Origin of the sequence: Neobacillus thermocopriae (genome assembly GCF_010975035.1) — a bacterium.
In the GTDB taxonomy this organism is placed as follows: domain Bacteria; phylum Bacillota; class Bacilli; order Bacillales; family Cytobacillaceae; genus Neobacillus; species Neobacillus thermocopriae.
Window position 1 is genome coordinate 1 of record NZ_JAAIUV010000002.1, and the last position, 57,671, is coordinate 57,671.

Here is a 57,671-nt window from a genome sequence, read left to right on the forward strand (position 1 = left end):
GTTCTTTTTTCGTTAATAGTCTCTTCGTCATTCTAGTTCCGCTCCAACATCTTTTTTCTCATTATAAACAAAAGTACCCTACAAGAAGGACTTTTTTCAAAGTGTCCATCTTATAGGGTACATTTTAAAGATGGGAAAGGACTTTTTATTCATGAAGAGAATTTTTAATTAAGTAAAGATTGACTAACATCAAGATGAAAATAGCCCACTCTTATGATACTTAAAATCCACTATGATTAATATAATGAAATTAGTTAATTAAATAGGTTTGTGTGGTGACAAGTATGAGAACTTATATTGTCATGCTTCTTCAATTTATTATTTGGAGCGGGTATACATTAATTGAATGGTTATCTAAGCATGATCTACTTATATATAAGGTGATTATGTTTTTTGTATTTTTTTATTTGGCATTTATTATCGGTCATCAAATAATTAAATCATTATCTAAAACACTTTTTATAACAAGTGTAAGCCTCGTCCTTTATACTTCCATTCATTTTACCCTTGCTCGTTTAATATATTAAAAATCGAGTCCAGGGATTTTATTTTCTTGGATAAAAGTACATGACTCTTTCGTTAAATAAATGTAGTTCTGCTTTTAATTTTTTAGCAATAAATTTGCAAAATTCATTTGCCTTACCCTTATCTCCAAACGTAGATTGCTCTGGAAGGGTAAACTGGATATATACCTGTTCCCTTTCCTCACCTTCTTCATTCTGAACGATTTCTTTATCTACACCTATTAAAATTGCATAGTAACGTTCATGGTCAGATTTTAAATAAAACCATTTATCTTTTCCTTCTTCAGGATCTTTAACAACATATGGAAAGGCAGCGTTTTCATACGGCCAGTTAGTTTGATCTCCTGTTTTTTCAGTAATATTTTTATAATAATAAATTAAATCTTTTACTTCCTCGATTGTAATCGTCTGTTTTGCAGATGAGGGCACAAGCTTGATATACGCATTTTGAGCCATCATCCATCCCCCCCTCAAAGACTATTTAATATTCCCATATTTATTCTAGCATTGACTAAAAAGTAATGACAACTTATATAAAATATTTATCAAAGCAAACAATCCTATTAAAAAGGCCAAAAATCTTTTCAATTATTTAAATGTGACATACAAATTAGGCTTGAAAAAATAAATGTGTTATATTATTATTAAATTAAGGATTGATAAAACGTTTTCATCCGGCTTATTATTTAATTGAAAAGGGGATAGTATGATGGGTACACTTGTATGCCAAACTTGTAACTCCACCATTGGTCATTTTGAAGATGAAAAAGTAACAGTCCTTTATACTAAAGGAAACTGCTGTTGTGAACACAAAAAAGAAGAAAAACAATAATAGGTTTATATAATAAAGAAACAGGATTCCAACTTCGGAATCCTGTATTTTTTATTGGATCGCTTTATATTCTTTTATTACACGTATGGTCTTTAATTCATCGTCTTCAGGTCCTTGAACAGGGAGACCTGCTTCAAGGTTTTCTTTAATGTAGTGAAGGTTTTCTTTTGTAATTATTTCTCCAGGTATGAAAATCGGAATTCCTGGCGGGTATACCATAACAAATTCTGCAATGATTCTTCCTTCTGATTCTTCAAATGGAATGACTTCTGTTTCAGAATAAAAAGCATCCCTCGGTGTCAAAGCTAGCACAGGAATTTCTGGAAGTAGTACTTCAACCGGTTCGATTTTTTCGGCTCGGTGATCAAATTCATTGGATAGTTCTTTCAAAGCATTAACTAACAAATCCGCTTCATATTCTGTATCACCAAAAGTTATGATACAAAGAATATTGTAAAGGTCTGACAATTCAACCTCGATATTGTGCTTTTCTCGTAGCCATTTTTCAACTTCGTATCCTGTAAGTCCCAAGTCTTTTACAGAAATAATCAACTTTGTCGGATCATAATCAAATATTGCTTTTGAATCTAAGATCTCTTCTCCTGCACAGTATAGATGATCAATTTCATTAATTCTTTTGCGGATAGATTGAGCCAACTGAATGGTTCTGTCTATTAATGCTTCTCCCTTTTGAACTAACTGTTTACGTGCCACATCAAGAGATGCTAATAATAGATAGGATGTCGATGTTGTAGTTAGCATACTCAAGATAGATTGAACATGTTTTGGTGAGACGAGTCCTTCTTTGACATTAAGGATCGAACTTTGAGTCATGGAACCGCCAAGTTTGTGTACGCTTGTTGCAGCCATATCAGCACCCGCTTGCATGGCGGATAATGGTAGATCTTTATGAAAATGAATATGAACACCATGAGCTTCATCTACAAGTACAGGAACATTATAAGAATGGGCAATTTTAACAATTTTTTTTAGATCGGCAGAGATGCCGAAATAGGTTGGGTTAATAACCAAAACGCCCTTTGCATCAGGATGCTGTTCAAGAGCTTTTTCAACAGACTCTGGTGTGATACCATGTGAAATACCTAGTTTTCTGTCTATTTCAGGATGAATGAATACAGGTATAGCTCCGGAAAATACGATGGCTGACATAACAGATTTGTGGACATTTCTTGGAACAATAATTTTATCTCCAGGTCCGCAAACAGCCATTACCATCGTCATTATGGCACCACTCGTACCTTGAACGGAGAAAAAGGTGTAATCTGCATTAAATGCTTCAGCCGCTAATTCCTGGGCTTGTTTGATCATACCTTTCGGATGATGTAAATCATCAAGCGGCCCAATATTGATTAGATCTATGGAGAGGGCATTATCACCAATGAATTCACGAAACTCAGGATCAATTCCAGCCCCTTTTTTATGGCCGGGAATATGGAATTGTATTGGGTTTCTTTCTGCGTGTTTTTTTAACCCACTAAATAATGGAGTTTGATTTTGAGACAATTTGTATCCACACCTCTTATATTCAAAATAATCTTATAAACATACATAAAAATTCATAAAACAAATGAATTATAGCACTATTCGCTTTGATTGCCTAGAATAATTTTTAATTTATTTTAGTTAAAATTAGTTTTTCAAAATAACAGGAAATTTACCCTTTAAAAAAGAAATAACAATTTATATATTTAAGGAGGGATCGAAAATGAATTGGCAGACAAGAGTTACTGAAATTCTTAACATTGAATATCCGATTATCCAAGGAGGATTGGCTTATTTAGCTTATTCTGAGCTGGCTGCTGCAGTTTCTAATGCTGGTGGCCTTGGTCAAATTACAGCTATGTCTTTATCAAGCCCTGAGCTTCTACGGGATGAAATTAAGAAAGTGAAAAAGTTAACAAACAAACCGTTTGGAGTAAATTTTGCGATTGGCCAGCATGGAAGGCCATTTGCAGATTTTTTACAAGTAGCCATCGAGGAAGAAGTACCAGTTATTTCTATGACAGGTGGTAATCCAGCTCCAATTTTTGAACAGTTAAAAGGAGTTGACGTAAAAAAGCTTGTTTTAGTAGCTGCACGGAGACAAGCAGTAAAAGCAGAACAACTGGGAGCAGATGCTGTGATGGTGGTCGGCCAAGAAGGAGGAGGGCATCTAGGACGCGATGATATTGGAACAATGGTTTTAATTCCTCAAGTTGTCGATGCAGTTTCAATTCCAGTTATTGCTTCAGGCGGCATTGGAGATGGTAGAGGTTTAATGGCAGCGCTTAGTTTAGGAGCGGAAGGGATTGAAATGGGTACAAGATTTATTGCAACGAAGGAATGTGTTCACGCAAATGATGTTTATAAAAATGCCTTAGTCTCCGGTTCTGAGTCGGATACGGTTGTTATTAAACGTTCTCTTGGTGCACCAGCTAGAGCAATTGCAAATAACTGGACTAAGAAAATACTCGAAATTGAAAAGTCTGGTGGAGACTATGAAAAGCTCAAGGATTATATTAGCGGAACTGCAAATAGAAGATACATATATGATGGTGCAATTGACGAAGGCTTTGCTTGGGCAGGTCAGGTAATGGGGCTTATTAAGGATATCCCTTCTGTTTCAGAACTGTTTCAACGTATGATTTCAGAAGCGGAACAAATTCGCTCAAAATGGGCAAAGTAATGATGTTTAGTTCAAGAGAGAGGATGATATGATGGATTATCAATATCCAATCGATTATAGCTGGAGTACGAAAGAAATTATTGATGTTATTTCATTCTTTGAAAAGATTGAAAAGGCCTATGAATCAGGAATTGAACGTGATGAATTAATAAATGCATATCGAAGATTTAAGGAAATCGTCCCGAGTAAAGCAGAAGAAAATACGGTATATAGGGAATTTGAGGAAGTTAGTGGTTATTCTTCATACCTGGTAGTGAAAAAAGCAAAAGAGGCCAACCCAGGCGATAAAATTGTGATGAAATAAAAAAGCTCCTAATAAGGAGCTTTTTTAATGAATATTTCGTGGGAATTTATAAAGAGATACTGTTTTTTGTATCGTACCGCATTTTTTAAAACCAGCAATTTAAAAATTCAATAAATGGATAAACAAAAAGCATAAGATAATGAAGTGACTTAGCCCGTTTCAAGTATAACGGGGTAAGGCGTTTTTCTTTATTTATAGGCAAGTTCATACAATGGAATAAGAGTTTCAAAAGTTTCCATTGCCATATTCATGAATGCGTTGCCGTCTGACAAAATCGGGTTATTTGCTTCAATATGACGTCCAATCAAGAATTCAGCTTTTTTGACGTCACGAAAACGTTCTAATGCGGCTTTCAAATCGATTTCTTCGAATGATATAGCTTCTTTTTTTGTATGATCAAGGGATACGACGAAATCATTTGGAACAGTCCTTTTTATTATCGGCAAATTCTTCAAAAATGTCTTTGCAATTTCGGTCTTGTTAGGCAATTCATAAATAAATGCCAACCATATAAAAACATGGTCATCAAACAAACCGATTTGAAAATGTGGGTGTTGTTTATACCCTCTTTTATTTGATACAATCGCCAACCAAGTATCTTTCGGGGGATTGACAGTTCGACGGGCGTGTTTCGCTATATGTAAAAACATTTCTCGACCAAGACTAGCGGAAAGATCATCCGTCAATGATTGCCCAATGATTCGGAACTTTGGTCGAATACGCTCTTCTATTGCCTGCATTCGTGCTTCAAGACCATCTACATTAAACGTATCAAAATCGTGCTTCGTGAATCCTTCAAATTGCATTGGTTATCCCTCTTTTCCGGTGTATTTTGTAAACAAGCATGTATCTTTGATTGTGATTGATATACGGTTCTCCTCGCATTTGTTGCGAAATGATCATGCATTTCATCACCAGTTAATCTATTAAAATAGGGGCAAAATAGTCGCCCAAGTTATACAGTTTAAGACGTTTAGTACTTTTAATTACTTCTACTCTTTCTTTTTATCCATTGATGAGAAAGTCAAGGAAATCTTGTGAATGTATTCTTGAAACTCCTTTATGAACCTCCATTGTACCAATTTTTAAACACATTTTAGCATAATGCGATTGATTAAAGAAATTAGTTGCACAACTAGGTTAATACACATATTTGTTCCAACATAGAAAAATTTCACATATTATACAGTAAAAAATGAATGAGTGAATGAGATGAATTCTTACGGGGGAGGGGGAGTTAATATGAAACAATTAGTAAATACTTCACTTAAAAAAGTTTCTGAAAAACAAAGAACTGCTGTATTAAGATTGGAAATGGATTATGAATTAGCTGTTTTATTTGAAGCAATTGAAGAAAAGAATGAGAAAAAAATCCAAGATAGCAAACAAAAATTGGAGAAAATTCGTCAAGAATTATTACGATTAAAAGCATTCTGATCAGTACTGTAGTTAATCGATCTAAGGAGTTTTATGGGGGAATGAAACGAAAAAGAAAGGTAAGGATATAAAACGAACTCCAAAAAACGGGGGAGTTCGTTTATTATTGTGAGTAAAAGACAACTTTATGAAGAGTAATAAGTTGATGTGTAATATATATTTGATTAAGCTATAGGTAAGTACATTCATATATTTTCTAAATTTTAACTACATAAGAGTTTATAGTCTAAATTGGAATATTACGGACATATTTGGAGGAATTTTTATGATTTGGGAAACAATATATTCCCATGCTATGGAATGGGTAAAAGAAGCAGGAAAAAATATTCGTCAATCTTTTGATAAAACATTGGATATTCAAACGAAGTCTAATCAAAATGATCTCGTTACCAACATTGATAAAGAGACAGAACAATTTATTATTCGCAAAATTAAAGAACATTACCCGAATCATAAAATCATGGGGGAAGAAGGATTTGGAGATGAATTGGTCAGTCTGGAAGGGATCGTTTGGATCATTGACCCTATTGATGGAACCATGAATTTTGTTCATCAGCAACGAAACTTTGCCATTTCTATCGGAGTATATGAGAATGGTGTAGGTATGATTGGAATTGTTTATGATGTGGTTCATGATGAAATGTATCATGCCTTTAAAGGAAGAGGAGCTTATCTTAATGACAAGAAAATGCCAAAACTCGAAACTGCTTCGATCAGCGAAGCTATTATTGCATTAAATGCTACATGGGTTATGCCAAACCACCGCATTGATCATCATTTGATGATTCCTTTAGTAAGAGATGCCAGAGGGACAAGATCATATGGAACCGCAGCACTGGAAATGGTATATGTTGCAGCTGGAAGAGTGGATGCTTACATATCTTTACGATTATCTCCATGGGATTTTGCTGGTGGAGCGGTTATCGTTGAGGAACTCGGAGGTATCGTAACAAATTTAAGAGGTGAAAAATTAAATTATTTAAACAAAGACTCTTTGCTTGTCGCCAAACCAGGTTTGCATAAGACAATTATTGAAGAATATTTAAAAAATGGAGAATGGTAATAGTTAATCACTGTATTTAGTTTAATTTCTTGCTCATAAAAACTTAAGCCATCCCTTTTCAAGTATTCGTTGGTACTTTAGGGGGTGGCTTAAGTTTTTTCTGAACTATAGGGGAGGAGGTTATATGCCGCTAACCAGGTCGCTTCCGCTTTTTAGAATAGATCAGGAAATATTTTTTTGACTTCGAGAATTGTCTAGCAACAGCGCCCTAGCGGCTAATGTCTTTCAGCCTCCGCCCTACGATAAGTCAACACCGAATCGCTTCGCTCATCGTGTTTCCTTTATCTCAGTTGGAGAGCTTCCAAGCCATACGCCGCTAACCAGGTCGCTTCCGCTTTTCTTATAGCTTTCCTTCTTCGCGCAAGCGCTTTTTGGTTTTAAAACCTAACCCCATAACGATGATTCCAACAACTATAGAAATAATTACTCCAATAAGGCTTTTTTCGGCTATTGCAACCCCAATCCCCATGATGCAAACCGTAACTAAAATTGCATAAACGAGTAATGGCCATTTTACTTTGCTCATTTTTTTACCCCTTACAATAAATATAACTTTATTCTACATAAAATACTTCTAGGTTTCCACTCGTATTATGGTATAATGTTTTAGTTGTAATTGAGAAACTATAATGTCATTCATTATTTGTATAGAAGTATAGGAGTTGGAGTTTTTGAAATCAAGAACTGATATTAGAAATATTGCGATTATTGCACACGTCGATCATGGGAAAACAACATTAGTGGATCAGTTATTAAAGCAAGCAGGGACGTTCCGTTCAAATGAATATGTTGAGGAACGTGCTATGGATTCAAACGACTTGGAAAGGGAACGAGGAATCACCATCCTTGCTAAAAATACCGCCATTCAATATAAGGACACAAAGATTAATATATTGGATACTCCTGGGCATGCTGACTTCGGAGGAGAAGTTGAGCGAATAATGAGAATGGTGGATGGAGTCCTACTTGTAGTTGATGCTTATGAAGGATGTATGCCACAAACCCGTTTTGTACTCAAAAAAGCATTAGAACAAAATCTTACACCAATTGTGGTAGTAAATAAAATTGACCGAGATTTTGCACGCCCTAAAGAAGTCGTTGATGAAGTAATTGACTTATTTATTGAACTCGATGCATCAGAAGAACAGCTAGAGTTTCCGGTTATATATGCTTCAGCTATAAACGGTACGGCAAGTCTCAACCCTGAAAAACAAGAAGAAAATATGCAACCGTTATACGATGCTATTATAGAACATATACCGGCTCCAGTTGATAATAGAGAAGAACCTCTTCAATTCCAGGTAGCTCTTTTGGATTATAATGATTATGTCGGTAGAATTGGAATTGGTAGGGTGTTCCGCGGTACAATGAAAGTCGGTCAGCAGGTTGCATTAATGAAATTAGACGGATCCATTAAACAGTTCCGAGTTACAAAAATCTTTGGATTCTTTGGCTTAAAACGTCAAGAAATTCAAGAAGCAATGGCTGGTGATTTAGTAGCCGTTTCTGGTATGGAGGATATTAACGTTGGGGAAACTGTATGCCCTGTTGATCATCAAGAGGCACTTCCAGTTCTTAGGATTGACGAACCTACCCTTCAAATGACATTCGCTGTTAATAACAGTCCGTTTGCAGGTCGTGAAGGGAAGTATGTAACAGCTAGAAAAATTGAGGAAAGACTACGTGCTCAATTACAAACGGATGTCAGCCTTCGCGTTGAAAATACTGATTCACCTGATGCATGGATTGTTTCTGGACGCGGTGAATTACATCTTTCCATCTTAATTGAGAATATGCGCCGTGAGGGGTATGAACTGCAAGTTTCAAAACCGGAAGTAATTGTTAAAGAAATTGATGGTGTACGCTGTGAACCGATTGAAAGAGTTCAAATAGATGTACCTGAAGAATATACAGGCGCGGTGATGGAATCATTGGGTGCACGTAAGGGCGAACTTCTTGATATGATTAATAATGGAACTGGACAAGTTCGATTAATATTTAATGTACCTGCTAGAGGTTTGATTGGTTATACAACGGAATTTTTAACTCTTACTCGTGGGTATGGGATTATCAATCATTCATTTGACAGCTATCAGCCTATTGCTCCTGGCCAAGTTGGTGGAAGACGTCAGGGTGTTCTTGTTTCCATGGAAACCGGAAAAGCTACTACTTATGGTATAATGCAGGTTGAGGACCGTGGTACTATTTTCGTGGAACCTGGAACAGAAATTTACGAAGGAATGATCGTTGGAGAACATACGCGTGAAAATGATTTAACAGTCAATATTACTAAGGTAAAGCATGCCACAAATGTTCGTTCTGCCACGAAGGATCAAACTACGGTGATTAAAAAGCCACGTATCATGACGCTTGAAGAGTCATTGGAATATCTAAATGACGATGAATATTGTGAAGTCACGCCTCAATCTATTCGTCTAAGAAAGAAAATCTTAGATAAGAATGAACGCGAACGTTTGGCCAAAAAGAAAAAATATGCAGAAATGAACAAGTAATAATCTTATTAGGGTATGAGGTAAAGGAGGGGTTACACGTGGATATTACAGAAAGACTTTCATTTTTTGCTGCGCTTTATAAAGTACATGAACAGCCTGAAGTTGGGATGTGGCTGCTTTATCTGACAATAACAGCTTTATCTGTCCTTGTTTATAAACTCGGTTTTGCCAAAAAACTCCCGCTTGGAAAATCAATTATTATTTATATATTTTTAATTCTCGGTAGCACGATGCTTACCTTCCTTGGAATCTTTTTGCCTGTTGCGGAAGGCCTTGTAGTCGCAGCGTTGATTTTAATCATTTATAAAATCCGATTATGGCAATCGAAAAAAACGCGGACTGAAGCAAATTAACGGGGGTAATGAGAATGAGATCCTTGCAGGATGTTCTTTATAATTGGCTAACCATTAAAGTCGTCCACGATGCTCGTCCGAATGATACGGCTGCAAAAGAAACATGTACCCATTTTGAAGAGGTGCTGGCATCACAATTTCATGTTTCTAATATTGAAATTTCAAAAGATGAAGTGATGTATTACCTTTCATTTCAGCATAATGGGGAGCAGAAAAATACTCGCTTTCCAAGAGATCTTATAGAAGTTATGTTAACGCAAATTAATCTAGAACCAGAAAAATACGAGAACTATCCGTTAGTTGAAGAATAAAAAAACCCGCTTATGTATGACATTTGATTACATAAGCGGGTTTCCTTTTTACCATTCTTGATCCTCAGTTTTGGGCCGGTTAAAGCGAAAATTTCCAGTTGCTATTCGCAAGTTTGTTTTTTCTGCTATACGATCATTGCATTGTTTACACATATATGTATGGATGGGACGGTTACGTAAACGTTTAGCCATAATTGATTCATCATCAATCGATTCAATTTTATCGCATAATACACATTTAACTTTCATACTTCACCTCTTCAACCTTGCCATTATAAAATTATTATACCATGAAAATTAACGAAACATCTGTTTAAGTTGAGGAATAATTGGGATAGTAGTAATATGAGAATATCTGTTCAATCATTGTGTATATATATGTGAAAGGGGCTGTGAATACATGGCAAATCAAGTGGAACAAGGTCTAATAAAGCCATTGTATGATGCAATGCAAAAAGAAAGATTTGTGACATTAGCCACTATAGATCACCAAACAGGTGGCCCTAATGTTAGTGCAATTTCTTGGGTATTGGCAAAAGACGAAAATACAATTTATTTTGCAGTAGATAATCGTTCTCGAATTATTGAAAATATTAATAAAAATAACTTAGTGGTTATTAATATTATTGCTAATGAGTCTACGTATTCCATTCAAGGTGAAGCAAGAGTAAAAGAAGAAAGAATGAATGAAGTTCCGCTAAAGCTTGCATTAGTGGAAGTTACCATTAAAGAGGTAAGAGATGTTATGTTTTATGGTTCAAAAATAGTGCAGGAAGTTCAGTATGAAAAGACATATGATAAAAATGCAGCTGAAAAACTTGATAGACAAGTGATGGATGCCATGAAAAAAGCTTAGTTTCGACTAAGCTTTTTTCATAATTCCTCTTCATGGGTAATTTTGTATTGTGAAAGGGAAAACATATTATCATACTTGAGGAAGAACAGGTTAAAACGCCAAGGACCTTTTGGATGATGAAGTGACAGTCGCCAAGAAAGAATCGTTATTCACGGAAGGATGGATATGGAGTCTTACGTTAATTATATTGATGGAACGTTCGTAGAAAAAAGTACGAATAGATGTAGGAGGGGTTATTTAACCCCTCCTACTTAGCTTAGGTCCAATGATTCTAAATAATCCCAATTCTATTTATAATGATTGGACTGGTCTTCTTGTTCTTTTTCAAGTTTCTTTTCTTGATTAGAATTTAGTTTTTTGTCTGGTTCTTCTGTAGCTTTTTTAGGAGTTGGAGTAATGATATCCTGTGGAATTTCCGGCATTAAACGTCCGGCGATATCTGCTAGTTCTTCCATAATTCCTTGTACGGGTTTTCCGTTTTGTATATCCTGTTGAATTTCTCTTAAGCGTTCGTTCGTATCAGCGTCAGCTACTACGATGGCATTGGCACCATACGGGTCTTTTTTTAGGCTTTCTGCAACTGTATATTTGATTGTACCCACTTCAGAGCGATCAATTTTTGAATTTACATCAATCCCCACAATCGCATATCGTCCTAATACAACCGCGGTTGCATCGTTTACATCTGGCACGCTAGTTGCCAAATCTACTAATCGTTTTGATATTTCCTGTCCTGTTTTACGATCCACACTTTCGATATAGCTGTTTTTAACATTAATTAATGATTGTTCATTGTTTTTGGCAGTATCTTTTTTGTTATTCATATTACAACCTGCTAAAAGCAAAATAAGTACAATGGCTAATAAGACTTTTTTCACGTAAACCCCTCCTAAAAGCTTAATTTCAAGATAAAACGAATAAATTTGTTAATTTCTCTATTTGCTAACAATTATTGTGCGGAAAATCTTCTATCTTTATTCCGATAAACATATATTTTACCAAAGTCCAATCTAGCAAAGGTTTGATTACTAAGTTTAATAAGTCCTACACCGTGAAGCAGGAGGTTTCGCTTTGAGTAAAATATACGTGTTAGATACAAATGTCTTACTACAAGACCCGTATTCCATTTTTTCCTTTGAAGATAATGAAGTAGTCATTCCTGCAGTGGTTCTCGAAGAAGTGGACTCAAAGAAAAGATATATGGACGAAATTGGCCGAAATGCCAGACATGTATCTCGTTTAATTGATGGTTTAAGAGCTTCAGGTAAGTTACATGAAAAAATACCGCTTGACAATGGCGGAACAATAAGAATTGAATTAAATCATCGTTCGTTTCATGAGCTTCAAGATATTTTTGTTGAAAAGACTAACGATAACCGTATTCTTGCTGTAGCAAAAAATTTGCATTTGGAGGAAGAAACAAAAGAAAAAGGGAAACGAGTAATCCTTGTAAGTAAAGATGCTTTAGTTAGGGTAAAAGCAGATGCAATAGGGCTTGAAGCAGAGGATTTTTTAAATGACCGAGTGGTAGAAATGGACTCACTGTATACAGGGTTTTTGGAAGTTTATATCCCGCTTGATATGTTAAGTCGTTTTTATGAGAAGGGCGAACTATTTCTTTCCGATATTTCGAAACTCCCATTTTATCCGAACCAATTCTTGATAATGAAGGATGTGATGGGAAGTTCAGCGTCAGCTATAGGAATAGTAGATAAAACAAAGGTAAAAGTGAAAAAAATGACTTTTAATCAAGAACATGTATGGGGTATTCACCCTCGAAATGTGCAGCAAACGATGGCTATTGAATTATTGTTACGTAAAGATATTCCTCTCGTTACTTTAATCGGAAAAGCTGGTACAGGTAAAACTTTACTTGCCTTAGCTGCTGGGTTAATGCAGACAGAGGATTTCCATGAATATAAAAAGCTTTTAGTTGCAAGGCCGATTGTTCCGGTTGGAAAGGATCTAGGTTTTCTTCCTGGCGAAAAACAAGAAAAACTAAGACCATGGATGCAGCCTATCTTCGATAATTTGGAATATTTATTTAATACAAAAAAACCTGGAGAATTAGATGCTATCCTAGCAGGGATGGGATCAATCGAGGTGGAAGCATTAACGTATATTCGCGGTCGGAGTTTGCCAAAACAATTTATTATTATAGATGAGGCACAGAACTTAACGAAGCACGAAGTAAAAACGATTATCACCCGGGTTGGTGAGGATAGTAAAATTGTATTAATGGGGGATCCTGAACAAATTGATCATCCTTATCTTGATGCCTATAATAATGGACTGACATATGTGGTGGAAAAATTCAAAAATGAAGTCGTCTCTGGCCATGTTAAACTTATGAAAGGAGAACGTTCAGGATTGGCACGTTTAGCAGCTGATCTATTATAAAATAAAACGGGCAAATTGCCCGTTTTATTTTACTGTAAATCCTTTAACATGTTTAATTGGATTCTTTTGATTAGAGCCGTCTCCAAAGTATACATGGACAGGACCGTCGGTAAGCAATGGTTTACCATTATCGGAAAAACCTAATATTAACTCATAAGCGTCATTAATAGGAACCTCGATTTCACCTTCCTTAGTATGGATGATGACTATTTCTGCACTTTCATGTGGTTCCGCATTTTTTAAAAAAGGTTTGAATGGAATTCCAAATGTGCCAGTTAACACTTTTTCTTTTTCATATTTTTTCTCTGTCTTAAGTGTTGGAGGAAAAATGGCTCCCTCCATTATCTCGCGGTCCCAATGCTTTGAAACGGCTTTAGTATAATCTTCAGTTGTTTCGGATATTTCTTTTTCAGATGTAAAATAGGTAGTTAAATCAATTCGTCGATCATCAAAAATCCATACCCCAGGATCGAGTGTAATTGGAAATTTGACATTTCCATTAATGAGAATAATATTATCCATTTGTTCATTCCCCCTTAACTTTATTAGTATATCGTTTTTTAGTTGAAATTTCATGGCTAAAACTAATACTGGTAATAAACCTTATAGTTCTTGCAATTTTCGGGCTTTGACGGTAAAATTTATAGATAAGTTGAATAATCGCTCTGAAATGGGGGGATCAATGTTGGCGTCTGAAATGATCGTGAATCACCATGAAAAAGCCTATGCTTTATTGCAGGCTGACGCTGAAAAAATCTTAAAGCTTATCAAAGTGCAAATGGACAATCTCACGATGCCTCAATGCCCTCTTTATGAGGAGGTATTGGATACCCAAATGTTTGGCTTATCTAGAGAAATAGACTTTGCTGTTCGATTAGGCTTAATTGATAGTAAAGACGGAAAAGCGATTTTAGATAAATTGGAAAGAGAATTATCTGCTCTGCATGATGCTTCTCTAAGAAAATAATGAAGAAAACTCAAACAATGCTTGATATTGTTTGAGTTTTTTGTTATAAATTGAATTAATATTTTTTTAACATACTTTTCGGAATATTCGTTATTAAAATATTGTAACATATGAACTTTTCCTCAGGTCATAGCAAACATTTTTTATTATAATAGTGTGGTATAAATCCTATTTGAAAATGAGGAAAGCTTATATGGTTAAAAAAATATTAAAATCGTATGATTACTCATTAATCATCACTATTCTACTTTTATGCTCCTTTGGCTTAGTTATGATTTACAGCGCGAGTATGGCTTCGGCAGTCCAAAGGTACGGTGTGGAAAGTGACTTCTTTTATCAAAAACAAAAAATCTGGCTCCTTTTATTCTTGATCATCTTTGTATTTATGGCATTCATCCCTTATAAGATTATGCATTTTAAAAAAATAACGGTCGCGATCGTACTCGTGTCCCTACTTGCTTTGGCTGGATTATTCTTATTTGGTAAGGTAGCCGGAGGGGCACGAAGCTGGTACGTATTAGGTTCCTTTAAATTTCAACCTGCAGAATTTGTGAAGCTCGCGGTCATTATTTATCTATCATCGGTATATGCCAAAAAACAATCATATATCAATCATTTTAATAAAGGAGTATTACCCCCATTAGTTTATTTATTTATTGTTTTTGTACTCATAACTTTGCAGCCAGACTTTGGGACAGCAAGTATTATTGTTATGATTGCAGGTACTGTAATTATATGTTCAGGGATGAGCTTAAAAAATATCGTAAAATTACTATTATTGGTCCTTGTCATGTTGCTCCCAATCGTCATTGCTTCATGGGGGAAAATTTTTTCAGAAGAACAAATTAGCCGTTTTACAGCAATGGAAAATCCATTTGCCGACGAGCAGGATACGGGTTTTCATTTGGCCAACTCATACATAGCTATTGGTTCAGGTGGTGTAAATGGATTAGGCCTAGGAAAAAGTATTCAAAAACTAGGTTATTTGCCTGAATCTCACACAGATTTTATCATGGCGATTATCGCTGAAGAGTTAGGAATCTGGGGAGTTGGCTTTGTTATTCTTCTACTGTCATATATTGTTTTAAGGGGGATTTATATTGGCCTCCAATGCAAGGACCCATTTGGTAGTCTGCTAGCCATAGGTATTTCTAGTATGATAGGAATTCAATCCTTTATTAATCTAGCAGGTGTGTCGGGGGTAATCCCATTAACAGGAGTACCGTTGCCGTTTATTAGTTATGGGGGATCTTCATTACTTATGCTTGCAGCGGCATCCGGTATCCTTGTCAATGTATCCATGTTTGTCCGATATGAAAAAAAATATAAGACAAAGCAGGGGAATTCAGAGAAGAAAACGATTAAGAGGGATGGGAAAATATTTTATATTAATAACACGTAAAGGGGCTTCCCTAGAAGGGCCCCTTTACGTTTAATACTACATAGAAATTGAGGTGTATTTTAGGTGGCAAGACAGATAAATAAAGTGTTGGTTGCAAACAGGGGAGAAATTGCGATTAGAGTTTTTCGGGCTTGTACTGAACTAAATATTCGGACTGTTGCGATTTATTCAAAAGAAGATTCCGGATCTTATCATCGTTATAAAGCGGATGAAGCCTATTTGGTTGGAGAAGGAAAGAAGCCAATAGATGCCTATTTGGATATAGACGGTATCATAGCTATTGCAAAGAGAAGTGGGGCAGATGCCATACATCCTGGTTATGGTTTTCTATCGGAGAATATTCATTTTGCTAAACGATGTGAAGAAGAAGGAATTATATTCATTGGGCCAACTGCTGATCATTTGGATATGTTTGGTGATAAAGTAAAGGCTAGATATCAGGCAGAACTTGCTGGGATCCCAGTTATCCCTGGAAGTGATGGACCAGTCCAAAGTTTGGATGAAGTATTGGAATTTGCTGAAAACCATGGATTTCCAATAATTATTAAAGCTGCACTTGGAGGCGGCGGTAGGGGAATGAGAATTGTCAAGGACCGACAGGAAGTCCAAGAGGCCTTTGAGCGAGCCAAATCAGAGGCAAAAGCAGCCTTTGGTAGTGATGAAGTTTACCTAGAAAAATTAATTGAAAATCCTAAACATATTGAGGTACAGATCATTGGTGATGCAAAAGGAAATATCGTCCATCTATATGAGCGGGACTGTTCTGTACAACGTCGCCATCAAAAAGTAGTAGAAGTGGCTCCAAGTGTGTCTCTTTCCGATGAATTACGCAATCGGATTTGTCATGCCGCGGTAAAACTCATGAAAAATGTGGCTTATTTAAATGCTGGAACAGTGGAATTCCTTGTTTCCGGAAATGACTTTTATTTTATTGAAGTTAATCCGAGGATACAGGTAGAACATACGATTACAGAAATGGTAACTGGAATTGATATTGTACAAACGCAAATTCTCGTTTCGGAAGGCCATGCATTACACGATCCAATTATTGGGATTCCAAAACAAGAAGACATTATGCTTAATGGATATGCAATTCAATCAAGGGTCACAACTGAAGATCCGCTTAATAATTTTATGCCTGACACTGGTAAAATAATGGCCTATCGTTCTGGTGGGGGATTTGGAGTGCGTCTTGATGCTGGTAACGGGTTTCAAGGTGCTGTGATTACACCATACTATGATTCGCTTTTAGTAAAGCTGTCTACATGGGCTTTAACGTTTGAACAAGCTGCGGCCAAAATGGTCCGAAATTTACAGGAATTTAGAATTAGAGGAATAAAAACAAATATCCCATTTTTAGAAAATGTAGTAAAGCATGAAAAGTTTCTTAATGGCCAATATGACACGTCCTTCATAGATTCAACACCGGAACTGTTTATTTTTCCTGTTCGTAAGGACAGAGGAACTAAGATGTTAAATTATATTGGGACTATTACTGTTAACGGGTTTCCTGGCATCGAAAAAAAGAAGCGTCCAGTATTTTCTAAGCCAAGAATTCCAAATTTGCCATTTGATCTTCAAGCAAAGCCTGGTACAAAACAACTCTTAGAACAACAAGGGGCCGATGGACTTGTTAAATGGGTTAAAGATCAAAGACAGGTATTATTAACAGATACTACTTTCAGGGATGCGCATCAATCATTGCTCGCTACACGATTAAGGACTACGGATATTGCCCGTATTGCTGAGCCAACTTCTAAATTATTACCGAATTTATTTTCCTTCGAGATGTGGGGGGGAGCCACATTTGATGTCGCTTATCGCTTTTTAAAAGAAGATCCATGGGAGCGTCTGTTGACACTTCGTGCAAAGATTCCAAATGTTTTATTCCAAATGCTCATTCGTGGTGCTAATGCAGTAGGGTATAAAAATTATCCAGATAACCTTATTCGGGAATTTGTACATCAATCTGCATCCGCAGGTATCGATGTTTTCCGGATTTTTGATAGCTTAAACTGGGTCAAAGGGATGGAAACGGCGATTGATGCTGTTAGACAAACAGGAAAAATCGCTGAAGCGGCTATTTGCTATACAGGTGATATTTTAGACCCAACAAGAGTAAAGTATAACATTGACTATTATAAAAACCTTGCAAAAGAGTTGGAGCAGCAAGGAGCTCATATCCTTGGGATTAAAGATATGGCAGGTTTATTAAAGCCGGAAGCAGCATATCGACTTATTTCTGAGTTAAAGGAAACAGTCGATATTCCAATCCATTTGCATACACATGATACAAGTGGAAACGGAATTTTTGCATATGCACGTGCCATCGACGCAGGAGTTGATATTGTAGATACTGCTTTAGGGACGATGGCAGGTTTAACATCACAGCCTAGTGCGAATTCGCTTTACTATGCACTTGAAGGAACAAAAAGGCAGCCAGAAATTAATATTGAATCTTTAGAGAAACTGTCACATTATTGGGAGGATGTTCGAAAATATTATCAAGACTTCGAAAGTGGTATGATATCTCCACACTCTGAAGTTTATCAGCATGAAATGCCAGGGGGCCAATATAGTAATCTTCAGCAGCAAGCAAAGGCTGTTGGTTTAGGGGACAGATGGGATGAAGTAAAAGAAATGTATTCCCGAGTAAATCACATGTTTGGTGATATTGTTAAAGTAACACCTTCTTCAAAAGTGGTCGGTGATATGGCCCTATTCATGGTGCAAAATGACCTTTCAGAAGAGGACGTTATTCAAAAAGGACAATTTCTTGATTTTCCTGATTCCGTTGTTGAGTTTTTTGAAGGGTATTTAGGACAACCACATGGAGGATTTCCTGAAGAACTTCAAAAGGTAATATTAAAAGGGAGAAAACCATTAGAAGTTCGGCCAGGAGAGTTACTTGAACCAATCGATTTTGAAAAGCTCCAACAAGAGCTGTACAAGGAGCTTGGTAGACAAGTAACTACTTTTGAAGTTCTATCTTATGCCTTATATCCAAAAGTATTTTTAGATTATTTAAAAGCAACGGAACAATATGGAAATATTTCAGTTTTAGATACACCTACCTTCCTCTATGGATTAAGATTAGGTGAAGAAATAGAAGTTGAGATCGAAACAGGGAAAACACTAATTGTTAAGCTGGTGTCAATTGGACAGCCACAACCAGATGGAACAAGAATCGTTTACTTTGAACTAAATGGCCAGCCACGTGAAATTGTTGTTAAAGATGAAAGCATTAAATCTACGGTTCAATCCAGACTAAAAGCCGATCCAAAAAATGAAAATCATATTTCAGCTACGATGCCTGGGACGGTTATCAAGGTCATTGTTGAAAAAGGTGAACAGGTGGAGCGTGGGGATCATTTAATGATTACAGAAGCGATGAAAATGGAAACTACAGTTCAAGCACCATTTTCCGGTGTTGTAAAGGATATTTATGTAAGAAGTGGTGAAGCAATTCAAACAGGTGATTTATTAATTGAGCTTGTAAAAGCATAAAAAAAGCTGCCGGAATTTTTCCGGCAGCTTTTTACATATGTTTTCTTCTTGAACGTGAATATAGGAGGATTAAATAACTTAAGACCCCAAACAAGCATGTAATAAAAAAGGCGTGTGCTAGGGCAATATATAGATTTAACCGACTAATGATGATAAATGCTCCAGCAATTACTTGTAGTGTAACTAAGATAAAAGAAACAATCCAAGACCAATATAACACCTTTTGGTCTTTATAGTTACGGATCGTTATATAGGTGATATACCCTATCCAAAGGAAAATCAAACCAGCTGCAACACGGTGTCCCATTTGAACCCATTCATATAGATTGGTTGGAATGGCAGGTGTATCATTAAGACATAATGGCCAGTCTCGGCAAATAAGACTTGCATTCGTATGGCGAACGAGAGCCCCTGTGTAAATGACAAAATAACTATAGATTGTTACACCAATAATATGGAACCCCATTCTCTTATCTACGATTACTTTATCGGCTTCAAATTTTTTATCAATTTCAAAGATCAGTAGTGTTAATAAAAAGACAGCCGCAAAAGAAATAAGAGAAATACCAAAATGCAAGGCCAAAACAAAATCTGATTGTCCCCAAACGACAGCGGCTGCACCTATCAATCCTTGGAGCACTAAAAAGAAAAATGATAGGAAAGAGAGGAATTTGGTTTCTCTAATGTGACCTATTACTTTCCATGACCAAATAGATAGAATGAGCACCATGATACCGACAATACCAGAGACAACTCGATGGGCCAGTTCAATTATTAATTCCGGTGTAATATTAGATGGGAGCAGTTCACCGTGACATAGGGGCCAAGATTTGCCACATCCCATTCCAGATTCCGTTTTTGTTACCAATGCCCCTCCAAGGAGAATAAATATCATTCCTATGGTAGTAGCAACTGCCAACCACTTCAAAGATCGACGCAAAAAATTCACCTCTTACATAAAGTACAAAAATTTGTCAAAAAATTTCCTTGACAGTATAATGAATAAAAAATAGATTGTATAAAGTACCGTATTCATCATAACCAATTCTTTCAAAAAAGAACAGAATTTCAGACTGATTTTTTTAAAAGAAATAAGGGCTTGAATAATTTTTAATTTCCAATATTATTATAGTGAAAAACATAGAAAGATAGTTGGAATATTGTAAATATTATTCATTTTAAGGGCTGAAAAAGATAAAAGGTAATTTACATAAACAAAATTATGGAAATTCAACATCATGGTCACAAATTAGTCATAAATTATTCAAAAAAGTTCACAAAAAATCCGCAAAGTGTGATTTAATATACAAAGAAAGTGTTATATAAATCATTGACTGAATAAATTTTTTAGACCTAAAAAATTAGGAGGAATAAAAAAGATGTCTAATTCTAAGGCTGCCATTGAAAATGGGTCGACAAGCCTGGATTCTGTTGCTGGAAAAACATCTTTATGGAAAGATTTTTCGGCCCTTATAAAAATCGGGATTGTAAATTCTAACCTGATTACAACTTTCACGGGACTATGGCTAGCTCTTCAATTTACAGGGCAAAGCTTTTTGAGTAATTTACATATTATATTTTTTACAGTAGTAGGTTCCTCCCTTATCATAGCTGGGTCTTGTGCAATAAATAATTATGTTGATCGTGATATAGATCACTTAATGGAGAGGACAAAAACAAGACCAACAGTTACGGGAAAAATATTACCTGCAAAAGTTTTGAGAGCAGGTATTTTACTTATTGTACTGGGAACACTGTTTTTATTCTTTACGACAATAACTGCAACAGTAATTGGTTTGCTTGGAGTTTTCAGTTATGTTTTTCTTTATACATTGTGGTCCAAGCGGCAATTAGTTTCTAATACAATAATCGGCAGCATTTCTGGTGCAGTTCCTCCATTAATTGGCTGGGCAGCGGTTGATGCAAACCTTGATATTATTGCGTGGGCATTATTCGTTTTAATGTTCGTTTGGCAGCCACCGCATTTTTATGCCCTCGCCATGAGAAGAGTGCATGAATATAAAGCAGCAGGCATACCAATGTTGCCCGTTGTTAAGGGATTTAAAGCAACAAAAAGGAGTATCCTGCTTTGGGTAGCTGCTCTTTTGCCGATTCCAATTTTTCTATATCAGTTAGGAATCCCATTTCTAATTCTCGCCACCATACTTAACATTGGATGGTTAGGATTAGGGATTTATGGTTATAAGATCAAAGATGATATAAAGTGGGCAAAGCTAATGTTTGTTTATTCATTGCAATATTTAACTATTATTTTTACCGCGATGGTAATCGTTACGATAATTTAGTTTTGCCTAAGCTTCTTTCTCAAGTAAGTAAAAGGAAAGAGGTAAATATCTATCCGTCTTTGATCACCAGCAAAACTAAGAAATATAAATGAAAGAGGGGTTTGGTTAAGCATGAAAAGGCTTGCAAATTGGCGTTTAATTTCGCTATTAGCGATGTTAGCGCTCGTACTCACCGGTTGTAGTGGTGAACCATTTGTTTCCGCATTAAAGCCTGCCGGTGAAGTTGCAGACATGCAATATGATCTGATGAAATTAAGTACTTACATTATGGTTGGAGTTATCCTTGTGGTAACGATTATTTTCGTTATCGTCTTTTTCCGTTTTAGAAGAAAGGATGACAAAATTCCAAAACAAGTTGAAGGAAGTCACAAATTAGAAATTATTTGGACAGTTATCCCAATTCTATTATTGTTGATTTTAGCTGTACCGACAGTTGCGGCTACTTTCAAACTTGCTGATATTAAAGAGATGGATAAGAAAGACAGTGATGCTCTAGTTATTAATGTCCGTTCTCATTTATATTGGTGGGATTTTGAATATCCAAAACAAAAAATTGTTACAAGCCAAGATTTAGTGGTTCCAACTAATGAGAAAGTTTATTTTAATTTAAAATCATTAGACGTGAAGCACTCTTTCTGGATTCCAGCAGTTGGTGGAAAGCTGGATACTAACACAGATAACGTTAATAAATTCTGGCTTGTATTTGATGAAGATAGAGCAAATGAAGCAGGAAATCTTTTCTATGGGAAATGTGCTGAGCTTTGCGGACCTTCCCATGCATTGATGGACTTTAAAGTAAAAGCAATTAGCAGAGCTGAGTTTGATAAATGGGTAAAAGATATGCAGGCAGTGAAAGAGCCTAAGAAAGCGAAAACTGAGTTAGCGGCCCAAGGTCAAGAATTATTTAATGAGAGTTGTATTGGTTGTCATGCTGTAACACCTTCTAATCAAATGCCTGATACAGCACGTATTGCACCGAATTTAACAAATTTTGGTGAGCGTTCACGTGTAGCGGGTATTCTAGATCATAATAAAGAAGAATTAATGAATTGGATTAAAGATCCGGAAAGTTATAAACCAGGTAACTTAATGACTGGAAAATATAAGGATTTTACGGATCAAGAACTGGAAGCTCTTGCAGAATATTTGATGGGCTTAAAAGTTCAAGAATAAAAGTGGAATAGATTTAAAAGGGAGGTAAAACTGTGAGTACCTACGCTCAAAAAAAAGGATTTGGCTCGGTCATTTGGGATTACTTAACTACCGTTGACCATAAAAAAATTGCCATCCTATATCTCATTGCAGGTGGATTTTTCTTCCTTGTAGGAGGAATCGAAGCTGTATTTATCCGGATCCAGCTTGCAGTGCCTAATAATGATTTTGTAAGTGCCGGGGCATTTAATGAAATTATTACGATGCACGGAACAACGATGATTTTCCTTGCTGCCATGCCGTTATTGTTTGCATTCATGAATGCGGTAATGCCATTGCAAATTGGAGCTCGGGATGTTGCATTCCCATTTGTTAATGCACTTGGTTTCTGGTTATTCTTTTTTGGTGGAGTATTCCTAAACCTTTCTTGGTTTTTAGGCGGTGCTCCTGATGCTGGTTGGACATCTTATGCATCATTAGCTATCCACTCAAAAGGTCACGGTATCGATTTCTATGTATTAGGTTTACAGATTTCAGGTATCGGAACCCTAATTGGTGGTATTAACTTCTTAGTTACGATTATTAATATGCGTGCACCAGGGATGACTTATATGAGGATGCCTCTATTCACCTGGGCAACATTCGTTTCATCTGCATTAATTTTATTTGCATTCCCGCCATTAACTGTTGGTCTTACATTAATGATGTTTGACCGTATGTTTGGTTCAAACTTCTTTATCACAGAAAATGGTGGTAACACAATTATTTGGGAGCATTTATTCTGGATTTTCGGACACCCTGAAGTTTATATTCTAGTACTTCCTGCATTTGGTATTTTCTCTGATGTTTTCTCCACATTTTCGAGAAAACGTTTATTTGGATATTCATCGATGGTATTTGCAACGGTATTAATCGGATTCTTAGGATTCATGGTTTGGGCACACCATATGTTTACTACTGGTTTAGGTCCTGTTGCAAACGCAATTTTCTCTGTTGCAACAATGGCAATTGGTGTTCCTACAGGTATTAAGATTTTTAACTGGCTGTTAACAATGTGGGGAGGAAGCGTTAAATTTACTACGCCAATGTACTGGGCATTCGCTTTCATTCCATCATTTGTAATCGGTGGAGTAACTGGGGTAATGCTAGCTTCTGCTGCAGCAGACTACCAATATCATGATAGTTATTTCGTTGTTGCACACTTCCACTACGTTATTGTTGGTGGGGTAGTATTTGCGGTATTTGCTGCTACTCACTTCTATTGGCCAAAAATATTTGGAACAATGTTAAACGAAAAGCTAGGTAAAATTACATTCTGGTTATTCTTTATCGGTTTCCATATGACATTCTTTGTTCAGCACTTCCTTGGACTTTGGGGAATGCCGCGTCGTGTCTTTACTTTCCTTCCAGGTCAAGGATTTGAAATGTCAAACTTAATCAGTTCTATTGGTGCAGCATTCATGTCTGCGGGTGTCATTGTGCTTTTAATTAATGTCATTGTGACATCTGTTAAGAATGAGAAAGTTGGAAATGACCCATGGGGTGACGGTAGAACACTTGAATGGTCTATTCCTTCACCACCGCCATTCTATAATTTTAAACAGCTTCCACTTGTCCGTGGATTGGATCCATATTGGTTGGAGAAAATGGAAGGTAAAAAAGGTATGACACCAGCAGAACCGCTTGGTGATATTCATATGCCGAATGCCTCCTTCATTCCATTTGTAATAGCTTTTGGACTGTTTGTGGCTGCTTTTGGTGCATTATATAATGGAGAAAAGTCATGGGCTGTTCCTGTAATTATTATCGGATTGCTAATCACTTTTGGTTCTATGCTAGTACGTTCACTAAAAGACGACCATGGATTCCATATTCATAAAGAGGAATTAATGGATGACAATGATAAGGGGGTTAAGGCATAATGCACGCTGAAGAAAAATTAACTTATGAAACATGGCCTGCAGAGCCGGAGAAATCAACCCTTGAAGCAAAAAATAAATTTCTTGGTTTCTGGTTATTCTTAGGAGGAGAGACAGTATTATTCGCTTCTCTCTTCGCTACTTACCTTGCCTTAAAGGATAAGGTTCCGAGCGCTGACCATGCGTTAGCGAAAGATTTATTTGATCTTCCGCTTACTTTCGTTGCTACTATGTTGCTTTTAACAAGTTCATTAACTAGTGTTTACGCCATGTATCATATGAAAAACTTTAATTCACAAAAAATGATGCTATGGCTTGGAATTACAGTCCTTCTTGGATTAGGGTTCTTAGGATTAGAGGTTTATGAATTCAACCATTATGTTCATGAGTATCACCATAAATTTACAAGTAGTGCCTTTGGTTCTGCCTTTTATACACTTGTAGGCTTCCACGGTGCTCACGTAACTTTTGGTCTTGGATGGATTTTAGCATTAATGATTCGAAACTATAAACGTGGATTGAATCTTTATAATGCTCCAAAATTTTATGTAGCTAGTCTTTATTGGCACTTTATTGACGTAGTTTGGGTATTTATCTTTACTGTAGTCTACTTAATGGGAATGGTGGGATAAACCGATGGCAAATCAACAAATTAATTCAGGTAACCCAAGAGTCGACCTTGAATATCGCCGCAAAAAAAATGCAGAAGAAATGAGATATCAAGTTGTTTCTTTCACTTTAATGATTTTCTTAACTTTGGTTGCATTTGCGGCAGTAGCAATTGAAGGTTTTACTGCATGGTTTACAGTACCTTTTATTATCCTGTTGGCATTTGTTCAAGTTGTGTTTCAGCTTTTCTATTTTATGCATATGAGTCATAAAGGGCATGAAGCGCCATCACTGTTTCTTTTTTCAGGATTGGGCTTTGGTTTAGTAATGGTTTTGGCCTTCATGACAATTGTATGGTGGTAATTTGAAAATCTAAGAAAATCGGCTTATTAGCCGATTTTCTTTTTTAGTGTTGGAAATATTGGTATATATGTTATTTTGCTAATCCAATTAGTAATCGGTATAATATTATTAAAGACATTTTCGATGAAATGGTGGGGAGTTTCAGTGCTTGGAATAGAAATGTTTGGCTTTAAAGCACTATGGAGTCCTTATTTTTTACTCACTCTGACTATAATTACAGTGCTATTCTATCTTTTCACAATTAAATTTAGAAACATATTTTCTGACAGTGAGCCGTTAACAAAAAAACAAGGAATCTTATTTTTTATTTCAATGGTTCTTATATATGTTATTAAAGGATCTCCATTAGATGTAATGGCTCATCTAATGTTTTATGTTCATATGATTCAAATGGCTACTTTAGTGCTGGTTATACCACCTATATTTATCATTAGCGTTCCAGTGTGGGTTTGGAGAAGGTTGTTGTCTATCAACTTAATTAAATATTTATTTACTTTCTTCACGAAACCGCTCATCGCATTAATCGTTTTTAATGGATTATTTTCGTTTTATCATATTCCAATGATATTTGACCTTGTTATGCAAAATATCTGGTTGCATGCGGGATATTCAATTGTACTTTTTATTGTCGCTATATTCATGTGGTGGCCATTAATCAATCAATTACCTGAACATCAGACATTAAATGGACTAAAAAAAGTTGGGTACTTATTCGCAGATGGCATTCTTATTACCCCGGCTTGTGCTTTAATTATTTTTGCAGATACTTCACTTTATGCCACTTATTCCGATCCAGCTGTTTGGGGGAAAGTTATGGCTTTATGTGTGGGTCCTGCAACCTTTAATAATCTAAATTTAAGTGGTCCTGAATTATTTAGTTCAATGTCCTTAGTCCATGATCAACAGTTGGGTGGGGTATTAATGAAAGTAATGCAGGAAATCATATATGGTGTAATCCTTGCCCATGTATTTTTTGAATGGTTTCGTAAAGATCAAGAGGAAACAAATCAGCAGAGTGAGGATTTGAATCCTTCCCTGATTAAATAATCTCCCATTCCTTTGGGAGATTTTTTTATTGAAAATAGAGAGTGGTTTTACTACTATAATTTGTAGAATACATAAAAAGAGAGGACTAATTTATGGCGTCGTTACCGATTTTACCTACGATAAGTACCACTTTTATCGTTTTAAGTGGAATTACCGTGGCAATAGGATGGTGGCAAATTAAACAAAGAAAAATAGAGGCACATAAAAAGTCTATGTTTATTGCTGCAATATTTGCTACAATATTCTTTTTCATTTATGCTTCAAGGACTGTTTTTATAGGAAATACAGCCTTTGGCGGACCAGATGAAATTAAAATTTATTATACTATTTTTCTAATTTTCCATATTTCCTTATCAACCATAGGGGCAATATTGGGTGGTTTGTCTTTATATACTGGTTATAAAGACAAACTTTCAGTTCATAGAAAGCTTGGTCCCATTGCAAGTATTGTTTGGTTTTTTACAGCAATAACAGGAGTAGTAGTTTATCTTTTGCTTTACGTTTTTTACCAGGGCGGAGAAACAACCTCTATGATCAAGGCTATTTTAGGATTTTAAACGAAAAGACGCATGACTATCATGCGTCTTTTTTAGGATACAAAATAAGTTTTTTTCAACATCGAATAATACTTAGCTAATCTGCAACGAGTCTTCCAAAAGCACTCTTTTATTGCTCAGCAAACTTGCTTATTTCGTTTTTAACATCTTCTAGAATTTTTTTACATTGATTTACTAAGGAGTTAGGGAAATTTTCTCCTTCACCATACTCTACTCCATGAGGATAATAATATTTACCTAAAAGCGGAGTCATTAGCTGTATGGTAGCCTTAAATGTATCTACATCTCCTTCAATTGCATACCCTTGGACACGCAGGTAAAATACTCCTTCTCTCATTTCAAATTTTTTGTCGTATGTAACTCGTTCATAGTCCCATTGTCCTGCACGAATTAAACCGTGATTATGCATAACCTCATCTAAACGGTTTAAATCTGCTTTAAATTTTTCAATTCCTGTATTTTCGAATTTCATAATATCCCTCCTAAAAACAGTGACATGCATTCTGTACTTAAGCAAGTTTTCCTCATTTCAATAATAGATGAAATTTTAATAACTTGCAATGAAATCATTGAACGAATAGTTGGCACAGGTAAAGGAGAAACTAGATGACAGTTAATCATTAATCATAAGGAGGCAACATAATGGAGAAAATTCGTGAGATCATGACGAAAGATGTCGAAAGTTGTTCGTTACTTGATAATGTATATGAAGTGGCAGTAAAGATGAAGGAATTAAATGTAGGTGCAATCCCAATAGTTGATCAAGATAGGCTTGTGGGGATGATTACAGATCGTGATATTGTCATAAGATGTATCGCTGAAAAACACCCTGCCTCATCAAAGGTGCAAGACATCATGAGTGATCAACTTATTACTGTATCTCCTGATACTACGACGAGAGAAGCAGCAAAATTAATGGCTAAGCACCAAATTCGCCGACTTCCGGTTGTTGAGAATGGGAAGTTGGTTGGGATTGTTTCATTGGGTGATTTTGCAGTGCGTGAGTTGACAGATGACCAAGCTAAACAAGCTTTATCCCAAATATCTGAACAAACTTATAATGAATTACAGCATTAATAGAAATGTATAGACTAAGGATAAGCATATAAAACAGGTGCATTTGTACCTGTTTTTATATTTTTATTTAATAATTTTACATTTTCAAATATCCATATTACTAAATATGTTACAATTGAATTAAATAACTTCCTCTAACGAAGTAATGGTTTAATTGGATTAGAGAGGGTGAAAGCCTCTGCAAACACTTTTTAGAATATTAATACTTTCCGTAATTATTTTAACGATTGCATTTTATTTAGGTATTAAAGGAGATAAGCAAGATAGGATCTTAATCAAAGAGGATCAAACTTTAAAAATGACGCAAAATGGAGCACAAAATGTCTCACATCAACCAAAAAAAAATACAAAAAGACCAACGGAAGGATTGTCATTTTTTATTGGGAAGAATGTCTCAGAACTAGAAAAAGTGCTTGGTCAGCCACAGCGAATTGACAAAACTTTATATGGGTATCAATGGCATATTTATAATAAAGATTATCAACACTACGTGCAAGTGGGAGTTGAAAATGATCGTGTGGTGACAATATTTGCTTTAGGAGAAAGGTTAAATATTTTCCCATTTAAGATTGGACAACCTATAGAAGAGATTTTTAATAAACATTTTATAGATACAAATATTAGTATTGAAAAGGATGGGAATTCCTATCGATTTGAATTGAATGATACTGATTTAAATCTTCGACCCGTTGTTCAATTAGGTGATATTTATTCTCAACTTTATATAGATAAGTTTACAGGAACTTTATCTAGTGTTCGTTTCATCAATGCGGATACATTAATTAAGCAGCGCCCATATGAGCTAATATATCGTGGGGAGTTAATCGAATCAGAGGTACCTAGTGATGAGGTGTGGAAAGAAATTGAACAGGGGACAGAACAACAAATATCAGAAATTACAAATGTAATCAGACAAAGATTTAAGCTAAAACCATTAATTTGGGATGAAAAGACCGCAGAAGTTGCCTATGGACATAGCAAAGATATGGCTGAAAGCAATGATTTCTCTCACCAGTCGCAAAAATACGGCAGCCTAACAGATCGTTTAAATAATGCTAATATTACCTATAAGAATGCTGGAGAAAATATCGCAGCCAACTATATTGATGCACCTGCAGCCATCGAAGGCTGGCTAAATAGTAAAGAACATCGTGCAGTATTATTAAACAAAGATTTTTCACATATTGGTGTTGGGGTTTATAAGAAGTATTATACACAAAATTTTATTCAGAAAACAGATTAATAGTGGGCAACCAATGGGAACAAAAAGGTGACTATATTAGGTCACCTTTTTGTTGGGTTTAAAAAGGTTTCCTTCTGTTTCATTGTTTCATAGTGGTTAAATATAAATGTACTGCCTTCCCAGCACCCAAATAAGCGTACTTTATTTCCCACAATGTATTGATCCGTTTCCATATCCTTTGTTATGGGTGTTATTTTTTTAGCAGTAATCGTTTTTGATTCTGATTGTACCTTTAAAGTTTGAATAAAGATATATCGGTGGTAGTAAAACCGTTGTTTTTCCTCTATGATATCTTTAATTTCTCCAGTTATTACTGCTTCATGGGGGATATTTTTTAGTGCTAACCATTTCTGGTCATGTTCTTTTATTTCTTTACGAGTTAACCACCAGAAATAAATGCATATAATTGGGATGACAATGGCAGTGACCATCTTTTTAACCCCTTACTGCTTACTTTTTTATAATAAAAAATGTACCAGTTGCATAGGCAATTTTCTTTCCATCACTTCGATAGGCTTCACCTGAAATGACGATAGTTTTCGTACCTTGATGAATAATCTCAGCTTTGCAGCGAAGAAAATCCCCTATCCCGGGAGCAATATAATGAATATTTAATTGATTTGTTACTGCGCCATAATCCTCTGGAAGAATATAATTTGCAAGTGATCCCATAGCAGTATCAAGAACAGTTGCTGTTATTCCACCGTGAACAATATTTAAATTATTATTAATGATAGGGTGAATAGGAACAGTAATTTCACAGGTCTTATCGTCAAATTTCCTATCCATATGTAAAAGTCCACCAATAAAAGCGTCATGATTATTTTCTATCTTGAGTTGAATCCCTTTTAAAAAATGAGCAATGGCATCTAGATCCTTCTCAGAGCCCCTATTTATACATTCTTCTAATAATTGTCTTAATTCCTCTTTCATATAGAAACCTCTTTCATTACTTATTCTTAAGTCATCTTATCATTAAAAGTTTGAATAATAAATATTTTTATGACAATGCAGGCTTTTCACCATTTTATATATTAGTCATATTGTATTAATGGGATGAATTTGGATAGAGGTGAGTAAATCATGAAAAAAAAATTGCACCCATCCGTTCTAGAATTTAAGGAATTTGTAAAAAATAACCCGAAAATTATTCAAGAGGTTAGAAAAGGAAAGGCAACTTGGCAAGAGTTATATGAGGATTGGTATTTATTAGGGGAAGATGATAAGCGTTGGGAAATGATTGGTGCTAATGACGAGGGAGAGTCAAAAGAGAATACCGATTCTAAAGGGGATTTCGTGTCTAATATTTTAGGCTTAATAAAAAAAATGGATCCTAATCAGCTTCAATATCATCTAAATAATGTGAGTCAGGCGCTTGAAGCTGTTCAAGGACTAATCTCTCAATTTCAGGCAGGGAATTCACCGCAAGGGAGTCAAGTAAAGCAGCAACAAGGACCTAAAAATCCATTTACTTTTAGACAAGACTAATGAGGTGAAGTAACCATGAGAAGAGAAGTAATGGAGTATTTAGAGAGCCGAAAGGATTTGAAACAATTTATTCGACAACAGCCTCAATGGTATCGCAAATTGTCTCGAAATCCATATGATTTGCAGGCACTTGAGGTAGCATCATTACATTATTATAAAAAAACAATACCCGATCAAGTAGAAAAGTTTTCGCAAGGGGTACAAATGGCAACAATGATGTATTCCATGTTTCAAGCAATGAAAAATCAAAATTAAGTAGAGGCCGAATAATTAAGATACGGCCTTTTTGTTATTAAATAAAATATGATATGGAGGTGAACAATAAAACTTAAAGAAGGAGTGACAACGATGATGAAGCGAATCCCAATTTTGATTGTACTTATTAATCTTTTAGTAATGACTTGTGCTATTGATGTAACTAATGCAGAAGAAAAGAAAAATGAATTCCCATCCCTATTTGTACACCATGAAACTAGAGGAAGTACAATATTAGTTGAATGTTTGGTAACAGGAATTACTTTTCGTGAATCAGGCCCTTCTAAGAAAAATCATGGAAAAATAATTGTCTGGGTAGACGGATTAAAAAAGTTCGAAGCTACAAAGGCAGCATTTATGATTAAAGGACTATCTCCAGGTGGACATAAAATAAAATTAGAAGTCGTTGATTTACATAATGTTCCATATGGGTTAACAAAAGAATTCTTGGTAAATATCCCAAGCAAATAGGAATTTTTCGCTTTTACTCACATATCATGTTAAAATGTTTTTGGAGGTGAGCAAATAAATGCTTGCTACAACAGAAAGAGTAGAACTATTAGACTTTGCCGAAGAATTGGCAAAAATGGTGTTGGAATCAGATATCGCTGAACAATATAGAAATTGTTTATATAAAATGCAAAATAACAAAGAGACTCAGAAAAAAATACAACGATTTGTCAGCATGAAAGAGCGGTACGAGGAAGTACAGAGGTTTGGTAAATACCATCCTGATTATTTTAAGGTCATGAAACAAATCCGAGAATATAAACGTGAGATGGACATGGATCCACATGTGGCAGAGTTTAAATTGGCTGAAAATGACCTCCAAAGTCTTTTGGATGAGATTAGTCTGTTGATTGGCGGAGCAGTATCTAAGCATATAAAAGTACCAACAGGCAACCCATTCTTTGATAACGGTCATGGCTGTGGTGCAGGCGGTAGCTGCGGCTGTGGATAAAAAACAGCTCTCATGCTGTTTTTTTCTTACATATATATTTTTGATGAGTAGATTAGCTTGCTGGAATACTCCATTGTTTGAAGATTTACAGGGGAAGAACTCTAGATGGTTTATGTTATGTGGAATCCCCTAGGTTGTCAGAGAATATAAATTATCTTGGCATAAATAAAGTGGCAAGTTAAGAAATCATATTGAAAAAGATTCATTTTATATGCTAGACTTAATAAAAATGTTGGAAGGGTAAAAGGGGAAAATGTTTGTTCAAAGACAAGGATTGGTTGTTTGGCTATATTCTTTAAAACAAGCTAAAATGTTAAGACGATTTGGTAATGTTCATTATATATCGAAGAAACTAAAATATGTTGTTTTATACTGTAATCAAGATGAAGTAGAAGAGATTATGGAGAAGCTTAAAACATTCTCTTTTGTAAAACAGGTCGAGCCATCTTATAAACCATTTTTAAAATTGGAATATGAGTCAACTCCGGATAAAGCGAAAGAATATGATTATAAATTAGGTATTTAAAAGTGAGGCAAATAGCCCTCACTTTTTTTGAGACGAAAAAAAACCCTGCAGAAACCTGCAGGGTCCTTCTAATTCCTTAAAAGGATAGAAGGCAAAGGGAGAGGAGAAACCGGAGGAAGAACTTATGGGGAAACGTAAGTCTTCTCCGCGGTTGGCAACAACATCCTCGAATTGATGTTGTTATCTTCAGTATTTCCACTCCCCAAAACCTTATACCTGTTTTATAAAAATTCCTATCTCATATTTCAAATTCGGATAATTTCGAAAATGAGATTAGGGATTTGTCTATAATTTGTAGTTTATGTTAGGATGTATTAAGACAGTCGATTTCTGTAAAAAAATGTGGTGATTAGTTCATGCGAGTAGTTTCAGGGTCTTGTAAAGGGCGATCTTTAAAAGCAGTACCTGGTAATACAACCAGACCTACAACTGATAAAGTGAAAGAAGCTATCTTTAATATAATAGGGCCATATTTTGATGGTGGAATTGGTTTAGATCTCTTTGCTGGCAGTGGAGGACTTGGTATTGAGTCGCTTAGCAGAGGAGTAGATAAAGTAATCTTTATTGACCGAGATCCCAAGGCCGTGCAAATCATTCATCAGAATATTAAAGCATGTAATTTTGCAGAAAAAACAGAGGTCTATCGAAATGATGCCGAAAGGGCCATAAAAGCACTATCAAAAAGAAACATTCGCTTTGATTATGTTTTTTTGGACCCTCCCTACAAAAAACAACAACTTGTTAATTTAATGGAAAAATTGGATATGAATAATTTAGTGAAAGATTGCGGTATTATTGTTTGTGAGCATAGCTTTGAAGTCGAACTACCACAAACAGTTGGGCGATTTATTCAAAAGAAACATGAAAAATACGGAATTATCGCAGTAACAATTTATGAAAGTGGAATGGAGAGTTAGGAGGAGCCAACTTGTCAAGAATAGCCGTTTGTCCGGGAAGCTTTGACCCGATTACATATGGTCATTTAGATATCATTCGGCGAGGAGCCAAAATATTCGATAAGGTTTATGTTGTAGTCTTAAATAATTCATCAAAAAGTCCGCTGTTTACAGTGGATGAACGGATAAAATTAATTCAAGAAGTGACAATGGACATACCAAACGTTCAGGTAGATCAGTTTTCAGGTCTGCTTGTTGACTATGCAAAGAGTGTAAATGCTAATGTCATTTTAAGAGGACTTCGGGCAGTTTCTGATTTTGAATATGAAATGCAGATTACTTCCATGAACCGTGTACTAAATGAAAATATAGAAACATTTTTTATGATGACAAATAACCAATATTCCTTTTTGAGCTCTAGTATCGTTAAAGAAGCAGCCAAATATCATGCGAAAATCTCAGAGCTCGTTCCTCCAGAGGTGGAAAAAGTATTGCAGAAGAAATTTTCTAGTAATGAATAAAGAGCTAAGCATTCATGCTTAGCTCTTTTTATCACTTATCAAACGGAAAAATAATACCAATACATACAATAAAAGTGAAAAGATGGTAATAATTGGTCCGATTTCAATCATTTGATGATAAAAATCCTTTGCCCATATTCCGTCTCCAAATACTGGAATTGAATTGGAGGGTACTTCCTTTTGACTGAGGCGAACATAAATTGGATTCCATAAAACAAAGGTGAAAATGCTGGCAAAAAAACCTTGCAAAATTCGCCCAATAAAAAATGGTTGAAAACGAATATCGGTTTGTGCAAGGATACTCGCTACTTGGGCTTGTACGCTGAAACCGCTAAACCCTAAAATAAAACTAGTGATGGCTGCTTGATGAAGAAGGGAAGCATCTTCCACCCGGCTTGTTAATTCACTGCCTAAAGTAATCTCAAATAACCCCGAAATAAAGGGAATGCTTAACATTTCAGGAAAGCTGAGTGAGGAAAGTAAAGTCTCTATTAACTTCGCCAATGTCTCGGTAATATGTAAGTGAAACAGCAATTTGTTCACTACGGAAAAAAGAATGATAAAACCGCCAACCATTAATAATGTTTGAATCGATGAATTTACAGCATCACCAAGAAGCTTACCAATGGGTCTATTATCTTTGATTCTTGTTTGATGTAGTACAGCTAATGCTTCACGTATTTTATGTTTTTTTCGGTATTCTCGCATATCTTCCGGGGACTCTTTGCCATAAAAACGCATAATAATACCTACACAAATATTTCCTAAATAATGAGATGCTGCTAACAATATTCCTAGATGCGTATTATGAAAGAATCCTACGGCAACAGCTCCAAAGATAAATAAGGGATTAGATGAATTAGTGAAGGTAACAAGTCTTTCTGCTTCTATTCGTGTTAAATGTCCTTCCTGGCGCATTCTTGCGGTAAATTTTGCACCTGCTGGAAAGCCGGAGGCCATACCCATCGCCCAAACAAAACCTCCCACTCCGGGAACTTTGAATAATGGTCGCATAAACGGCTCTAACAAAACGCCTATGAACTTCACTACCCCGAAACCTATTAACATTTCAGAAATAATAAAAAAAGGCAAGAGCGACGGAAATACAACCTTCCACCACATATTTAGACCACGGATAGAGGCTTCGAATGACTCCTGTGGATACATGATTAGTGAAATGGCTAAAATGGTGCCTGAAAATGCTAATAGAAGTGTTTTAAGTTTTGAACGAATCAATGAAGGGCCTCCTTCCCGGCATATAATAAATACATCTCATTCATTTCAGTGATATAATAGTTTCATTCCTTCAAAACCTTGTCCTCATATTAATAAAATATACTCATGGAACCATAGTTTAGACCATGAGATTTTATTGAATGTGATTGACTTGAAGAGATATTGAAAATTAGGAGGTAAAGTCTATGAAACGGCCAAGGATAGGCTTGGCACTTGGTTCAGGTGGAGCACGTGGGTTCGCTCATTTAGGTGTTATTAAGGTATTAACTGAAGCAGGGATCCCGATCGATTTAATTGCTGGAAGCAGTATGGGAGCTTTAGTGGCTAGCTTTTATGGAGCAGGCATTGATCTTGATCGTTTGTATAAATTATCAATGGCATTTAAGCGGAAATATTTTTTAGACTTTACTGTACCTAAAATGGGCTTTATAGCTGGAAAGAAGATTAAAGAGTTTATTAGAGTTTTCACCCATGGAAAAAACATAGAGGATCTGTCTATTCCAATTGGAATAGTAGCTACTGATTTATTATCCGGTGAAAAAGTGGTATTTAGAAAAGGACTTGTAGCTGATGCTGTCAGAGCAAGTATTTCAATACCGGGTATTTTTGTTCCTGAAAAGTATGACGGAAGAATGCTTGTAGATGGAGGAGTCGTTGACCGTGTTCCTATTTCAGTAGTCAAAGAAATGGGGGCAGATATAGTCATTGCTGTCGATGTCTCCATGGTTAAGCGTAATGCCGAAATTTCCTCTATTTATGATGTCATCATGCAAAGCCTAGACATCATGCAAACCGAGATAAAAAATTATCGGGAAATGGCGGCTAATATAATGATTCGCCCTCCAGTCGAGAAATATAGTTCCAAAGCATTTACCAATATTGAAGAAATCATTAAACTTGGTGAGGAGGAAGCAAGGAAAAATCTCGACAAAATTAAACAGGAAATAGAGCATTGGAAAGAGTGATGTGAATTTGCGGAAAAAGTTCTCAATTGGTTCCTTAATATTCCTTGTCGTATTATTTATTGGAGGCATGTATTATTCCTTACCATATTATGTTTCAAAGCCGGGGATGGCTAAGGAACTGGCTCCCATCATCGAGGTAGAAAATGGCCATGGGGAAAAAGGGAGTTTTATGCTTACAACCGTAAGAATGGGAAGGGCTAATATTTATTCCTATTTAGAAGCCAAGTTTAGAAAATATGAAGAAATCTACCCAATTGAAATGATTTTAAGTGAAGACGAATCAGAAGAGGAATATCAAGTAAGACAGCTTCAATTAATGGCTTCATCTAAACTGAATGCCATTGAAGTAGCATATAGAAAAGCAGGGTTGCCAGTTCATTATGAATATAAAGGGATATATGTTATGCAGGTTATTCCCGGAATGCCTGCTGACGGAAAGCTTAAAGCAGGGGATCGAATTTATCAAATAGATGGACAGGAATTTGTTTCTTCTGAAGAATTTATTAATTATATTAGTCAAAAGGGTCCGGATGAAAAAGTGACTCTAACTTTTAAAAGATCCAATGAAGAAAAAAAGGTTACGCTATCACTTAAGCCTTTTAAAGATGAGCCAAATAAGGTAGGAATTGGTATTACTTTAGTTGATGATAAAGATATTGTCGTTGATCCGAAAGTGAAAGTCGATACGGAGCAGATTGGTGGTCCATCTGCTGGATTAATGTTTGCTTTGGAAATTTATAATCAATTAACGAAAGAAGATTTAACGAAAGGTTATCGCATAGCGGGAACAGGTACAATTGATGTGAAAGGAAAAGTAGGTCCCATTGGAGGAATTGAGCAAAAAATAGTAGCAGCTGACAAGGCTGGAGCTGATATCTTTTTTGCTCCAAATGAAGAAGGCTCAAAAGATTCCAATTATCAGGAGGCCTTAAAAACTGCCCGTGAAATTCAAACAAAAATGAAAATTGTACCAGTTGATACTTTCGAGGAAGCTGTCGCTTATTTGGAAAAACTGGCAGAAAAGAAATAGGTTGGAATTAGTACCATCCTATTTCTTTATGTATATGGGGGGTTCGATGAACTCCTGTTTTAACATTTCTTGCCTTTGTATTCCTCCAAGCCCCATAGCATAAATCCTTGCTGCAGTTATATCAAGCGTAATCTCTTTTTCTTTAAAAGAAGATAATTTTGATACAAGAGGGAGTCTAAAGTGTTTTTTCATTTGATTTAAATAGTCTCTTCCCAAAGTTGTCATCCCTAAGAGCCTTAGATAAGAGGCTTTTTCTGTGAACTTGGTCATCTCTATTTTTTGTGCATTTGTTAATATATGAACACATAATCTTTGTAATCTAGTCCAAGTATACCGCTTCGTTTTTACTTTTTGCATAAACTCTTGAAAGCTAGTAGACTGAATCGCTGCTGCTTTCAATCGATTTTCTAGACCTTCCTCTACCTCATAAATCTCTTGTAATTCTTCATTTGAGGCTTGGATTAGCCGAAATTGTAAATAGTCCCAATAATTTTCCCAGTTATGGTACATACCATAATGATTCATGTATTCATCAAGAAGTTTTTTTGTTGGTTCTGGTACGTATTGGCTTATTTTTATTTTTTTTTCATCTGAGAATATTGCCTTGCGAATGCTTGTAGCACTAGCAATTGTTTCAGAGGTGAAATTTTCATCATGGTAATTTGCATTTTTCCTCGCTACTGTCACTGGCTTAATTGAACTGTTTTGCCCAATTATTGCTTTTATGTAATGAAAACCAAGTATATTGTTTGGTTTGGATAAATCGAGAAAATTTTCAGAGTTAGGTAGTTGTTGATAGGATAAAGCTAATGCTTTTGGATAGCTAACACCTTTGTTCATATATTGCTTTATATTATTTTCATAGTTCTCATGTTCGTCATTGAGATAATGAATCGTACGATAAAAGGAATCAATATCACCGCTTTCACTACCAAAACATAAATAGTCACATCCAACAGCATCCAAAATAGAGACGGCTCCATTTGCAAAAGTTTCCGCTTTTTGGACTGCGAATCCGTAAGGTAGCTCAAATACAAGATCTACTCCATTAAGTAAGGCCATTTTTGTCCGGTACCACTTTGAAACTAAAGCAGGTTCTCCTCTTTGAAGAAAGTTCCCACTCATGACAGCTATTACAATATCTGCATTCGATACTTTGCGGGAAGCTTCCAAATGAAAAGCATGGCCATTATGGAATGGATTATATTCAACAATAATTCCAACTGCTTTCATTCGCTTTCTCCTTGCTACATTATAATTATTACCATTATAGCAAAATTTTAAGGAATTCAATCGTTGGTTATGTTAAGATGTTATGGATGTTTGTAATTGTTAAGATTGGATACACTAGTATGGAAAAATTTTTAATTTTATTCACCATCATAGGTGTAAAGAAAAAATATTGACAAAAATATTATCGAAGGCTATAATTACCTTTGTTGCCTTGGGGTGATTCGCTTGAAATGGACATTATCACAATTACAAAAATATCGAAACAAGGAATTCCTAATTGATGACATTGTACGGTTTGATGAGTTAATGCAGGATGATTCCAACATAAGGGATGTATCTCCTATGCATATCACAGGCCGTGTTGATATCGATCCATCGAAAGTAACTTTTCATCTAAAAATTGATGGGTATCTGATTCTTCCTTGTTCTCGTACATTAGTAGATGTAAAATTTCCGATTAATGTCGAAACAACAGAAACATTCCTGTTGCAAGATACTGTTTACGAAACTGATGAGGAAGCACACCAGGTAAAAGGCGATGTGATTGATTTAAAACCAGTCATTCGCGAAATACTTTTACTTGAAGTACCTATGCAAGTATTTTGTGATGATGATGTTGTATCTGAAGATGCAGCACCTCAATCAGGCAAGGATTGGGAAGTCATTCATGAAGAATCGGAGTCTGGTAAAATTGATCCGAGACTTGCAGGACTTGCTAAGTTTTTTGACAAAAATCATTCTTCTTCCGAATCATAATCGGAAAATAAAAGAAGCCAAAGTGAAGATCCAGCATACCTGGCCTTCATGACTTTATATTACTCTTTAAGGGAGGTGGGAAGAATGGCTGTACCTTTTAGAAGAACTTCTAAAACTGCAAAAAGAAAACGCCGTACTCATTTTAAATTAAACGTACCTGGTATGGTAGAATGCCCTAACTGTGGTGAAATGAAACTAGCTCACCGCGTATGTAAGGCTTGTGGAACATACAAAGGCAAAGATGTAGTAAACAACTAATAATGGCTAAAATAAAGCGCAAGGAGCATAATGCCCTTGTGCTTTTGTCATTTTGTTGGCATTTACTGATTATATAGACGGGTGGGTGAAAGGATTGTCTTTTTCGATCGAAAAACGAGATAAAGGCTATATATTATTTACGATCACAAGAAATGAAAAGCGAAATGCCATTAATTATGAGGTTATGGAAGGGTTATCTGAGGTAATTAAAATGGCAACGGAACCTGGTATAAAAGCCCTTGTTATTACCGGTGAGGGGGAGAAAGCATTTTGTTCGGGTGGTGACCTTTCTGTATTTCATCTTCTCAAAACCCAACAAGATGCTTATACAATGTTATCTAAAATGTCAGAAATACTTTACTCTTTACTCACCTTGCCAATCCCTACTGTTGCACTTATGAATGGGATAGCAGTTGGTGGGGGATGTGAATTAGCTGCTGCATGTGATTTTCGATTAGCCAAAAAAGGAATGAAAGCTGGATTTGTTCAAGGAAATCAGGCAATCACTACTGGATGGGGAGGCGGTTCGATTTTGACAGAAAAGTTGCCTCATTCAGTTGCTATGAAAATGTTAATGGAAGCTGACTTATACCCAGCAGAGTTTTTAAGTAGTGTTGGTTTTATCGATAGGATATATGAAGATGACCATATAACAGAATGTGAAAAGTTTCTAGAACAAATCCTTAATAAGGATGTCAGTGTATTACAATCTTATAAAAAATTATGGATACAAAAATGGAAGGCAAGTGAGCTCCAAAGGAGGATAGAAGAAGAGGTAAGAAATTGCTCCATTCTTTGGAAAAGTGAAGCTCATTTAAACTATGTTAAATCATTTATCAATAAAAAATTGGCTGAAAAACAGTAATCTTGAAAGTTGATTAAGTCTATCTTTTCTAGTAGATGCATATGTTTTATAAAACACTACTAGGAGGGAGATTCCAATGTCACCAACCCGGCAAGATGCATGGACACAAGATGAGGATTTACTGCTTGCAGAAGTGGTGCTAAGACATATTCGAGAGGGTGGAACACAGCTGCAAGCATTCGAGGAAGTGGGAAAACAACTTTCCAGAACACCTGCAGCTTGTGGCTTTAGATGGAACTCTTTTGTCAGGAAACAATATAAATCAGGAATTGAGCTTGCTAAGAAACAAAGAAAGGAATTAAAAAAACAAACTGTTCCACAAAAAGATAGCCAAATGAAAGAAACTCAAAATATTGGTGCCGGATCCTCTTATGAAGCTGAGCAAAGTTCCATTACATTTTCTGCGGTAATTCATTATTTAGAGTATCTCTATAAGAAAGCAAAAGATATTGGAGTACTGGAAGAAGAGAGACAGCGTTTTTCGGAAAAAATAAAAGAATTAGAAAAGGAAACATACTATTTAGCAGCTGAAAATGAAAGACTTACTAAAAGCTTAAAAGCAATAGAAGAGGATTACCGTTCCTTACTGGAAATTATGGAACGAGCTCGAAAGATGGTAGTCTTTCAAGATGAGGATCGACAACAAAAAGTAAAATTCCAAATGGATAAAAACGGAAATTTAGAAAGAGTGGAAAAGTAATAAGTAAAGCGGACATATTTGTCCGCTTAAGTATTTTGATTTTAATCATTGGTATTATTGTGCTTTAACCCCTTCTGGATACCATACAAGCGGGTTTTCCCCTCTATCACGTTCCATATCATAATCTACACTCGTAAAGCCCATTTTTTCCCAAAAATCTCGAGATTGGACTCTAGGATTTGTTTTAATTGGTAAACCAAAACTTTTTGCAAATTCAACTAACATTCTTCCATATCCTCGACCTTGGTAATCAGGAAGTACCTCTAGTTTCCATAATTCTAAATAATTTTGTGGTGGATAAAAATAACGGTCATATTTGGCATCGATTTGATATAAACTCATCCTGGCTACCAGCTTATCCCCGAAATAGATTCCATAAAATGGTGATTCAATATCATTATCTACCATATTTGCCTCGAGATCTTCCAACATAGAAAGTTCTTGAAGTCCGTATTCTTTAAATTTTTTAAATTCTTCTAGTGTTTTAAAGTTTATTTTTAGTTTCTCTACTTTTGTCCCCATAATCTTCCTCCCAAATCAAACAATTGTATATCTTGTTGTACTTCTGAATAAAATGAAATAAATCATTTTTTAAATTTTTCAAATGAATCAATTTAATTATATAACAAAAGTGCAAAAAATTCTTCTATGAAAAAACAGGAAGCGTTTTCATATTTTGCAGGAAATTTAGACATCGATGTAGAAATATCTAAAATGGAGTAAACATTGGGGTATGAAAGGGGAAATTTGGTGCAAAAAATTTTAATTGCTAATCGTGGAGAAATTGCATTAAGGATTATTCGGACCTGCCGGGAAATGGGAATTGAAACAATTGCTGTTTACTCTGAAGCAGATAAAGATATGCCGTATGTCAAGGAAGCGACAAAGGCTGTTTGTATAGGGGAACCACCGGTTAATAAATCTTATTTACAGGCCGAAAAAATTTTAGCCATTGCGAAATCTGAAAAAGTAGATGCGATCCACCCGGGCTATGGTTTCTTATCTGAAAATGCAGCATTTGCCAGACAAACAAAAAATGAAGGAATCCTTTTTATTGGACCCGATCCTAATACCATTGAATTAATGGGAGATAAAATTGCCTCCCGACAAACAATGGAAAAAGCTGGAGTACCGGTAGTGCCAGGAAGTAGTTCAGGAATTAGAACCGTCGAGGAAGCATTAAACTTAGCAGAGAAAATTGGTTACCCCGTTATGCTAAAAGCAAGTGGAGGCGGCGGTGGTATAGGAATGATTCGTTGCGAAAATGAGCAAGCGCTCGTTAAGTCATTTGAATCAACCAAATCTCGGGCAAAGGCATATTTTGGTTCAGATGAGGTTTTTATTGAAAAATATATTGCTGATGCTCGACATATTGAGGTTCAAATATTTGGAGATAGTTATGGAAACATTGTCCATCTATTTGAACGGGACTGTTCCATTCAAAGACGACATCAAAAGGTAATAGAGGAATCTCCTTCACCATTTCTTTCTGCTTCTGTGAGGGAGAAAATGTATAACACCGCAATTAAAGCAGCGAAAGCTGTGAACTATTCCAATGCTGGTACCATTGAATTTATTGTGGATGAAGATGAAAATTTTTATTTCTTGGAAATGAACACTAGACTGCAGGTAGAACATCCTGTTACAGAGATGGTTACTGGTTTGGATTTAGTAAAATGGCAAATTCTTGTTGCCAGAGGAGAATCTCTTCCACTGTTACAGGATGAAATTCAATCAACTGGACATTCAATTGAATTTCGCCTATACGCAGAAGACTCTGTCCGCTTTTTACCGTCACCGGGTAAAATCACAACATTAAATTGGAATCAATTTGATGGGGTTCGAATTGATTCAGGATATGAAGAAGGGGGAACAGTAACTCCTTTTTATGATCCAATGATTGCTAAATGTATTTTTTACGGAAGCACGAGAAAAGATGCCATTCGTTCAGCAGAAATGTTTTTCAAGAATATTCAAATCGAAGGAATTAAAACAAATGCACCTCTTTTCTCAACTATTCTTGAAAATGAAGATTTTAGAAATGGTATATACACAACCAACTTTTTAACGAAACAATTAGTGAAATAAGGAGTGTTACAAAAATGAAAGAAATTACAGCAAGTATGGCAGGAACAGTATTAAATATTTTCGCAAAAGAAGGCGATCAAATAAATCTGGGACAGGAAGTACTAATGCTTGAATCGATGAAAATGGAAATTCCAATTGAAAGCGGTATCGAAGGGGTAGTAAAAGAAGTAAAAGTCAACATCGGTGATTTTGTTAACGAAGGCGATGTTTTAATGGTTTTAGGATAAGCAAGGAGGAGCTATTATGGTAGCGTCATATACATTAAATAATCAATTAGATGAATACAGAAGAAAAATTGAAGCTGGAGGGCACCCAAAATATCACGAAAAGGCAAAGGACCAAAAGAAACTATTTGTCCGTGAAAGACTGGCATTATTATTTGATGAAGGAAAATTCGAAGAGGACGGTAAATTTGCCAACTTTTCTGCTGGTGATCTTCCAGCAGATGGAGTTGTTACAGGTATTGGTAAGATCAACGGTCAAACAGTTTGTGTAATGGCGAATGATTCAACGGTCAAAGCTGGTTCATGGGGAGCGCGGACTGTAGAAAAAATAATTCGAATTCAAGAAACCGCAGAGAAGTTAAAGGTACCATTACTCTATCTTGTCGATTCTGCTGGTGCCAGAATAACAGATCAGTTGGAAATGTTTCCAAACCGACGTGGAGCCGGTCGAATTTTTTACAACCAAGTAAAGCTTTCAGGAATGATTCCTCAAGTTTGTATTTTATTTGGTCCTTCAGCAGCAGGTGGTGCGTATATTCCAGCTTTTTGTGATATTGTCATTATGGTTGATCAAAATGCTTCCATGTATTTAGGATCACCACGTATGGCAGAAAAGGTTATTGGTGAAAAAGTAACACTGGAAGAAATGGGCGGTGCCCGAATGCATTGTACTGTGAGTGGGTGTGGCGATGTTCTTGTGTATAGTGAGGAGGAAGCCATTGAATCAGCTAAGAAGTATCTCAGTTATTTCCCATCCAGCTTTAAAGAACAGCCAAAAAAAATTCAAGGTGTGCCAGCTAAAGAAGGGCGTGATCTGGAATCGATCATACCGGAAAATCAAAATGCACCATTCGATATGTACGAATGCATTGATCGTCTCGTTGACCAGAATAGCTTTTATGAAATTAAGAAACTTTTTGCTCCTGAAATCATTACAGGGTTAGCAAGAATTGACGGCAGAGCTGTAGGAATTATTGCTAATCAGCCAAAGATTAAGGGAGGAGTCCTTTTTGTTGATTCTGCCGATAAAGCAGCAAAGTTCATTCAATTATGCGATGCGTTTCATATCCCATTACTATTTCTTGCGGATGTTCCAGGTTTTATGATTGGAACGAAAGTGGAACGTGCAGGAATTATTCGTCACGGGGCTAAACTTATTGCGGCAATGAGCTCTGCAACTGTTCCGAAAATCTCTGTTATCGTGAGAAAAGCATATGGTGCAGGTCTTTATGCCATGGCAGGTCCTGCTTTTGAACCGGATTGTTGTATCGCTCTACCAACAGCTCAAATTGCCGTTATGGGTCCTGAAGCAGCCGTAAATGCTGTCTATTCAAATAAGATTAATGAGATAGAAGATCCGAAGGAAAAGATGGCATTTGTTCAGGCTAAGCATAAAGAATACAAGGAGCATATTGATATTTACAAGCTAGCTTCAGAGCTTATTGTAGATGAAATTGTTGCTCCATCAGAACTGAGAGATGTTTTGATTCAACGATTTAGTTTCTATGAAACAAAAGAACTGCACTTTAGTGTAAGAAAACATCCTGTTTACCCTGTGTAAAATGTTAATCCCTTGTCATTTGACTTGGGATTTTTTATATTTTCATATAAAAGTGTTAATAATCTGATAAAATACGGATAGAAATTCGTTTGTAAAGTAGGGTTTATAATGAAAATTGGAATAATTGGTGCTGGTTCAATAGGATTGTTATTTGCATCTTACCTCAGTAAAACTTTTGAGGTGAATCTATATACTAGAACTGTCGAACAAGCAGCAGATATTAATCAATACGGAATTTTAATTAAAAAAGGATCAGAACAATCAATAGCCATTGTAAATGCTTGTCCGGTTAGAGAATGGGCGGGTTTAGATGATTTTACAATTATTGCTGTAAAACAGTATCAATTACAATCCATTATTGAAACTATAAGATTCCAAAGTATGGTTTGTGAAAATTTCTTGTTCCTACAAAATGGGATGGGGCATTTAAAATGGTTAGAAAATATTCCAGCAAAAAATTTATTTGTAGGAACGGTCGAACATGGTGCCTTAAAAGAAGGTTCTAATGTCGTTTATCATAATGGTGTAGGAATTACCAATGCAGCTGTTTTAAAGGGTAAAATAGAGCCTCTCCGTCATTTTTCAGATCTTACCCCTAAAGAATTTCCAATCTTGGTTAAAAAGGATTATCGTGAAATGATGGTGAATAAATTAATTGTCAATGCAGTTATTAATCCGTTAACCGCCATTCTTGGAGTGAAAAACGGTGCATTGATACAAAATCAGTATTATTATAAAGTGTTAGTTAATCTATTTCTTGAAATATGTAATATATTAGGCTTAGAAAATCAGGAGATATATTTGGAACAAGTTCTTAAAATTTGCCAAAATACTGCTAATAATCGCTCATCTATGCTCAAAGATATAGAAGCTGGTCGATTAACAGAAATCGAGGCTATTTTAGGGTATTTATTAGATGAGGCAGCTAAACAGAAAAAGCATACTCCCCAAATTGAAATTATATATTATTTGATTAAAGGGAAAGAACAGGATGAAAGGGGAGATCATTTGTGAGTACAATCCTAAATTTTTTATTAACGATTTTATTTATTATGCCATTTGTCGGTTTTTTTCTGGTTTTCTTTATGAGTAAAATTTGGACTAAAAATCACAAAAAGTCCTTTCATATTGCCATTGATTATACAACTATATTATTTATCATTTCAGTTTATTTTTTAATGAATACGATATGGGGAAAATCATTTATCTGGTTAATATTATTGGTTATCATTATGATTGCTATTGTTTTTGTCATTGTCCACTGGAGGATTAAAGAAGAAATCATATTAACAAAGGTAACAAAAGGAATTTGGCGTTTTAACTTTCTACTTTTTACAATTGCTTATATTACATTAACGCTCTATGGTCTAATTCTTCGTGCGTTAACATTTACGTTTTCATAGGCAGATATTTTTTTATATAGGCTAAGGAGTGGTATACTCTTATAAGAATGAAATCGGGTATTCAGAAAGGAAGTACGTGGATGGAGATTCTCAATCTCTCTTTGCCGGCTGTAAATCGGTTTGCTTCTCATTATTTGGAACAATCTGAAGTGGTCCGGCCTTTTTTTCACTATCTTTATAATGATTTAAATGAGGATAATAATCGATTGAAAGAGCTAAAAAATCGGAAGTTTCCTCGTAAAGATCTTGCAGATTACATTGAAAACTTTATGTCAGATCTTCCAATCTCAACAGCCGTTAAACGGTCAATAAATAAATTAAAGCAAGAGGATAGTGTTGTGGTGATTGGAGGACAGCAGGCTGGAATTTTGACGGGACCGCTTTATTCCATACATAAAATCATATCAATCATTAAGTTGGCTGAACAAAAGGAGAAGCTACTTGGGGTACCCGTCGTTCCTGTTTTTTGGATTGCTGGAGAGGATCATGACTTTCAAGAAGTAAATCATGTTTTTGTCCAAAGTGAAGTAAATGCTGTTAAATGGACCTATCCAGAAAAAGTTCTTCAAAAAAAAATGGTTTCTAAAATCCAATTAAACAAAGATGTTTGTTTGGAGTGGGTGAAAAAATTAATTGAGAATTTTGGAGAAACGGAACATACTAATAAATTAATTGCATTTGCGGAAGAGCAAATTAACCGTTCCAATACTTTTGTTGATTTTTTTGCAAAAATTATAATGGAACTCTTTAAAGATTTTGGTTTGTTAGTTGTGGATTCTGGTGATAGCCATTTCCGAAAATTGCAAACCGAATTTTTGAAAAAACAAATTAATCAGCACGAAGCTATAACGTTTTCTCTATTGGAGCAGCAAAAACAAATAATAGATAAAGGGTTTCCGGTTACAATTGAATCCAATGAAAATGCTGCAAATTTATTTTATTATGATACGATACGAAATGAACGTATCTTATTAGAGTACAATCGAGATACTCATCAATTTGTGGGGAAAAGTGGAAGAGTTTCTTTTTCAAAAGAGGAATTGTTGGAGATTGCCGTAAACAACCCGGAGATATTAAGTAATAATGTGGTAACTCGACCCTTAATGCAAGAATGGTTGTTTCCTACCTTAGCCTTTATTGCTGGTCCGGGAGAAATTTCTTATTGGGCAGAATTAAAGCTTGTTTTTGAACATTTTGGAATCAAAATGCCTCCCATTGTCCCACGTTTAAATATCACAATTTTGGAACGTGGTATTGAGTCGGATATCAGGGAGCTTAATTTAAATCTTTCTGACGTTCTTCAAAGTGGAACTGAAAAAGAAATAGAACAGTTTTTAGATACTATTAAAGACAAGGAAATAGATGATTTATTTACAGTTACGATCAATCAGGTGATTAAACAATACCGTTTACTTGAGACAAAAACGTTTGAATTGGATCGGGGACTCATTCCACTTTTAAAGAAAAATGAATCAAATGTATTGAAAGAATTACATTTTCTACAAATGAAAATGAACGAATCTGTTAAACGTAAACATGATGATCAATTAAAAAAATATGCCCGTGTTAATCTCGCACTTCGTCCGGATGGATATCCACAGGAACGAATATGGAATATATTTTATTACCTAAATCAATATGGAATGGATTTTGTAAAGGATTTAATGCTCCTTTCCTTTAATTTTGACGGAAGTCACAAAGTAGTAAAAATATAAATTTTTAATAGTTAAGCAATGCCCTTCGGAAGTTTGAGTAAAAATTAAACTTTCGGAGGGCATTTTTTAATTCCTATTTTCGTAATAGAAAGTTGTCTAGCGTAATTATGAGCGGTGATGAGACTTATGACCAGTCTAAATCAAATTTCTTTTGTCTCATCATGTTTCCTGTAATTAGGGTGAAAAGCGACATAATGTAATGCTTCACAACGATACATGTCACAATCAAAAGAATTAGCTTTTGGGAATAGGTTATACTCCGCTGACCAGGAAGCTTTCTATTATCGTGAGCGGATAAGGGATTTAAGTCGACTTACATAGGTTTTGATAGTAATTTGTTTTAACTATTATTCTAATTATCATTTGGACAACTGTTTAATAGTTCTGTTCATACTTTTTTAATAGGGGGAGAAATTTTTTAAGAAAAAAGGAGGATTTTTTGCTGTTATGACCGAATAGTTTATTAAAATGGTGGTGGAAAGTGGGGGAATGTGGTACAGTTTTTATAGAAAGTGGGGGTAGAGGGTATGTTCATGGGGGAATACCATCATAACATTGATTCAAAAGGCCGTTTGATTGTGCCCTCTAAATTTCGTGATGAACTTGGTGAGATGTTCATTCTTACTAGGGGATTGGATCAATGTTTATTTGGTTACCCGTTGTCAGAGTGGAAGCTGATTGAAGAAAAGCTTAAAGGTTTACCTCTGACAAAGAAAGATGCCCGTGCCTTTACAAGATTCTTCTTTTCTGGAGCAACAGAAAGTGAGCTGGATAAGCAAGGAAGAATTAATATCCCGACACCACTTTTGCAATATGCGAAATTAGAAAAAGAGTGTGTGATTTTAGGTGTTTCCAATCGAATTGAAATTTGGAGCAAACAGATTTGGGAAGATTATTTTGCAGAATCAGAAGAATCTTTTGCGGAAATTGCAGAAAATATGATTGGCTTTGATATATAATGGATAAGTTATATTAATATATTTTCTGTATGGTGAATAAATTTCGATTGATTGGAAAAGGTGGTACTTACATGTTTAAACATACAACTGTGTTATTAGAAGAAGCTGTAGAAGGTCTTAATATTAAGCCAAATGGTATTTATGTAGATTGTACCCTTGGTGGAGCAGGACATAGCTCTAGAATATTATCAAAGCTTGGGGACAAGGGAAAATTATTTGCATTTGACCAGGATGAGACAGCAATAGCGCATGCAAGAGAAAAGCTATCAGAATATGGTGAGCAATTAGTCATTATTAAAAGTAATTTTTTGTTTTTGAAGGAAGAGCTAGAAAAACGCGGCATTGAAAAGGTAGATGGTGTTTTATATGATCTTGGAGTTTCATCTCCACAACTAGATACGCCTGAAAGAGGTTTCAGCTATCATCATGATGCCCCATTAGATATGAGAATGGATAAAGATGCGCAAATTTCTGCATATGACGTTATTAACCATTGGAAATATGAAGAACTAGTTCGTATCTTTTTTCAATATGGGGAAGAAAAATTTTCCAAACAGATTGCTCGGAAAATTGAATCGGCAAGAACTGTTAAGCCTATTCAAACAACTGGAGAATTAGTTGATTTAATTAAAGAAGCGATCCCTGCGCCTGCAAGAAGAAAGGGAGGACATCCAGCGAAGAGAATTTTTCAAGCTGTTAGAATTGCAGTAAATGATGAATTAGCTGTTTTTGAAAAATCATTAAATCAAGCCATTGATATGTTGAACCCCGGCGGCAGAATAAGTGTTATTACCTTTCATTCATTAGAGGATAGGATTTGTAAATCAACTTTCAAAAAATCAGCTGAAACACCAAACTTGCCTCCTGGGCTACCAATTCTACCAGATGAGTACAAGCCCACTTTAAAAATAATAACTCGTAAACCGATTCTTCCATCGGAAGAAGAAGTGGAACATAACAATCGTGCAAGGTCGGCAAAACTGCGAATTGCCGAAAAAATATAAAATAAAAGGCCGGAGGGGAGAAGATGAGTAATCTTGCCAGGAACTACACACAGCAACAGCTTCATGCTGAAAAAAAAGGTCAAGCGAGGAAACAAATAAAAATAAAAAAATCCTGGCTTACTCCAGGGGAGAAAATAATTGGAATTGCATTTGCTGGATTAGTTTGTTTTGGGTCTGTACATCTCATTTCAAATCAAACAAAAATTTATGAAATGAATAAACAAATTCAAAAAATTGAAGCAACTGTAAAGGAACAACAAAAGGTTAATGGAGACTTAAAAGTTCAAGTAAGTGAATTAAGTACGTACGAACGGATTTATCAAAAGGCTAAAGAACTTGGTCTCGTTATCCATGAAAATAACGTCAAGGTAGTGCAGGAACAATGAACAAAAAACAACCAAATATGAATGTAGGAGCAGCGATATTGTTTGTAATATTCGGCCTGCTCTTTTTTGTCTTAGTAGTCCGGTATTTTTCGATTCAAATAACTGGTGAAGTAGCAGGACAGCAACTTGCAGCAAAAGCCCAGCAAAAATATAGCCGGGTAGGGGTTCTTCCTTCTACTAGAGGAATTATTTTTGATCGAAATGGGGAGGTAGTTGCAGAGGATACTACATCCTATACATTGGTCGCAATATTGGACAAGAAAATGACTACAGACCCAAAGAAACCGAAACATGTGGTAAATCCTGAAAAAACAGCACAGGAACTTGCCAAAATAATAAAAATGGATGAATCGGCAATTTATGAAATATTGACTAAAGGGATAAAAAAAGGAAGATTTCAAGTTGAGTTCGGAAAAGCAGGAAAAGATATCTCCCATGAAACCAAGAATAAAATTGAGGCTTTAAAACTTCCTGGCATTACTTTTATTCGAGATTCAAAGCGGTTTTATCCAAATGGAATTTTTGCATCACACGTGGTTGGCTATGTAGATCGAAATCAGGAAACGAATAAAGAAGTTGGAAAAATGGGGATTGAAAAATCCCTGAATAAAGAATTAACTGGTGAAAATGGAAAAATTACTTACGAGAGTGATCTATGGGGATATATTCTTCCAAATGGAAAAGAAAAAGTAATACCTGCAAAAAATGGTCATGATGTATATTTAACAATAGACAAAAAGATTCAAACGTTCCTTGAAGATGCAATGGAAAAAGTGGCAAAGGATTATAAACCAAAAAAAATTATTGGGGTTGTAGCTGACGCAAAAACAGGGGAAATATTAGCAATGGGTCAAAGGCCTTCTTTTCATCCGAAAACTAGAGAGGGAATTGCGAAAGGTTGGCATAATGAAGCAATTGAAACCTCATTTGAACCTGGTTCGACAATGAAAATTTTTACGCTTGCTGCAGCTGTCGAGGAAAAAGTGTTTAATCCTGATGAATACTACGAATCTGGTTCTTATCGGGTAACGGAAAAAGATAAGGCTATCCATGACCATAATGGTTCAGGCTGGGGAAGCATTACCTATCTTGAGGGGGTTCAACGATCCTCTAATGTTGCGTTTGCTAAAATCGCTAATGAAAAATTAGGATTTGACAAATTACGAGAATATTTAACGAAATTTGGGTTTGATAAACCTACAGGTATTGACTTACCTAATGAGGCTACGGGGAAAATCCAGTATCATTATCCAATTGAAAAAATCACAACAGCTTATGGCCAAGGGACTGCCATTACGCCTATCCAACAGATTCAAGCAGCAACTGCTATTGCCAATAATGGAAAGATGATGAAGCCACAAATCGTGAAAAGAATCGTTAATCATGATACGGGAGAAACGATTAAAGAAATGGAACCAGAAGTAGTTTCAACTCCCATTTCTGCTGATACTGCCAAGAAAGTTCGTGATTATCTTGAAACAGTGGTGACCTCACCAAAAGGAACAGGTACTCGTTACCAAATTGAAGGCTATAGTGTAGCTGGAAAAACAGGCACAGCCAATATCCCTGGTCCGGATGGGAAGTATTTGAGAGGGGCCAACAACTATATTTTTTCTTTTTTGGGTATGGCTCCAAAAGAGAATCCAAGATTAATAGTTTATGTAGCCGTTCAGCAACCTCAATTGGAGGGAGCTGACACTGGAATTGGTGCTATTCCTGTTTCGGCAGTATTTAAACCGGTGATGCAAAATAGTCTACATTATTTAAATATAAAACCGTCAACGGTTGATAAAGCCGATGTTTATGAATTACCAAATATAGTTGGAAAACAGGTAGAGAAAACAGTAAAGAACTTAAAAGATAAGGATATCGAAGTAGTTGTTCTTGGGGAGGGAGAGAAAGTAATTGGTCAACAGCCAGAGCCTGGAACAGCCATTCTTGAAGGTGAAAAGGTAGTAATCCAAACAAATGGTGAATTGACTGCACCTGACATGACTGGCTGGTCACTAAGAGACGTTATGAAGGTTGCGAATTTAACAGGCATGAAACTCCATTCAAAGGGAAAAGGGTACGTGGTTCAGCAAAATGTGAAACCACAAAGCCAAATTCGTAAGGGTGATTATCTGATCGTTGAATTAAAAACTCCTGAAGAACAATGGCAAGAAGAATTAAATTCTAATGACGAACAAGAAAGTGAAGAGGAAAATAAAAAAGAAAAAGTACAAGATTAACCTAACTGAGGCTGACTTTATGCGGCCTCTTTTTCACGACCAAAAACCGGACGGCCTTCCGTTCTATTCAGTATTGTACATGCATATAAATGAACGATACTGTAAAGGAGGCTCAATGTTATTATGCGCGTTTCAAATGTAACAGTCCGAAAAAGATTATTAATCGCACTTTTCGTTGGAATGGCTATTTTCTTCATTATTGATGTTCGGCTCGGGTATGTACAGTTTTATCTAGGAGATATGTTGACCGCGCGTGCAAAGGATTCGTGGAGCCGAAATATTCCCTTTGAACCCGAACGGGGAGAAATTGTTGATCGAAATGGAGTTCCGCTGGCAACAAATATTAGTGCCCCCACTGTTTATGTGATACCTAGGCAAATAAAAGATCCTGCTGCAACAGCAGAAAAGCTTGCTAGTGTTCTCAATTATTCTAAGGAAAAAGCTTATCGAGATATTACAAAGAAAGAAAATATAGTGCGAATAAAAGAAGGAAGAAAAATTTCCCATGAAAAAGCAAAGGAAATCAGGTCACTCGGACTTGATGGTGTATACATTGGTGAAGATTCTAAGAGACATTACCCTTATGGCAGTTATTTGTCTCACGTGCTTGGTTTTGTCGGAGTGGACAACCAAGGACTAATGGGATTAGAAAAATATTATGATAAAGAGTTAAATGGTGAACGAGGTTCAGTCAAATTTTATGCCAATGCCAAAGGGGAAAGAATGAATGATATGGCGGACGATTATGAGAAGCCGGTGAAGGGTTTAGATTTAAAGCTTACAATTGATTCGAAAATCCAGACCATTGTTGAAAGAGAATTAGATATCGCTGAAGCACAATATAACCCTGACGGTATCATTGCCATTGCAATGAACCCTAATAATGGCGAAATATTAGCGATGTCAAGCCGGCCATCATTTGATCCTGCTAATTTCAGAAATGTTCCTCAAGAGGTATATAATCGGAATTTGCCTGTATGGATGACTTATGAACCTGGTTCTACGTTTAAAATTATTACTTTGGCGGCTGCATTAGAGGAAGGGAAGGTTAATCTTGAAAAGGAGCATTTTCATGATCATGGTTCTGTGGAAGTAGCCGGAGCAAGATTGAAATGTTGGAAAAGGGGAGGACACGGTAGCCAGACATTTTTAGAAGTAGTTCAAAACTCTTGTAACCCGGGTTTCGTAGAACTTGGTCAAAGATTAGGAAAGGAAAAGCTTTTTAAATATATAAAGGATTTCGGATTTGGGGAAAAAACAGGTATTGATTTACAAGGAGAAGGTACCGGGATATTATTTAATTTAAATCGTGTAGGTCCTGTGGAATTGGCCACTACGGCATTCGGACAAGGTGTTTCGGTTACACCGATTCAACAAGTTGCTGCAGTTTCAGCAGCTATTAATGGTGGTATTTTATACAAGCCTTTTATCGCAAAAGAATTAATTGATCCAGTTACGAAAGAGGTTGTAATGAGAAATACCCCGGTTGAAAAAAGAAGGGTCATTTCCGAGGAAACATCTAAAAAAATTCGACATGCACTTGAAAGCGTAGTTGCCCAAGGTACAGGAACTAAAGCTTTCGTTGATTCATACCGTGTCGGAGGAAAAACTGGAACAGCTCAAAAAGCTAAAGGTGGAAAATATTTAGAAAATAACTTCATCGTTTCATTTATTGGTTTTGCCCCAGCTGATGATCCGCAAATTGTCGTTTATGTTGCGGTTGACAATCCAAAGGGAGTTAGGGCATTTGGGGGTACCATTAGTGCACCGATTGTTGGTAACATCATGAAGGATGGTTTGAGTGCATTAGGAGTTGAGCCAAGAAAGGAACAAATTGAGAAAGAAATAAAATGGCCAGACACTCCGCCAATTGTCCTTCCTAATTTTGTAGGGATGACAAAACAAGAACTTCAAGAACAGTTAATTAACCTTCAAATTGATGCAAGTGGTGATGGTGATGTCGTTGTAAGTCAATCACCTGAACCAGGTACAAAAGTTAAGGAGGGCTCAAAAATACGACTTTATTTTGATAAGGGAGAATAAAGTAGGGGAAGCTTATCATTTCCTATTGCTACAAGTTATTATTCTCCTCACTTTTACCTATTATTTAATAACAAAATAGAAAAAATAATAAATTTCATGTAAAATAAGGTGAAACTGTCATTGGTAGCCCAAGGTAATGCTTATGAGAGTAGATGCAAGGTTATGAGAGGAATTGAGATTAACATGAGGTTGAAAAAACTACTAGAGAATTTACATCTACTAACACCATATCAAGGTGAAGATCTTGAAATTACATCAATTGAAAATGATAATCGGAAAGTACAAAAAGGAAGCTTATTTATCTGTATTAAAGGATATACGGTGGACGGACATGATTTTGCAGCTTTAGCTGTGAAAAATGGAGCAGCGGCTGTTTTGGCAGAACGGCCGCTTCCTCTTGAAGTGCCGGTTATTATCGTAAAAGATACGAAAAGAGCGATGGCGGTCCTGGCTGATGCATTTTATGGACAACCGACAAAGAAATTAAAATTAATAGGGATTACGGGTACAAATGGGAAAACCACAACCAGTCACATGATCGAAAAAATTTTTGCAGATCGCGGTTGTAAAACAGGATTAATTGGAACGATGTATACAAAGATTGGAGATAAGACATTTGAATCGAAAAATACAACACCTGAAAGTCTTACACTGCAGAAAACCTTTCATCAGATGGTAGGAGAAGGTGTGGAGACTGCGGTAATGGAGGTATCTTCCCATGCATTAGATTTAGGGAGAGTACATGGTTGTGATTTTGATGTTGCCGTGTTCACCAATCTCACACAAGATCATTTAGATTATCATAAAACGATGGAAGAATATAAACGAGCGAAGAGTTTATTATTTGCACAACTAGGCAACACTTTCCATCACCAAAATCCAAAATTTGCTGTATTAAATGCGGATGATCCGGCATCAGAAATGTTTCGAAGTGCTACTGCTGCACATGTTGTAACATATGGGATTGATACAGAGGCTGATATTCAAGCACAAAATATCCAAATGACATCAACCGGAACAAAATTTGAAATTGTAATTGGGGAGAACCGATACCCAATACATATTCAATTAATTGGAAAATTTAGTGTTTATAATGTGCTGGCAAGCTTCACAGCTGCACTTGTTTTCGGAATACCAATCAGACAAATTATTCATTCGCTTGAAAGTCTTAAAGGAGTGGCAGGAAGGTTTGAACTTGTTCAAGCAGGGCAGGATTTTACAGTTATCGTTGACTATGCCCATACTCCAGACAGCCTTGAAAATGTATTGAAAACGATCCGGCAATTTGCCCAGAAAAAGATTTTTGTAGTCGTTGGTTGTGGTGGAGACAGAGATCGAACCAAGCGTCCGCTTATGGCAGAAATAGCCTGTCGATATGCAACACATCCAATTTTCACATCAGATAATCCTAGAAGTGAGGATCCAATTGCCATATTAAAAGATATGGAAGCGGGGGTAGCTGGATATTCTTCTTACAAGATTATTCCTGACCGAAAGGAAGCTATTGTGTATGCTGTGAACCAGGCATCTTCCGGTGATGTAATATTAATAGCCGGTAAAGGGCATGAGACTTATCAACAGATCGGAAATGAAGTCTATGAATTTGATGACCGGATTGTTGCACGCGAAGCCATTAAGGAGAGATAAGAATGCTGTTGGCATACAATGATTTGGCTAATATCGTTTCAAAGAAACAAGGGGTACAGGGTGATTTTTTCTTTCAAACAGTAACAGACATGGCAAATGTGAACCAGCCAAAAGGATTATTTATTCCAATTAATGAGGACTCAGGAGAATTGGCTGAAGCTATTACACATGGGGCAATTGCTACCATATGGGACTCGGAAAAAAAGTTGCCTTCCTATACCCCGAACCATTTTCCAGTATTCTTTACAAATAACCTAACAGATACAATAGCTAGACTTTTGCAATGTTATATCGAAAAATTAAATGGAGAAACAAATAAGCAGATGGAAATAACAAACTTTAACTTTTTAAATAAAAAACTTCTTAATAAAAATAATGAAACATATGATATTGCTGTAATGTTAAATAAGATAAAAGAATTACAACAAAACAATACTAAGAGGAGGGGATAAAATGTTGGAGCAGGTTATCTTTTTCACAATCATTATGGCATTTCTAATATCTGTATTGCTTTCTCCCATTTTTATTCCCTTCTTAAGAAGGTTGAAATTTGGACAAAGCATTCGTGAAGAGGGACCGAAATCCCATCAAAAAAAATCGGGAACACCGACAATGGGCGGAATTATGATTTTATTCTCTATTATTATTACAACTGTAGTAATGACAGGGAAATTTTCCGAGCCTACGGTTAAAACGTATTTGCTACTTCTAGTAACGGTTGGATTTGGACTACTAGGATTTTTAGATGATTTTATCAAAGTAGTCATGAAACGAAATCTTGGGTTAACTTCGAAACAAAAGCTTTTGGGACAGATTATCATATCGGTAATCTTTTATTTAGTTTATAAACAAAATGGATTTACTACAGAAATAAGCATTCCAATTACGGATACTACTATTGATTTAGGCTGGCTATTTGTCTTTTTCATTATCTTCTGGCTTGTCGGATTTTCTAATGCAGTAAATCTTACAGATGGACTGGACGGTTTGGTATCAGGCACCGCAGCCATTGCATTCGGTGCATTTGCCGTCTTAGCTTGGAACCAATCGCAAATGGAAATTGCGATTTTTTCCGTTGCAATTGTTGGTGCAGTTCTTGGATTCTTAGTGTTTAATGCTCACCCAGCTAAAGTTTTTATGGGAGATACCGGTTCATTGGCGTTGGGAGGTGCCATTGCAGCTATATCCATTCTAACTAAATTGGAAATTTTATTGCTGATCATTGGTGGAGTGTTTGTTATTGAAACATTATCAGTTATCCTTCAGGTTGCATCATTTAAAACGACAGGAAA

At 35.8% G+C, this 57,671-nt stretch carries 64 protein-coding genes (1 of these 64 running past the window's edge); 50 read left to right on the forward strand and 14 right to left on the reverse strand.

The window, feature by feature from the left end; all coding sequences use genetic code 11:
- Positions 1-284: 284 nt before the first annotated feature.
- On the forward strand, positions 285-527 hold the full coding sequence (locus G4Z05_RS01360) for a hypothetical protein (RefSeq protein ID WP_163250128.1): 243 nt from the start codon (positions 285-287) through the stop codon (positions 525-527).
- A gap of 18 nt (positions 528-545) precedes the next feature.
- Here G4Z05_RS01360 and G4Z05_RS01365 read toward each other — a convergent pair whose 3' ends face one another.
- A complete protein-coding gene (locus tag G4Z05_RS01365; protein WP_205597393.1) occupies positions 546-980 on the reverse strand; it encodes a DUF1885 family protein in 435 nt (144 codons plus the stop codon).
- 253 nt (positions 981-1,233) lie between these two features.
- Between G4Z05_RS01365 and G4Z05_RS01370 the strand changes: the two genes are divergently transcribed.
- Positions 1,234-1,356 (forward strand): GapA-binding peptide SR1P, encoded by a 123-nt coding sequence (locus tag G4Z05_RS01370; protein WP_038540689.1) that lies wholly within the window; start codon positions 1,234-1,236, stop codon positions 1,354-1,356.
- Positions 1,357-1,407: 51 nt separating this feature from the next.
- Here the strand turns inward: G4Z05_RS01370 and G4Z05_RS01375 are convergent, their stop codons facing one another.
- Entirely contained in the window at positions 1,408-2,880 is a 1,473-nt protein-coding gene (locus G4Z05_RS01375; protein WP_163250130.1) for an aminotransferase class I/II-fold pyridoxal phosphate-dependent enzyme, read from the reverse strand.
- Between the two features lie 202 nt (positions 2,881-3,082).
- On the opposite strand from G4Z05_RS01375, the gene G4Z05_RS01380 reads away from it, so the two are divergent.
- Positions 3,083-4,042, forward strand: coding sequence for an NAD(P)H-dependent flavin oxidoreductase (locus G4Z05_RS01380; protein WP_163250131.1), 960 nt, complete (start codon positions 3,083-3,085; stop codon positions 4,040-4,042).
- 31 nt (positions 4,043-4,073) lie between these two features.
- Positions 4,074-4,346 carry a UPF0223 family protein gene (locus G4Z05_RS01385; RefSeq protein WP_163250132.1) on the forward strand — a complete coding sequence of 91 codons (273 nt, stop codon included), beginning with the start codon at positions 4,074-4,076 and terminating at the stop codon, positions 4,344-4,346.
- Positions 4,347-4,534: 188 nt separating this feature from the next.
- Here the strand turns inward: G4Z05_RS01385 and G4Z05_RS01390 are convergent, their stop codons facing one another.
- Complete coding sequence (locus G4Z05_RS01390) at positions 4,535-5,152, reverse strand: YktB family protein (RefSeq protein ID WP_163250133.1); 618 nt, start codon at positions 5,150-5,152, stop codon at positions 4,535-4,537.
- A gap of 436 nt (positions 5,153-5,588) precedes the next feature.
- Here G4Z05_RS01390 and G4Z05_RS01395 point away from each other — a divergent pair, with 436 nt between their 5' ends.
- Positions 5,589-5,783 carry a hypothetical protein gene (locus tag G4Z05_RS01395; protein WP_038540710.1) on the forward strand — a complete coding sequence of 65 codons (195 nt, stop codon included), beginning with the start codon at positions 5,589-5,591 and terminating at the stop codon, positions 5,781-5,783.
- A 265-nt stretch (positions 5,784-6,048) separates the two neighbouring features.
- On the forward strand, positions 6,049-6,846 hold the full coding sequence (locus tag G4Z05_RS01400; RefSeq protein ID WP_163250134.1) for an inositol monophosphatase family protein: 798 nt from the start codon (positions 6,049-6,051) through the stop codon (positions 6,844-6,846).
- A 340-nt stretch (positions 6,847-7,186) separates the two neighbouring features.
- Here G4Z05_RS01400 and G4Z05_RS01405 read toward each other — a convergent pair whose 3' ends face one another.
- Positions 7,187-7,372, reverse strand: coding sequence for a YlaF family protein (locus G4Z05_RS01405; protein ID WP_163250135.1), 186 nt, complete (start codon positions 7,370-7,372; stop codon positions 7,187-7,189).
- Between the two features lie 145 nt (positions 7,373-7,517).
- On the opposite strand from G4Z05_RS01405, the gene typA reads away from it, so the two are divergent.
- From typA to G4Z05_RS01420, 3 genes are read left to right on the forward strand one after another with little or no spacing between them, the layout of a single operon-like run.
- Complete coding sequence (typA, locus tag G4Z05_RS01410) at positions 7,518-9,359, forward strand: translational GTPase TypA (RefSeq protein ID WP_163250136.1); 1,842 nt, start codon at positions 7,518-7,520, stop codon at positions 9,357-9,359.
- A 38-nt stretch (positions 9,360-9,397) separates the two neighbouring features.
- Positions 9,398-9,712 carry a YlaH-like family protein gene (locus G4Z05_RS01415; protein WP_163250137.1) on the forward strand — a complete coding sequence of 105 codons (315 nt, stop codon included), beginning with the start codon at positions 9,398-9,400 and terminating at the stop codon, positions 9,710-9,712.
- Between the two features lie 14 nt (positions 9,713-9,726).
- Positions 9,727-10,023 (forward strand): hypothetical protein, encoded by a 297-nt coding sequence (locus G4Z05_RS01420; RefSeq protein WP_163250138.1) that lies wholly within the window; start codon positions 9,727-9,729, stop codon positions 10,021-10,023.
- Positions 10,024-10,071: 48 nt separating this feature from the next.
- On the opposite strand, the gene G4Z05_RS01425 is transcribed toward G4Z05_RS01420, so the two are convergent.
- Positions 10,072-10,272: a YlaI family protein gene (locus G4Z05_RS01425; protein WP_163250139.1), complete on the reverse strand. Its 201-nt coding sequence runs from the start codon at positions 10,270-10,272 to the stop codon at positions 10,072-10,074.
- Positions 10,273-10,423: 151 nt separating this feature from the next.
- Here G4Z05_RS01425 and G4Z05_RS01430 point away from each other — a divergent pair, with 151 nt between their 5' ends.
- On the forward strand, positions 10,424-10,879 hold the full coding sequence (locus G4Z05_RS01430) for a pyridoxamine 5'-phosphate oxidase family protein (protein ID WP_038540730.1): 456 nt from the start codon (positions 10,424-10,426) through the stop codon (positions 10,877-10,879).
- Between the two features lie 287 nt (positions 10,880-11,166).
- Here G4Z05_RS01430 and G4Z05_RS01435 read toward each other — a convergent pair whose 3' ends face one another.
- The gene (locus G4Z05_RS01435) at positions 11,167-11,757 is read right to left on the reverse strand and encodes a YhcN/YlaJ family sporulation lipoprotein (RefSeq protein ID WP_163250140.1); all 591 of its coding nucleotides are present in this window, start codon (positions 11,755-11,757) and stop codon (positions 11,167-11,169) included.
- A gap of 193 nt (positions 11,758-11,950) precedes the next feature.
- On the opposite strand from G4Z05_RS01435, the gene G4Z05_RS01440 reads away from it, so the two are divergent.
- Positions 11,951-13,279 (forward strand): PhoH family protein, encoded by a 1,329-nt coding sequence (locus G4Z05_RS01440; RefSeq protein ID WP_038540736.1) that lies wholly within the window; start codon positions 11,951-11,953, stop codon positions 13,277-13,279.
- 24 nt (positions 13,280-13,303) lie between these two features.
- Here G4Z05_RS01440 and G4Z05_RS01445 read toward each other — a convergent pair whose 3' ends face one another.
- On the reverse strand, positions 13,304-13,801 hold the full coding sequence (locus tag G4Z05_RS01445) for a peptidyl-prolyl cis-trans isomerase (protein ID WP_163250141.1): 498 nt from the start codon (positions 13,799-13,801) through the stop codon (positions 13,304-13,306).
- A gap of 163 nt (positions 13,802-13,964) precedes the next feature.
- Here G4Z05_RS01445 and G4Z05_RS01450 point away from each other — a divergent pair, with 163 nt between their 5' ends.
- The 3 genes from G4Z05_RS01450 (at position 13,965) to pyc (ending at position 19,155) form a co-directional block, all read left to right on the forward strand.
- Positions 13,965-14,246: an Fpa/YlaN family protein gene (locus tag G4Z05_RS01450; protein ID WP_163250142.1), complete on the forward strand. Its 282-nt coding sequence runs from the start codon at positions 13,965-13,967 to the stop codon at positions 14,244-14,246.
- A gap of 193 nt (positions 14,247-14,439) precedes the next feature.
- Entirely contained in the window at positions 14,440-15,648 is a 1,209-nt protein-coding gene (locus G4Z05_RS01455; protein WP_163250143.1) for an FtsW/RodA/SpoVE family cell cycle protein, read from the forward strand.
- Between the two features lie 63 nt (positions 15,649-15,711).
- Positions 15,712-19,155 (forward strand): pyruvate carboxylase, encoded by a 3,444-nt coding sequence (gene pyc / locus G4Z05_RS01460; protein WP_163250144.1) that lies wholly within the window; start codon positions 15,712-15,714, stop codon positions 19,153-19,155.
- A gap of 31 nt (positions 19,156-19,186) precedes the next feature.
- Here pyc and G4Z05_RS01465 read toward each other — a convergent pair whose 3' ends face one another.
- Complete coding sequence (locus G4Z05_RS01465) at positions 19,187-20,095, reverse strand: COX15/CtaA family protein (protein WP_163250145.1); 909 nt, start codon at positions 20,093-20,095, stop codon at positions 19,187-19,189.
- Positions 20,096-20,534: 439 nt separating this feature from the next.
- Here G4Z05_RS01465 and cyoE point away from each other — a divergent pair, with 439 nt between their 5' ends.
- The 7 genes from cyoE to G4Z05_RS01500 all read left to right on the forward strand — a co-directional run bounded on the left by cyoE (position 20,535) and on the right by G4Z05_RS01500 (position 27,108).
- On the forward strand, positions 20,535-21,461 hold the full coding sequence (gene cyoE / locus G4Z05_RS01470; protein WP_163250146.1) for a heme o synthase: 927 nt from the start codon (positions 20,535-20,537) through the stop codon (positions 21,459-21,461).
- A 111-nt stretch (positions 21,462-21,572) separates the two neighbouring features.
- Positions 21,573-22,634, forward strand: a complete 1,062-nt coding sequence (coxB, locus tag G4Z05_RS01475) for a cytochrome c oxidase subunit II (RefSeq protein WP_163250147.1) — start codon at positions 21,573-21,575, stop codon at positions 22,632-22,634.
- A gap of 32 nt (positions 22,635-22,666) precedes the next feature.
- Entirely contained in the window at positions 22,667-24,535 is a 1,869-nt protein-coding gene (gene ctaD, locus G4Z05_RS01480) for a cytochrome c oxidase subunit I (RefSeq protein ID WP_163250148.1), read from the forward strand.
- Complete coding sequence (locus G4Z05_RS01485; protein ID WP_163250149.1) at positions 24,535-25,164, forward strand: cytochrome (ubi)quinol oxidase subunit III; 630 nt, start codon at positions 24,535-24,537, stop codon at positions 25,162-25,164. Before ctaD ends, G4Z05_RS01485 begins: the two co-directional genes overlap by 1 nt.
- A 4-nt stretch (positions 25,165-25,168) precedes the next feature.
- A complete protein-coding gene (gene ctaF, locus G4Z05_RS01490; protein ID WP_163250150.1) occupies positions 25,169-25,504 on the forward strand; it encodes a cytochrome c oxidase subunit IVB in 336 nt (111 codons plus the stop codon).
- A gap of 144 nt (positions 25,505-25,648) precedes the next feature.
- Positions 25,649-26,551 carry a cytochrome c oxidase assembly factor CtaG gene (ctaG, locus tag G4Z05_RS01495; RefSeq protein WP_338036734.1) on the forward strand — a complete coding sequence of 301 codons (903 nt, stop codon included), beginning with the start codon at positions 25,649-25,651 and terminating at the stop codon, positions 26,549-26,551.
- Between the two features lie 92 nt (positions 26,552-26,643).
- Positions 26,644-27,108, forward strand: a complete 465-nt coding sequence (locus G4Z05_RS01500; protein ID WP_163250152.1) for a DUF420 domain-containing protein — start codon at positions 26,644-26,646, stop codon at positions 27,106-27,108.
- A gap of 109 nt (positions 27,109-27,217) precedes the next feature.
- Here the strand turns inward: G4Z05_RS01500 and G4Z05_RS01505 are convergent, their stop codons facing one another.
- On the reverse strand, positions 27,218-27,580 hold the full coding sequence (locus G4Z05_RS01505; protein WP_163250153.1) for a YugN family protein: 363 nt from the start codon (positions 27,578-27,580) through the stop codon (positions 27,218-27,220).
- 170 nt (positions 27,581-27,750) lie between these two features.
- Between G4Z05_RS01505 and G4Z05_RS01510 the strand changes: the two genes are divergently transcribed.
- Both G4Z05_RS01510 and G4Z05_RS01515 read left to right on the forward strand, forming a co-directional pair.
- The gene (locus tag G4Z05_RS01510; RefSeq protein ID WP_163250154.1) at positions 27,751-28,185 is read left to right on the forward strand and encodes a CBS domain-containing protein; all 435 of its coding nucleotides are present in this window, start codon (positions 27,751-27,753) and stop codon (positions 28,183-28,185) included.
- 298 nt (positions 28,186-28,483) lie between these two features.
- Positions 28,484-29,428, forward strand: coding sequence for a CAP domain-containing protein (locus tag G4Z05_RS01515; RefSeq protein ID WP_163250155.1), 945 nt, complete (start codon positions 28,484-28,486; stop codon positions 29,426-29,428).
- Positions 29,429-29,469: 41 nt separating this feature from the next.
- Here the strand turns inward: G4Z05_RS01515 and G4Z05_RS01520 are convergent, their stop codons facing one another.
- Positions 29,470-29,859, reverse strand: coding sequence for a hypothetical protein (locus G4Z05_RS01520; RefSeq protein WP_163250156.1), 390 nt, complete (start codon positions 29,857-29,859; stop codon positions 29,470-29,472).
- 19 nt (positions 29,860-29,878) lie between these two features.
- On the reverse strand, positions 29,879-30,361 hold the full coding sequence (locus G4Z05_RS01525) for a PaaI family thioesterase (protein ID WP_163250157.1): 483 nt from the start codon (positions 30,359-30,361) through the stop codon (positions 29,879-29,881).
- Between the two features lie 150 nt (positions 30,362-30,511).
- Between G4Z05_RS01525 and G4Z05_RS01530 the strand changes: the two genes are divergently transcribed.
- The 7 genes from G4Z05_RS01530 (at position 30,512) to coaD (ending at position 34,075) form a co-directional block, all read left to right on the forward strand.
- Positions 30,512-30,916, forward strand: coding sequence for a YlbD family protein (locus G4Z05_RS01530; RefSeq protein ID WP_205597394.1), 405 nt, complete (start codon positions 30,512-30,514; stop codon positions 30,914-30,916).
- A gap of 15 nt (positions 30,917-30,931) precedes the next feature.
- Positions 30,932-31,171, forward strand: coding sequence for a YlbE-like family protein (locus G4Z05_RS01535; RefSeq protein ID WP_038540794.1), 240 nt, complete (start codon positions 30,932-30,934; stop codon positions 31,169-31,171).
- Between the two features lie 93 nt (positions 31,172-31,264).
- Positions 31,265-31,642 (forward strand): hypothetical protein, encoded by a 378-nt coding sequence (locus tag G4Z05_RS01540; protein WP_163250158.1) that lies wholly within the window; start codon positions 31,265-31,267, stop codon positions 31,640-31,642.
- A 58-nt stretch (positions 31,643-31,700) separates the two neighbouring features.
- Positions 31,701-32,132 (forward strand): YlbF/YmcA family competence regulator, encoded by a 432-nt coding sequence (locus tag G4Z05_RS01545; RefSeq protein WP_163250159.1) that lies wholly within the window; start codon positions 31,701-31,703, stop codon positions 32,130-32,132.
- Between the two features lie 253 nt (positions 32,133-32,385).
- The gene (locus G4Z05_RS01550) at positions 32,386-32,658 is read left to right on the forward strand and encodes a YlbG family protein (protein WP_163250160.1); all 273 of its coding nucleotides are present in this window, start codon (positions 32,386-32,388) and stop codon (positions 32,656-32,658) included.
- 356 nt (positions 32,659-33,014) lie between these two features.
- Complete coding sequence (rsmD, locus tag G4Z05_RS01555) at positions 33,015-33,575, forward strand: 16S rRNA (guanine(966)-N(2))-methyltransferase RsmD (RefSeq protein ID WP_163250161.1); 561 nt, start codon at positions 33,015-33,017, stop codon at positions 33,573-33,575.
- Between the two features lie 11 nt (positions 33,576-33,586).
- Positions 33,587-34,075 carry a pantetheine-phosphate adenylyltransferase gene (coaD, locus tag G4Z05_RS01560; RefSeq protein ID WP_163250162.1) on the forward strand — a complete coding sequence of 163 codons (489 nt, stop codon included), beginning with the start codon at positions 33,587-33,589 and terminating at the stop codon, positions 34,073-34,075.
- Positions 34,076-34,093: 18 nt separating this feature from the next.
- Here coaD and ylbJ read toward each other — a convergent pair whose 3' ends face one another.
- Positions 34,094-35,311: a sporulation integral membrane protein YlbJ gene (gene ylbJ, locus G4Z05_RS01565; protein ID WP_163250163.1), complete on the reverse strand. Its 1,218-nt coding sequence runs from the start codon at positions 35,309-35,311 to the stop codon at positions 34,094-34,096.
- 185 nt (positions 35,312-35,496) lie between these two features.
- Here ylbJ and G4Z05_RS01570 point away from each other — a divergent pair, with 185 nt between their 5' ends.
- Positions 35,497-36,276, forward strand: a complete 780-nt coding sequence (locus G4Z05_RS01570; protein ID WP_163250164.1) for a patatin-like phospholipase family protein — start codon at positions 35,497-35,499, stop codon at positions 36,274-36,276.
- A 7-nt stretch (positions 36,277-36,283) separates the two neighbouring features.
- The gene (locus tag G4Z05_RS01575; protein WP_276207618.1) at positions 36,284-37,306 is read left to right on the forward strand and encodes a SepM family pheromone-processing serine protease; all 1,023 of its coding nucleotides are present in this window, start codon (positions 36,284-36,286) and stop codon (positions 37,304-37,306) included.
- A gap of 18 nt (positions 37,307-37,324) precedes the next feature.
- On the opposite strand, the gene G4Z05_RS01580 is transcribed toward G4Z05_RS01575, so the two are convergent.
- Complete coding sequence (locus tag G4Z05_RS01580; protein WP_163250165.1) at positions 37,325-38,539, reverse strand: nucleotidyltransferase; 1,215 nt, start codon at positions 38,537-38,539, stop codon at positions 37,325-37,327.
- Between the two features lie 225 nt (positions 38,540-38,764).
- Between G4Z05_RS01580 and G4Z05_RS01585 the strand changes: the two genes are divergently transcribed.
- The 4 genes from G4Z05_RS01585 to G4Z05_RS01600 all read left to right on the forward strand — a co-directional run bounded on the left by G4Z05_RS01585 (position 38,765) and on the right by G4Z05_RS01600 (position 41,118).
- Entirely contained in the window at positions 38,765-39,295 is a 531-nt protein-coding gene (locus G4Z05_RS01585; RefSeq protein ID WP_163250166.1) for a YceD family protein, read from the forward strand.
- Between the two features lie 84 nt (positions 39,296-39,379).
- Positions 39,380-39,553 carry a 50S ribosomal protein L32 gene (gene rpmF, locus G4Z05_RS01590; RefSeq protein WP_038540824.1) on the forward strand — a complete coding sequence of 58 codons (174 nt, stop codon included), beginning with the start codon at positions 39,380-39,382 and terminating at the stop codon, positions 39,551-39,553.
- An 85-nt stretch (positions 39,554-39,638) separates the two neighbouring features.
- Positions 39,639-40,418, forward strand: coding sequence for an enoyl-CoA hydratase/isomerase family protein (locus tag G4Z05_RS01595; protein WP_327989557.1), 780 nt, complete (start codon positions 39,639-39,641; stop codon positions 40,416-40,418).
- A 76-nt stretch (positions 40,419-40,494) separates the two neighbouring features.
- Positions 40,495-41,118 (forward strand): RsfA family transcriptional regulator, encoded by a 624-nt coding sequence (locus tag G4Z05_RS01600; RefSeq protein ID WP_163250168.1) that lies wholly within the window; start codon positions 40,495-40,497, stop codon positions 41,116-41,118.
- Positions 41,119-41,172: 54 nt separating this feature from the next.
- Here the strand turns inward: G4Z05_RS01600 and G4Z05_RS01605 are convergent, their stop codons facing one another.
- On the reverse strand, positions 41,173-41,640 hold the full coding sequence (locus G4Z05_RS01605) for an N-acetyltransferase (RefSeq protein WP_038540834.1): 468 nt from the start codon (positions 41,638-41,640) through the stop codon (positions 41,173-41,175).
- Positions 41,641-41,868: 228 nt separating this feature from the next.
- On the opposite strand from G4Z05_RS01605, the gene G4Z05_RS01610 reads away from it, so the two are divergent.
- The 14 genes from G4Z05_RS01610 to mraY form a co-directional block, all read left to right on the forward strand.
- Positions 41,869-43,206: an acetyl-CoA carboxylase biotin carboxylase subunit gene (locus G4Z05_RS01610; RefSeq protein WP_163250169.1), complete on the forward strand. Its 1,338-nt coding sequence runs from the start codon at positions 41,869-41,871 to the stop codon at positions 43,204-43,206.
- Between the two features lie 14 nt (positions 43,207-43,220).
- A complete protein-coding gene (locus G4Z05_RS01615; protein ID WP_163250170.1) occupies positions 43,221-43,433 on the forward strand; it encodes a biotin/lipoyl-containing protein in 213 nt (70 codons plus the stop codon).
- Positions 43,434-43,449: 16 nt separating this feature from the next.
- Positions 43,450-44,991, forward strand: a complete 1,542-nt coding sequence (locus G4Z05_RS01620) for an acyl-CoA carboxylase subunit beta (RefSeq protein ID WP_163250171.1) — start codon at positions 43,450-43,452, stop codon at positions 44,989-44,991.
- A gap of 108 nt (positions 44,992-45,099) precedes the next feature.
- Positions 45,100-46,005, forward strand: coding sequence for a 2-dehydropantoate 2-reductase (locus G4Z05_RS01625; RefSeq protein ID WP_163250172.1), 906 nt, complete (start codon positions 45,100-45,102; stop codon positions 46,003-46,005).
- Complete coding sequence (locus tag G4Z05_RS01630; RefSeq protein ID WP_163250173.1) at positions 46,002-46,394, forward strand: DUF3397 domain-containing protein; 393 nt, start codon at positions 46,002-46,004, stop codon at positions 46,392-46,394. Before G4Z05_RS01625 ends, G4Z05_RS01630 begins: the two co-directional genes overlap by 4 nt.
- 80 nt (positions 46,395-46,474) lie before the next feature.
- Positions 46,475-48,109 (forward strand): bacillithiol biosynthesis cysteine-adding enzyme BshC, encoded by a 1,635-nt coding sequence (gene bshC / locus G4Z05_RS01635; RefSeq protein ID WP_163250174.1) that lies wholly within the window; start codon positions 46,475-46,477, stop codon positions 48,107-48,109.
- A 527-nt stretch (positions 48,110-48,636) separates the two neighbouring features.
- Positions 48,637-49,068 (forward strand): division/cell wall cluster transcriptional repressor MraZ, encoded by a 432-nt coding sequence (mraZ, locus tag G4Z05_RS01640; protein WP_163183379.1) that lies wholly within the window; start codon positions 48,637-48,639, stop codon positions 49,066-49,068.
- 71 nt (positions 49,069-49,139) lie between these two features.
- Complete coding sequence (gene rsmH, locus G4Z05_RS01645) at positions 49,140-50,072, forward strand: 16S rRNA (cytosine(1402)-N(4))-methyltransferase RsmH (RefSeq protein WP_163250175.1); 933 nt, start codon at positions 49,140-49,142, stop codon at positions 50,070-50,072.
- Positions 50,073-50,095: 23 nt separating this feature from the next.
- Entirely contained in the window at positions 50,096-50,458 is a 363-nt protein-coding gene (ftsL, locus tag G4Z05_RS01650; RefSeq protein ID WP_163250176.1) for a cell division protein FtsL, read from the forward strand.
- Positions 50,455-52,689: a penicillin-binding protein gene (locus G4Z05_RS01655; RefSeq protein WP_163250177.1), complete on the forward strand. Its 2,235-nt coding sequence runs from the start codon at positions 50,455-50,457 to the stop codon at positions 52,687-52,689. The genes ftsL and G4Z05_RS01655 overlap by 4 nt, the downstream gene beginning before the upstream one ends.
- Positions 52,690-52,812: 123 nt before the next feature.
- Entirely contained in the window at positions 52,813-54,732 is a 1,920-nt protein-coding gene (locus tag G4Z05_RS01660; protein WP_163250178.1) for a stage V sporulation protein D, read from the forward strand.
- 183 nt (positions 54,733-54,915) lie between these two features.
- Positions 54,916-56,379: a UDP-N-acetylmuramoyl-L-alanyl-D-glutamate--2,6-diaminopimelate ligase gene (locus tag G4Z05_RS01665; protein ID WP_163250179.1), complete on the forward strand. Its 1,464-nt coding sequence runs from the start codon at positions 54,916-54,918 to the stop codon at positions 56,377-56,379.
- Positions 56,380-56,381: 2 nt separating this feature from the next.
- Positions 56,382-56,831, forward strand: a complete 450-nt coding sequence (locus G4Z05_RS01670) for a hypothetical protein (RefSeq protein ID WP_163250180.1) — start codon at positions 56,382-56,384, stop codon at positions 56,829-56,831.
- A gap of 1 nt (position 56,832) precedes the next feature.
- Positions 56,833-57,671, forward strand: partial view of a phospho-N-acetylmuramoyl-pentapeptide-transferase gene (mraY, locus tag G4Z05_RS01675; RefSeq protein WP_163250181.1) — the 5' portion only. Its footprint extends 136 nt past the window's final position; only the first 839 of its 975 coding nucleotides appear in the window; it begins with the start codon at positions 56,833-56,835; the stop codon falls past the right edge of the window.

Coding starts and splice junctions, on each gene's coding strand:
- G4Z05_RS01425 (WP_163250139.1), bottom strand. CDS start 10,272: ATGAAAGTTAAATGTGTATTATGCGATAAAATTGAATCGATTGATGAT.
- G4Z05_RS01670 (WP_163250180.1), top strand. CDS start 56,382: ATGCTGTTGGCATACAATGATTTGGCTAATATCGTTTCAAAGAAACAA.
- G4Z05_RS01625 (WP_163250172.1), top strand. CDS start 45,100: ATGAAAATTGGAATAATTGGTGCTGGTTCAATAGGATTGTTATTTGCA.
- G4Z05_RS01530 (WP_205597394.1), top strand. CDS start 30,512: ATGAAAAAAAAATTGCACCCATCCGTTCTAGAATTTAAGGAATTTGTA.
- coxB (WP_163250147.1), top strand. CDS start 21,573: ATGAAAAGGCTTGCAAATTGGCGTTTAATTTCGCTATTAGCGATGTTA.
- G4Z05_RS01515 (WP_163250155.1), top strand. CDS start 28,484: ATGACGCAAAATGGAGCACAAAATGTCTCACATCAACCAAAAAAAAAT.
- G4Z05_RS01545 (WP_163250159.1), top strand. CDS start 31,701: ATGCTTGCTACAACAGAAAGAGTAGAACTATTAGACTTTGCCGAAGAA.
- G4Z05_RS01605 (WP_038540834.1), bottom strand. CDS start 41,640: ATGGGGACAAAAGTAGAGAAACTAAAAATAAACTTTAAAACACTAGAA.
- G4Z05_RS01390 (WP_163250133.1), bottom strand. CDS start 5,152: ATGCAATTTGAAGGATTCACGAAGCACGATTTTGATACGTTTAATGTA.
- G4Z05_RS01665 (WP_163250179.1), top strand. CDS start 54,916: ATGAGGTTGAAAAAACTACTAGAGAATTTACATCTACTAACACCATAT.
- mraZ (WP_163183379.1), top strand. CDS start 48,637: ATGTTCATGGGGGAATACCATCATAACATTGATTCAAAAGGCCGTTTG.
- G4Z05_RS01455 (WP_163250143.1), top strand. CDS start 14,440: ATGGTTAAAAAAATATTAAAATCGTATGATTACTCATTAATCATCACT.
- G4Z05_RS01580 (WP_163250165.1), bottom strand. CDS start 38,539: ATGAAAGCAGTTGGAATTATTGTTGAATATAATCCATTCCATAATGGC.
- G4Z05_RS01420 (WP_163250138.1), top strand. CDS start 9,727: ATGAGATCCTTGCAGGATGTTCTTTATAATTGGCTAACCATTAAAGTC.
- G4Z05_RS01395 (WP_038540710.1), top strand. CDS start 5,589: ATGAAACAATTAGTAAATACTTCACTTAAAAAAGTTTCTGAAAAACAA.
- G4Z05_RS01505 (WP_163250153.1), bottom strand. CDS start 27,580: ATGAAATTCGAAAATACAGGAATTGAAAAATTTAAAGCAGATTTAAAC.
- G4Z05_RS01380 (WP_163250131.1), top strand. CDS start 3,083: ATGAATTGGCAGACAAGAGTTACTGAAATTCTTAACATTGAATATCCG.
- G4Z05_RS01520 (WP_163250156.1), bottom strand. CDS start 29,859: ATGGTCACTGCCATTGTCATCCCAATTATATGCATTTATTTCTGGTGG.
- G4Z05_RS01620 (WP_163250171.1), top strand. CDS start 43,450: ATGGTAGCGTCATATACATTAAATAATCAATTAGATGAATACAGAAGA.
- G4Z05_RS01655 (WP_163250177.1), top strand. CDS start 50,455: ATGAACAAAAAACAACCAAATATGAATGTAGGAGCAGCGATATTGTTT.
- bshC (WP_163250174.1), top strand. CDS start 46,475: ATGGAGATTCTCAATCTCTCTTTGCCGGCTGTAAATCGGTTTGCTTCT.
- G4Z05_RS01525 (WP_163250157.1), bottom strand. CDS start 30,361: ATGAAAGAGGAATTAAGACAATTATTAGAAGAATGTATAAATAGGGGC.
- G4Z05_RS01600 (WP_163250168.1), top strand. CDS start 40,495: ATGTCACCAACCCGGCAAGATGCATGGACACAAGATGAGGATTTACTG.
- G4Z05_RS01570 (WP_163250164.1), top strand. CDS start 35,497: ATGAAACGGCCAAGGATAGGCTTGGCACTTGGTTCAGGTGGAGCACGT.
- G4Z05_RS01445 (WP_163250141.1), bottom strand. CDS start 13,801: ATGGATAATATTATTCTCATTAATGGAAATGTCAAATTTCCAATTACA.
- G4Z05_RS01510 (WP_163250154.1), top strand. CDS start 27,751: ATGGAGAAAATTCGTGAGATCATGACGAAAGATGTCGAAAGTTGTTCG.
- G4Z05_RS01360 (WP_163250128.1), top strand. CDS start 285: ATGAGAACTTATATTGTCATGCTTCTTCAATTTATTATTTGGAGCGGG.
- G4Z05_RS01385 (WP_163250132.1), top strand. CDS start 4,074: ATGGATTATCAATATCCAATCGATTATAGCTGGAGTACGAAAGAAATT.
- G4Z05_RS01615 (WP_163250170.1), top strand. CDS start 43,221: ATGAAAGAAATTACAGCAAGTATGGCAGGAACAGTATTAAATATTTTC.
- G4Z05_RS01500 (WP_163250152.1), top strand. CDS start 26,644: ATGGCGTCGTTACCGATTTTACCTACGATAAGTACCACTTTTATCGTT.
- G4Z05_RS01400 (WP_163250134.1), top strand. CDS start 6,049: ATGATTTGGGAAACAATATATTCCCATGCTATGGAATGGGTAAAAGAA.
- G4Z05_RS01370 (WP_038540689.1), top strand. CDS start 1,234: ATGGGTACACTTGTATGCCAAACTTGTAACTCCACCATTGGTCATTTT.
- rsmD (WP_163250161.1), top strand. CDS start 33,015: ATGCGAGTAGTTTCAGGGTCTTGTAAAGGGCGATCTTTAAAAGCAGTA.
- G4Z05_RS01540 (WP_163250158.1), top strand. CDS start 31,265: ATGATGAAGCGAATCCCAATTTTGATTGTACTTATTAATCTTTTAGTA.
- ctaF (WP_163250150.1), top strand. CDS start 25,169: ATGGCAAATCAACAAATTAATTCAGGTAACCCAAGAGTCGACCTTGAA.
- ftsL (WP_163250176.1), top strand. CDS start 50,096: ATGAGTAATCTTGCCAGGAACTACACACAGCAACAGCTTCATGCTGAA.
- G4Z05_RS01485 (WP_163250149.1), top strand. CDS start 24,535: ATGCACGCTGAAGAAAAATTAACTTATGAAACATGGCCTGCAGAGCCG.
- G4Z05_RS01430 (WP_038540730.1), top strand. CDS start 10,424: ATGGCAAATCAAGTGGAACAAGGTCTAATAAAGCCATTGTATGATGCA.
- G4Z05_RS01535 (WP_038540794.1), top strand. CDS start 30,932: ATGAGAAGAGAAGTAATGGAGTATTTAGAGAGCCGAAAGGATTTGAAA.
- G4Z05_RS01405 (WP_163250135.1), bottom strand. CDS start 7,372: ATGAGCAAAGTAAAATGGCCATTACTCGTTTATGCAATTTTAGTTACG.
- G4Z05_RS01660 (WP_163250178.1), top strand. CDS start 52,813: ATGCGCGTTTCAAATGTAACAGTCCGAAAAAGATTATTAATCGCACTT.
- rpmF (WP_038540824.1), top strand. CDS start 39,380: ATGGCTGTACCTTTTAGAAGAACTTCTAAAACTGCAAAAAGAAAACGC.
- G4Z05_RS01550 (WP_163250160.1), top strand. CDS start 32,386: ATGTTTGTTCAAAGACAAGGATTGGTTGTTTGGCTATATTCTTTAAAA.
- cyoE (WP_163250146.1), top strand. CDS start 20,535: ATGTCTAATTCTAAGGCTGCCATTGAAAATGGGTCGACAAGCCTGGAT.
- rsmH (WP_163250175.1), top strand. CDS start 49,140: ATGTTTAAACATACAACTGTGTTATTAGAAGAAGCTGTAGAAGGTCTT.
- G4Z05_RS01365 (WP_205597393.1), bottom strand. CDS start 980: ATGGCTCAAAATGCGTATATCAAGCTTGTGCCCTCATCTGCAAAACAG.